General features: G+C 72.0%; 47 protein-coding genes and 1 other RNA gene (1 of these 48 running past the window's edge). 27 read left to right on the top strand and 21 right to left on the bottom strand.

The features are described from left to right. Positions 1-193, bottom strand: partial view of an SDR family oxidoreductase gene (locus FLX08_RS32110; protein WP_142624010.1) — the 5' end (the start) only. The gene continues 656 nt to the left of window position 1, outside the view; the window shows 193 of its 849 coding nt (coding positions 1-193); it begins with the start codon at positions 191-193; its stop codon lies off the left edge, out of view. A gap of 84 nt (positions 194-277) precedes the next feature. On the opposite strand from FLX08_RS32110, the gene FLX08_RS32105 reads away from it, so the two are divergent. Further along, entirely contained in the window at positions 278-1,000 is a 723-nt protein-coding gene (locus FLX08_RS32105) for a TetR/AcrR family transcriptional regulator (protein ID WP_142624009.1), read from the top strand. 16 nt (positions 1,001-1,016) lie between these two features. On the opposite strand, the gene FLX08_RS32100 is transcribed toward FLX08_RS32105, so the two are convergent. Genes FLX08_RS32100 through FLX08_RS32085 form a run of 4 tightly spaced genes read right to left on the bottom strand, consistent with a single transcriptional unit; the run spans position 1,017 to position 5,150 of the window. After that, on the bottom strand, positions 1,017-3,044 hold the full coding sequence (locus FLX08_RS32100) for a polyprenyl synthetase family protein (RefSeq protein ID WP_167530650.1): 2,028 nt from the start codon (positions 3,042-3,044) through the stop codon (positions 1,017-1,019). A 20-nt stretch (positions 3,045-3,064) separates the two neighbouring features. Then, positions 3,065-3,856, bottom strand: a complete 792-nt coding sequence (locus FLX08_RS32095; RefSeq protein WP_142624007.1) for an ABC transporter permease — start codon at positions 3,854-3,856, stop codon at positions 3,065-3,067. Then, positions 3,853-4,482, bottom strand: a complete 630-nt coding sequence (locus tag FLX08_RS32090) for an ABC transporter ATP-binding protein (protein ID WP_142624006.1) — start codon at positions 4,480-4,482, stop codon at positions 3,853-3,855. Before FLX08_RS32090 ends, FLX08_RS32095 begins: the two co-directional genes overlap by 4 nt. Positions 4,483-4,514: 32 nt before the next feature. Then, complete coding sequence (locus FLX08_RS32085; protein WP_142624005.1) at positions 4,515-5,150, bottom strand: hypothetical protein; 636 nt, start codon at positions 5,148-5,150, stop codon at positions 4,515-4,517. 129 nt (positions 5,151-5,279) lie between these two features. Between FLX08_RS32085 and FLX08_RS32080 the strand changes: the two genes are divergently transcribed. Next, the gene (locus FLX08_RS32080; protein WP_142624004.1) at positions 5,280-5,519 is read left to right on the top strand and encodes a ribbon-helix-helix domain-containing protein; all 240 of its coding nucleotides are present in this window, start codon (positions 5,280-5,282) and stop codon (positions 5,517-5,519) included. Beyond that, positions 5,516-5,950, top strand: a complete 435-nt coding sequence (locus FLX08_RS32075) for a PIN domain-containing protein (RefSeq protein ID WP_142624003.1) — start codon at positions 5,516-5,518, stop codon at positions 5,948-5,950. Before FLX08_RS32080 ends, FLX08_RS32075 begins: the two co-directional genes overlap by 4 nt. 38 nt (positions 5,951-5,988) lie before the next feature. On the opposite strand, the gene FLX08_RS32070 is transcribed toward FLX08_RS32075, so the two are convergent. Next, complete coding sequence (locus FLX08_RS32070; RefSeq protein ID WP_142624002.1) at positions 5,989-6,723, bottom strand: GNAT family N-acetyltransferase; 735 nt, start codon at positions 6,721-6,723, stop codon at positions 5,989-5,991. Between the two features lie 58 nt (positions 6,724-6,781). Further along, a complete protein-coding gene (locus FLX08_RS32065) occupies positions 6,782-8,254 on the bottom strand; it encodes an FAD-binding oxidoreductase (RefSeq protein WP_142624001.1) in 1,473 nt (490 codons plus the stop codon). A 267-nt stretch (positions 8,255-8,521) separates the two neighbouring features. On the opposite strand from FLX08_RS32065, the gene FLX08_RS32060 reads away from it, so the two are divergent. Then, positions 8,522-8,857, top strand: a complete 336-nt coding sequence (locus FLX08_RS32060; protein WP_208761788.1) for a pyridoxal-phosphate dependent enzyme — start codon at positions 8,522-8,524, stop codon at positions 8,855-8,857. 7 nt (positions 8,858-8,864) lie between these two features. Here FLX08_RS32060 and FLX08_RS32055 read toward each other — a convergent pair whose 3' ends face one another. From FLX08_RS32055 to FLX08_RS32040, 4 genes are all read right to left on the bottom strand, one after another. Continuing rightward, entirely contained in the window at positions 8,865-10,322 is a 1,458-nt protein-coding gene (locus FLX08_RS32055) for an NADH-quinone oxidoreductase subunit NuoF family protein (RefSeq protein WP_244313063.1), read from the bottom strand. Beyond that, entirely contained in the window at positions 10,319-11,212 is an 894-nt protein-coding gene (locus FLX08_RS32050) for a hypothetical protein (RefSeq protein WP_142624000.1), read from the bottom strand. Before FLX08_RS32050 ends, FLX08_RS32055 begins: the two co-directional genes overlap by 4 nt. A gap of 119 nt (positions 11,213-11,331) precedes the next feature. Continuing rightward, the gene (locus FLX08_RS32045) at positions 11,332-12,507 is read right to left on the bottom strand and encodes a DUF1996 domain-containing protein (protein WP_142623999.1); all 1,176 of its coding nucleotides are present in this window, start codon (positions 12,505-12,507) and stop codon (positions 11,332-11,334) included. Between the two features lie 24 nt (positions 12,508-12,531). Beyond that, entirely contained in the window at positions 12,532-13,134 is a 603-nt protein-coding gene (locus FLX08_RS32040; RefSeq protein ID WP_142623998.1) for a DUF4142 domain-containing protein, read from the bottom strand. Positions 13,135-13,257: 123 nt separating this feature from the next. Between FLX08_RS32040 and FLX08_RS32035 the strand changes: the two genes are divergently transcribed. Both FLX08_RS32035 and FLX08_RS32030 read left to right on the top strand, forming a co-directional pair. After that, positions 13,258-13,836, top strand: a complete 579-nt coding sequence (locus FLX08_RS32035; RefSeq protein ID WP_312845745.1) for a sigma-70 family RNA polymerase sigma factor — start codon at positions 13,258-13,260, stop codon at positions 13,834-13,836. Further along, positions 13,836-14,036, top strand: coding sequence for a zf-HC2 domain-containing protein (locus tag FLX08_RS32030; RefSeq protein ID WP_142623997.1), 201 nt, complete (start codon positions 13,836-13,838; stop codon positions 14,034-14,036). The genes FLX08_RS32035 and FLX08_RS32030 overlap by 1 nt, the downstream gene beginning before the upstream one ends. Here the strand turns inward: FLX08_RS32030 and FLX08_RS32025 are convergent. Both FLX08_RS32025 and FLX08_RS40935 read right to left on the bottom strand, forming a co-directional pair. Next, on the bottom strand, positions 13,993-16,224 hold the full coding sequence (locus FLX08_RS32025) for a bifunctional polysaccharide deacetylase/glycosyltransferase family 2 protein (RefSeq protein ID WP_142623996.1): 2,232 nt from the start codon (positions 16,222-16,224) through the stop codon (positions 13,993-13,995). The genes FLX08_RS32030 and FLX08_RS32025 overlap by 44 nt on opposite strands. 7 nt (positions 16,225-16,231) lie before the next feature. Beyond that, complete coding sequence (locus tag FLX08_RS40935) at positions 16,232-16,822, bottom strand: hypothetical protein (RefSeq protein WP_167530649.1); 591 nt, start codon at positions 16,820-16,822, stop codon at positions 16,232-16,234. A gap of 298 nt (positions 16,823-17,120) precedes the next feature. Here FLX08_RS40935 and FLX08_RS32020 point away from each other — a divergent pair, with 298 nt between their 5' ends. Further along, positions 17,121-17,942, top strand: coding sequence for a tryptophan 2,3-dioxygenase (locus FLX08_RS32020; protein ID WP_142623995.1), 822 nt, complete (start codon positions 17,121-17,123; stop codon positions 17,940-17,942). A gap of 26 nt (positions 17,943-17,968) precedes the next feature. After that, positions 17,969-22,912: an NAD-glutamate dehydrogenase gene (locus FLX08_RS32015; RefSeq protein ID WP_142623994.1), complete on the top strand. Its 4,944-nt coding sequence runs from the start codon at positions 17,969-17,971 to the stop codon at positions 22,910-22,912. A gap of 13 nt (positions 22,913-22,925) precedes the next feature. Here the strand turns inward: FLX08_RS32015 and FLX08_RS32010 are convergent, their stop codons facing one another. Beyond that, positions 22,926-23,996: a DUF8094 domain-containing protein gene (locus FLX08_RS32010; RefSeq protein WP_142623993.1), complete on the bottom strand. Its 1,071-nt coding sequence runs from the start codon at positions 23,994-23,996 to the stop codon at positions 22,926-22,928. An 83-nt stretch (positions 23,997-24,079) separates the two neighbouring features. On the opposite strand from FLX08_RS32010, the gene prfB reads away from it, so the two are divergent. Beyond that, positions 24,080-25,198 carry a peptide chain release factor 2 gene (prfB, locus tag FLX08_RS32005; protein ID WP_142623992.1) on the top strand — a complete coding sequence of 373 codons (1,119 nt, stop codon included), beginning with the start codon at positions 24,080-24,082 and terminating at the stop codon, positions 25,196-25,198. On the opposite strand, the gene FLX08_RS32000 is transcribed toward prfB, so the two are convergent. After that, complete coding sequence (locus FLX08_RS32000; protein ID WP_142623991.1) at positions 25,192-25,380, bottom strand: hypothetical protein; 189 nt, start codon at positions 25,378-25,380, stop codon at positions 25,192-25,194. The two genes, prfB and FLX08_RS32000, sit on opposite strands and share 7 nt — an antisense overlap. A 179-nt stretch (positions 25,381-25,559) precedes the next feature. Between FLX08_RS32000 and ftsE the strand changes: the two genes are divergently transcribed. From ftsE to FLX08_RS31970, 6 genes are all read left to right on the top strand, one after another. Further along, positions 25,560-26,249, top strand: a complete 690-nt coding sequence (gene ftsE / locus FLX08_RS31995) for a cell division ATP-binding protein FtsE (protein ID WP_079315626.1) — start codon at positions 25,560-25,562, stop codon at positions 26,247-26,249. A gap of 14 nt (positions 26,250-26,263) precedes the next feature. Further along, entirely contained in the window at positions 26,264-27,163 is a 900-nt protein-coding gene (gene ftsX / locus FLX08_RS31990) for a permease-like cell division protein FtsX (RefSeq protein WP_142623990.1), read from the top strand. A gap of 56 nt (positions 27,164-27,219) precedes the next feature. After that, positions 27,220-27,702, top strand: a complete 483-nt coding sequence (gene smpB / locus FLX08_RS31985) for an SsrA-binding protein SmpB (RefSeq protein WP_142623989.1) — start codon at positions 27,220-27,222, stop codon at positions 27,700-27,702. A gap of 3 nt (positions 27,703-27,705) precedes the next feature. Then, complete coding sequence (locus FLX08_RS31980; protein ID WP_142623988.1) at positions 27,706-29,613, top strand: penicillin-binding transpeptidase domain-containing protein; 1,908 nt, start codon at positions 27,706-27,708, stop codon at positions 29,611-29,613. A 292-nt stretch (positions 29,614-29,905) separates the two neighbouring features. Then, positions 29,906-30,291: a transfer-messenger RNA gene (gene ssrA / locus FLX08_RS31975) on the top strand. A gap of 198 nt (positions 30,292-30,489) precedes the next feature. Beyond that, positions 30,490-31,062, top strand: coding sequence for a UTRA domain-containing protein (locus tag FLX08_RS31970; RefSeq protein WP_244313062.1), 573 nt, complete (start codon positions 30,490-30,492; stop codon positions 31,060-31,062). Here the strand turns inward: FLX08_RS31970 and FLX08_RS31965 are convergent. Further along, the gene (locus FLX08_RS31965) at positions 31,035-32,075 is read right to left on the bottom strand and encodes an adenosine deaminase (protein ID WP_244313061.1); all 1,041 of its coding nucleotides are present in this window, start codon (positions 32,073-32,075) and stop codon (positions 31,035-31,037) included. The genes FLX08_RS31970 and FLX08_RS31965 overlap by 28 nt on opposite strands. Before the next feature lie 79 nt (positions 32,076-32,154). Next, positions 32,155-33,228, bottom strand: coding sequence for a S1C family serine protease (locus FLX08_RS31960; RefSeq protein WP_142623987.1), 1,074 nt, complete (start codon positions 33,226-33,228; stop codon positions 32,155-32,157). 169 nt (positions 33,229-33,397) lie between these two features. Between FLX08_RS31960 and FLX08_RS31955 the strand changes: the two genes are divergently transcribed. The 6 genes from FLX08_RS31955 (at position 33,398) to pgfA (FLX08_RS31935) (ending at position 44,588) form a co-directional block, all read left to right on the top strand. After that, entirely contained in the window at positions 33,398-35,605 is a 2,208-nt protein-coding gene (locus FLX08_RS31955) for an acyl-CoA dehydrogenase family protein (protein WP_142623986.1), read from the top strand. Positions 35,606-35,739: 134 nt separating this feature from the next. Then, on the top strand, positions 35,740-37,449 hold the full coding sequence (locus FLX08_RS31950; protein ID WP_208761787.1) for an MmpA family trehalose lipid delivery protein: 1,710 nt from the start codon (positions 35,740-35,742) through the stop codon (positions 37,447-37,449). Between the two features lie 187 nt (positions 37,450-37,636). Beyond that, positions 37,637-37,768 (top strand): hypothetical protein, encoded by a 132-nt coding sequence (locus FLX08_RS43085; RefSeq protein WP_256862666.1) that lies wholly within the window; start codon positions 37,637-37,639, stop codon positions 37,766-37,768. 221 nt (positions 37,769-37,989) lie between these two features. Then, on the top strand, positions 37,990-39,399 hold the full coding sequence (locus FLX08_RS31945) for a glycosyltransferase family 4 protein (RefSeq protein ID WP_244313060.1): 1,410 nt from the start codon (positions 37,990-37,992) through the stop codon (positions 39,397-39,399). Positions 39,400-39,405: 6 nt separating this feature from the next. After that, positions 39,406-43,608 carry an alpha-(1->3)-arabinofuranosyltransferase domain-containing protein gene (locus tag FLX08_RS31940; RefSeq protein WP_244313059.1) on the top strand — a complete coding sequence of 1,401 codons (4,203 nt, stop codon included), beginning with the start codon at positions 39,406-39,408 and terminating at the stop codon, positions 43,606-43,608. Continuing rightward, entirely contained in the window at positions 43,605-44,588 is a 984-nt protein-coding gene (gene pgfA / locus FLX08_RS31935) for a cell envelope lipid trafficking protein PgfA (RefSeq protein WP_167530648.1), read from the top strand. The genes FLX08_RS31940 and pgfA (FLX08_RS31935) overlap by 4 nt, the downstream gene beginning before the upstream one ends. On the opposite strand, the gene FLX08_RS31930 is transcribed toward pgfA (FLX08_RS31935), so the two are convergent. Both FLX08_RS31930 and FLX08_RS31920 read right to left on the bottom strand, forming a co-directional pair. Continuing rightward, positions 44,529-45,299 (bottom strand): class I SAM-dependent methyltransferase, encoded by a 771-nt coding sequence (locus FLX08_RS31930; RefSeq protein WP_142623984.1) that lies wholly within the window; start codon positions 45,297-45,299, stop codon positions 44,529-44,531. The genes pgfA (FLX08_RS31935) and FLX08_RS31930 overlap by 60 nt on opposite strands. Positions 45,300-47,201: 1,902 nt before the next feature. Then, positions 47,202-48,512, bottom strand: a complete 1,311-nt coding sequence (locus FLX08_RS31920) for an acyltransferase family protein (RefSeq protein ID WP_244313058.1) — start codon at positions 48,510-48,512, stop codon at positions 47,202-47,204. 215 nt (positions 48,513-48,727) lie between these two features. Between FLX08_RS31920 and pgfA (FLX08_RS31915) the strand changes: the two genes are divergently transcribed. The 4 genes from pgfA (FLX08_RS31915) (at position 48,728) to dprE2 (ending at position 52,792) form a co-directional block, all read left to right on the top strand. Continuing rightward, a complete protein-coding gene (pgfA, locus tag FLX08_RS31915; RefSeq protein ID WP_142623982.1) occupies positions 48,728-49,654 on the top strand; it encodes a cell envelope lipid trafficking protein PgfA in 927 nt (308 codons plus the stop codon). A gap of 63 nt (positions 49,655-49,717) precedes the next feature. Further along, entirely contained in the window at positions 49,718-50,632 is a 915-nt protein-coding gene (locus tag FLX08_RS31910) for a decaprenyl-phosphate phosphoribosyltransferase (protein ID WP_425280655.1), read from the top strand. Further along, positions 50,629-51,984: a decaprenylphosphoryl-beta-D-ribose oxidase gene (gene dprE1 / locus FLX08_RS31905; protein ID WP_142623981.1), complete on the top strand. Its 1,356-nt coding sequence runs from the start codon at positions 50,629-50,631 to the stop codon at positions 51,982-51,984. Before FLX08_RS31910 ends, dprE1 begins: the two co-directional genes overlap by 4 nt. 58 nt (positions 51,985-52,042) lie before the next feature. Then, positions 52,043-52,792, top strand: coding sequence for a decaprenylphospho-beta-D-erythro-pentofuranosid-2-ulose 2-reductase (gene dprE2, locus FLX08_RS31900; protein ID WP_142623980.1), 750 nt, complete (start codon positions 52,043-52,045; stop codon positions 52,790-52,792). A gap of 43 nt (positions 52,793-52,835) precedes the next feature. Here the strand turns inward: dprE2 and FLX08_RS31895 are convergent, their stop codons facing one another. Together FLX08_RS31895 and FLX08_RS31890 are read right to left on the bottom strand one after the other, a co-directional pair. Then, positions 52,836-53,990 (bottom strand): S1 family peptidase, encoded by a 1,155-nt coding sequence (locus tag FLX08_RS31895; protein ID WP_142623979.1) that lies wholly within the window; start codon positions 53,988-53,990, stop codon positions 52,836-52,838. A gap of 232 nt (positions 53,991-54,222) precedes the next feature. Beyond that, the gene (locus FLX08_RS31890; RefSeq protein ID WP_142623978.1) at positions 54,223-55,185 is read right to left on the bottom strand and encodes a LysR family transcriptional regulator; all 963 of its coding nucleotides are present in this window, start codon (positions 55,183-55,185) and stop codon (positions 54,223-54,225) included. Between the two features lie 248 nt (positions 55,186-55,433). Between FLX08_RS31890 and FLX08_RS31885 the strand changes: the two genes are divergently transcribed. Both FLX08_RS31885 and FLX08_RS31880 read left to right on the top strand, forming a co-directional pair. Beyond that, positions 55,434-56,549: an NAD(P)H-dependent flavin oxidoreductase gene (locus tag FLX08_RS31885; RefSeq protein ID WP_142623977.1), complete on the top strand. Its 1,116-nt coding sequence runs from the start codon at positions 55,434-55,436 to the stop codon at positions 56,547-56,549. A gap of 155 nt (positions 56,550-56,704) precedes the next feature. Next, the coding region (locus FLX08_RS31880; RefSeq protein WP_142623976.1) for an ARMT1-like domain-containing protein at positions 56,705-57,671 on the top strand (967 nt) is incomplete at its 3' end.

The following is a 57,671-nucleotide window of genomic DNA, read 5'->3' as shown; positions in this document are numbered from 1 at the left end:
CCTCGAACGCGTACGCCAGGCTCTCGGGGTCGTCGAAGTCGCCCTGCCGCACGCGGACGCCGCGCTGGGCGAGGTCGCCGGCTTTCGAAACGTCGCGGACGCTGACGCCGAGCCGGTCGGCGGGGACTCGCGCGAGCAGGTGCTCGACGACGCCGCGCCCGAGCTGACCCGTCGCCCCGGTGATGATGATCACGATCCACTCCTTGCTATCGGTGTTATCGCGATGACGCTAACACTGGAAATTCACCGATATCAACTCGCTGCTATCGTTGGAATCATGAGTGATCCCGAGAGCGAGACGGCGAGCGGACGCGACAGGACGCGGGCGCACATCGTGTCGGTCGCGGCCGGGCTGCTCGCGAGCGGCGGGCGCGAGGCCGTCTCGACCAGGGCGGTGGCCGCGGCGGCGGGGACGCAGGCGCCGACGATCTACCGCCTGTTCGGCGACAAGGAGGGCCTGCTCGACGCGGTCGCCGAGTATGGCTTCAGCTCCTATCTGCGGGACAAGAAGGCGAGCCCGCCGGTCGGCGACCCGATCGAGGCGTTGCGCGCCGGATGGGACCTGCACGTCGGCTTCGGGCTGGCGAACCCCGCCCTGTTCTCGCTCATGTACGGCGATCCCACGCCGGGGCGGCAGTCGCCCGCCGCCGTCGCCGCCTTCCGGATGCTGGGGGAGCGCATCCGCGCCATCGCCGCCGCCGGGCGGCTGAAGGTCGGCGAGCGCCTGGCGGCCGACCTCGTGCACGCCGCCGGCTGCGGCACGGTCTTCACGTTGCTCGCCCTGCCCGTGGAGCGGCGTGACCCGCGCCTGTCGGAGAGGGCCCGCGAGGCGGCGATAGCCGCCATCACCACCGACGTTCCCGTGGTCGAATCCCCCGGACCGGCCGCGGCGGCGATGGCGCTGCGCGCCGCGCTGCCCGACGCCACAGCTCTCACCGACGGCGAACGCCACGTGCTCGGCGAATGGCTCGACCGGCTCGCCGCGGACGGACCCGGCTGAGGTCTGGACGCGAACGTCAGCGGGCCGCGCCGGTCTCGGCGTACCCGGCCTCCTCGGCGTACTCCGTCAGGAGCTCCCGGCGCAGCCGGGCCAGGTACGTCTCACTGCCGGCGGACGACCGGTTGTAGCGGTCGATGTCGCGGAGGGCGCGCCAGCCCGGGAGCCGCTCCCGGGAAAGGCGCAGGAGACCCATCCCGGTCTCGCAGGCGGCGCCGCCGTCGGCGGGCCGCAGGATGGCGGGTGCGGCGGCGAGTATGGCGTCCACCTGGGCGAAGCCGTCCTCGACCTGGCGCGTCACCTCGTCGATCGCCTCCTGCCTGGTGCAGCCGGTCTCGTGGCGGAGCACCCTGACCAGGTTGTAGGGAGCGCCGACGGCCTCGTCCTCGTCCAGGGTCAGCAGGTCGTTCTCGGCGAGCGCCGCGGCCGCGGCGACGTTCAGCAGCCGGCGGACGAGCGGATGGTCGCGCACCCCCGGTTCGAGCTCCCCGCCGTACGTGATCTCGAAGGTGTCCAGGAAGACGGGTGCTCCGGAGCTCCCCAGGCGCAGCGCGTACTGGTCCCGCAGGCTGGGGACGAACCCGCCGAGCCGGTGGCACGCCTCGCGCTCGGCCGCCTCCAGCCACTCCTCCAGGTGACCGAGGGCGCGCGCCCGCCAGGAGGGCGGCTGGATCAGGCGGACCCGCTCCCACGCCTGGGCCATGGCCGTGGCGACCGCTCCACCCGCCGGCGGAGTGTCGCCGAGCCCGCGGACGAGCAGGGCGAGCCCGTGGCGCAGCCGGACGATCTCGCCGGGGTCGGTGAGTCCCGGCTCGTCGAAGAGGTCGTCGACGACGGCGATCATCAGCATCCAGCGGGCCAGCGTCTCGGTCTGCTCGGCGTCGGCGCCCGGCCAGAACCGCGCGGCCGTCGAGGCCATGGCGTTCCACCGCGGGTGGCGCGCCTCCTCCGGAGTGGCGGCCAGCCCGGTGTCCAGCAGCCAGGCGTCCAACCGCTCCTGCACCTGCTCATGCCGTCCGGTCAGGGCGCCGGGCCGAGCGGAGGCCGGAGCGGGAGAGGTCACGGCGGGGGCGGCCCTGCCGCCGGAACCCGTGATCGACCGCACGTAGCCGGCCAGCCCCTCACGCGACCGTGGATCGCCGAAAGCGTCGAGTCTTCTCAGAGCCGTCTCCACATGGGTGTCGGCGACCTGCCGGGCCTCCTCCACGGCCCCGCACGACAGGACCAGTTGCCGCGCCCGCTCGGCGTCGGCCGCGGTCAGGCCGCGGCGCAGCAGCCGGGCGAGCGAGGGTTCGCGGCCCAGGGCCCGGATCACGGGGAGCGTGTAGACGCCTTCCACGATGTCGGAGTTGGCCGGTTTCCCGAGCTCTCCGGTCGTCGCGGTCAGGTCGAGGATGTCGTCGCGCACCTGGTAGGCCATTCCGAGATGCCAGCCGAACCGTGCCAGGTCCTCCTCCGCCTCGGGGTCCCGCCCGGCCTGCATGGCGCCCAGCCGGCAGGCCAGGGACAGCAACTCGGCCGTCTTGGCGCCGGTCACCTCCAGATAATCGGCCTCGGTGCGGGAGAGCAGGAAGCGGTCGGCGGTCTCGGCGATCATTCCCGAGCAGATGCGCCGGGCGGTCTCGGCGACCATCAGGGACTCGCGCCGGCCCAGCTCGGAGAGGATCCGGCTGGCGCTGGTGAACAGCAGGTCGCCGGCCAGGACCGCCAGGCGCGCGCCCCACACGGTGTTGACGCTCGGCCTTCCCCTGCGCCGGCGCGCGTCGTCGATGACGTCGTCGTGATAGAGCGACGCCATGTGCAGCAGTTCGACGGCCGCCGCCGCCTCGACGGCGCGGACGTCGGCGGCCCGCTCCGGCCCGGCGAGCACGTAGTAGGACAACAGCGTCAGAGTGGGCCGGATCAGGTGGCCGCGACCCGCAGGCTGCCTGGTCAGCGGGGCCAGCTCGGAGCGGCTCGGCACGTCCGCCATACCGACGATCTCCCGCACCCGATCAAGGTCGGACTCCAGGGCGGGGAAGGCACGAGAAACGCTCTCGGTTGTCACGGATGCTCCTGACGGGGGACTCATGGATGCGTTGCTGTCACCGGCCCGCCGACCGGCCCCTGCACGCGCGTACGGCCGGCGAAGGCGGAGATGCCGAGGGCCACCGTGGCCAGCGCCCAGCACACGGCCGGGCCGACGGCGCTCCAGGGCACCGTGTCCATGGCCACGGCCGCGACCGCTGCCTGCATCGGCCCGTAGTCGGGCAGGTAGCGCACCAGGACACCGGTGGCCGCCGGGGTGGCGAGCGGGCTCTGCAGGGCCAGGTCGATCGAGCAGATCACGGTGACGAGGACCAGGCCGGCCAGGTCGCTGGTCAGCACCGCGGCGAGCGCGACGCCGATCCCTCCGTAGATCAGCGCTCCACCGGCGAGGGCGGCGGAGAGCAGCAAGGGCTGTGCGGTCGGATGGGTCAGGCAGATCAGGCCGGTCGCGTAGAGCGCGACGACGAGCGCGACCACCACCAGGGCGGTGAGCTTCGCCGCGATCAGGCACGGCTGCGGGAACCCGGATCGCACCAGCCGGCGGTCGAACGGCGCCGAGTTCATCGTGGTCACGAACATCATGAACCCGGTGATCAACGCCAGGATCTGCAGCGCCCCGCCGAGCTGGTTGAGGACGCCGGCCGGCATCGTGACGGTCCGGTCGGCGGCCCGGACGAAGAACGGCAGCGGGATCTCCAGGGACAGGGCGTAGATGAGGATCATCCACACCGGGATGAAGAGCACGATGATCACCAATGCCAGCCGGTTGCGCAGGTGCTCCACGAACGTCATGCGCACGGCGGTGGCGTAGCAGGTCCAGTGACCTTTCATGCGGCACCGGTCCTGTCCGCGGCCCGCAGCACGCCGCCCTCCAGCCGGTGGAGGGTGTCGAGGCGGGCCGCGTCGTACGCGAGGTGGGAGACCACCAGCACCGAGCGGCCGCGTCCGCGCAGCTCCTCGGCCAGGTCCCAGAACCGTACGTAGGTCTCCCAGTCGAAGCCCTGGTAGGGCTCGTCGAGCAGGAGCAGGTCCGGGTCGTGCATGAGGGCCAGGACGAGGTTGAGCTTCTGCCGCGTGCCGCCGCTCAGCGTGGCGGGGCGGGCCCGGCGGGAGCCGGAGAACCGCAGCGCCTCCATCAGCTCCTCGGCCCTGCGCAGGCTTTCCAGGCCGTAGGCGACCTGGAAGAACCGCAGGTGCTGATCGACCGTGAACGCGTCGTGCAGCACCGTCTCCTGTGGACAGTGCCCGATGCGCCCGCCGTGGCGCACCGACCCGCCGTCCGGCCGCAGGTCGCCGGCGAGGACGCGCAGCAGCGTGGTCTTGCCCGCGCCGTTCTCCCCGACGATCCCTGCCACCCGGCCGGGCGGCAGATCGAGATCCACACCACGCAGGACCGGGTTGCCCCGGTAGCTCTTCCGTACGTCCCGCACCCGCAGCACGGACTCATCCGACGGCATTCGGCACCCTTCCCCGCCCGGCCCCGCGTCGGCTACTTGTCGACGGCGATGAAGGCGACCGTGCCGCTGCCCTGGGCGCTGCTCACGCCCTTGCTGGAGCACTGGCTGATGTCCGAGGTGGGAGCGGCCTTTCCGGCGATCCGCTTGCCCTTGAGCTTCCCTTCGGTGACCTCGCCGACCAGCATCATGTCTCCGGGGTTGTACGAGGCGATCCCGTCGAGGTTGGGGTGGACCGTGGATGTGCCCAGCGTCTTGCCCTGGGCGTCCTTCCAGGTGATGGTGCCCGTGCCGGCGACGTTCTGGACCCCCGTGCAGGACGCCTGCCCGGTGCCCTTGAAGGTCGCCGTGCCCGAGCGGATGTTGGGGAAGCTCCCGTCGGGAGAGGCGCAGCCGGTGAGCGCCACGGCGCCCTTGGCGGTCACCGCGCGGGCCTCCTTGCCCACCGCGGGGTCGGCGGTGATCGGGCCGTCGGTGCTCACCGCGCACGTGAGCACGGTGTGGCCGCCCGGCTGCTTCGGCGAGGGATCGGCGACCGGCCTGGTGCTCTGGCTGCCGCCGCCCGACGTGCCCTGGGCGACCGACGGGACGACCGTCAGGGCCAGGCCGACGACACCCGCCGCGGCGCCGACGCCGCAGGCCAGGTAGACACGCGATCGAGAAAGGTTCATGGACATCCCCCCGGGAAGATTGCTGTCGGTAATTTACTTATCACACTCGGTAACGGGAAGGCCTATGACCCGATGTGGGTCACCCGACGCGCTCCCTCATCGAGGCGGTACGTGTGTTAGTGTTGGTACATGTCTATGAAGAGGACCAACGTCTACGCCGATCCCGAGGACCTCGCCCTCATCAAGGAGGCCGCGAAGCGCCGGGGCATTCCCGAGGCGGAGATCATCCGCGAGGGAATCCACTTGGCCGCGATGGCCAATCGCGTGTGGGACGAGCCGCTGGACTGGCCGACCTTCGAGGGCAGCGGCGAGCCGATCACCAACGATGAGATCACGTCGGTGGTGGCCAAGGGAGCTGCCGGCAGGTGATCGTCATTGCCGACACCTCCGGAATCATCGCCGCGTCCGATAGGAACGCCGCTGACAGCACCGGCTGTCAGGCCGTCCTGCGCGAGGCCGGGACCGTGGTCGTCTCTCCACTGGTGTTGGCGGAAGTCGACCACATGGCCAAGGTCCGGTTCGGCTCTGCTGCTCGGGCTCAGATCCTCGCCTTCATCCTCTCCAACGCGCGCCGTCTGCGCTTCCAGGTCCCGGAAGTCTCGACCGAGGTCCTGGAGGCGGCCTGTACTGTGCGGCGCCGCTATGCCGACCTGGACCTGGACCTCGCGGACGCGGTCAACGTCGTGCTGGCAGCGGAGTTCCGGACGGACGCCGTGCTCACGCTTGACCGTCGTGACTTCCGGGCGCTACGCCCTCTGACTCCGCATAAGGCATTCCGGCTGTTGCCGGATGACATGTAGCCACGCCTGGGACTGCCTGAGGGGGTCGGCGGTTCGGCTCAGATCACTACTGTCATCACGGTCTCGACGACGTGGAAACCGAGCCTCTCGTACACGTGGCGGGCCATGTTGCCCTCGGTGACCACCAGGCCCAGGCCGCTCAGCCCGTCCGCGCCGGCGCGGGCCAGGGTGGCCGACAGCATGAGCGCGCCGAGACCTCGCGGCGACCGGTCCGGGTGCCGGAACACGTCCGCGATCCACGCTCCCCGGTCCGAGTCGTGCGCGAAAACGCCGCCCACCACCTCGCCCGTCCCAGGGGAGTCCTCCCGTACGGCGAGGACGCTGCAGGGAAGCAGGGGGCCGATCTCCTCGCCGCTCAGGAGCGGGACGAGCTCCTCGTTCAGGGCCTTCTCGCGATCCCGCGGGCGGTGGTCGGGATGGCCGGGCGGGTAGGCGGCCAACCACGCGGGGAGGATCTCGGCGGGCGGCCGATCACAGGGGACGATCAGAAAGCCGTCCGGAGCGGTGCCCGTGACCGGCCGGGAGACCGGCAGGTCGCACCGCATCACGTGCATGTGCCGCAGCAGCCGCGCGCCCCGGTCGAGCAGGGCCTGGCCGAGTGCGACCGGCGCGGAGACCGCCCAGCCGGACATCCGCGACGTGATCGCGTCGGCGGCACCCGGGCCGACGTCCTCGATCGCGTACGCCCAGGGGCTGCCGTCGTGGACGCCTTCCCGATAGCTGCACACCGGGACGCCGTCGGCGCCGATCATCGTCCGCCGCTCCTCGCTCATACCGCGAGGTTCGCGCAGCCCGCCTCGCCCGGCAACCGGTTAAGAGCGTCGCGGGCCGTTAGACGCCCTGGGGGAGACGGAACAGGCGGTGGGGGTCGTAGGCCGCCTTGACCTGGGCCAGCCGTGCGGCGTTGGCGCCGTAGTACTGCTGCCGCCAGTTCTTGAGCTCCGGATCGACGTAGTTCACGTACGCGTGGTCCCCCAAATGGGGCCGCATGGCGGCGTGGGCGGCCCGGGCCCAGGCGGCGGCGCCGGAGAAGTGGGAGAAGTACTGCACGCCGAACAGCGCCTTGCGGTGGGGGAAGGCGGTGGCGTCGGGGCGCACCCGGGCGACGGCGCCGCCGAGCGCGTCGAGCATCACGATGTGCCGGCCCGGCGCGGCGACCTGGGCCACCAGCGCCTTGATCCCGGCGGACGACAGCGGCGTGTAGGCGAAGTGCGACTTGGCCGAGAACGAGTCGCGGACGAGCTTGCCGCTCGGGTTCTGCCCCGGAAGCGTGCCGGGACGGTGGCACTGGGCCACGGACGTCGACGCGCAGCCCGCCTCCACCATCATCGCGTGGTCGTAGGCGGAGGGCGCGACGTAGCGGGTCGACGGGCTCGAACCGACGCGGTCGACGAGCTTCTGCAGCAGGTTCTCGCACGCGGTCCTGCCGCCGAGGTAGAGGCCGCCGACCATCACGTCGAGCGACGGGTCGTGGCCGAGACGGCAGTTGGACCACATCGCGTCGGGCGCGGCGGGTGCCCACGCCTGCCAGGCCTTCAGCACCGCCGCGGCCTTCGCCCAGGGCCAGTGCAGGAAGAACAGGGTCACAGAACGCGTCCGATGAGTCCGGAACGTGAACGACGTCGCCACGCCGAAGTTGCCGCCGCCGCCTCCCCGGGAGGCCCAGTAGAGGTCCGGGTGCGAGGTCGGCGAGCAGGTGAGCACCTTCCCGTCCGCCGTGACGACCTTCACGGACTCCAGCACGTCGCAGGTCAGGCCATATTGACGCGACACCACGCCGATGCCGCCGCCCAGCGTGAGCCCGGCCACCCCGACCGTCGGGCAGGAGCCCGCGGGGATGCTGACGCCGTGCGCGGCCAGCTTGGCGTACACGTCGACCAGTCGCGCCCCGGCGCCGACCGTGGCGTGGCCGCTCGCGTACGACACGCCGCTCATCGGCGACACGTCGATGACGAGCCCGCTGCCCGTGGACCAGCCCGCGTAGCTGTGGCCGCCCGACCGGGAGATCACCGGCACGCCGTAGCGCCGGGCGAACGCCAGGCACTCCGACACGTCCGCCGCGGTCGTGCAGTAGGCCACCCCGGCCGGGCGGGCGGAGTCGAAGGCCGAGTTGAACACGCGGCGCGCGTTGTCGTACGACGCGTCGCCGGGGCGGATCAGCCTGCCGTCCAGCCCCCGCCCGAGCGCGGACCAGTCGGCGGGACGGGGACCCGCGGCGGCGAACGCCACACCAGAAGCCGCGCCGGAGACGGCGGCGGCCCCGGCCAGGGCCGAAACGCGAAGGAAACTCCGTCTGTCGATCATGGTCGTACTCCCCGAGGTGCTGATCTCCCTCGTTGAGACGCTCATGGAACCGGTCAGGTTGGTAACAACCCCATCACTTCAGTCCTACTCCCCGGCACGTGAAGCCGGTGGCCGCCAGCGCCTCTCAATGCCCGAGGGGCGTGAGGCCGAGAGCCTCCGGAGTGAACGCGTAGCGCTCGAACCAGCGGTGCATCTCGCGCTGCAGCGTCCGGTCGCCGTCCACCCGTACGCCCGTCATGGGCATCGGCGGCGGCGTACGGGAAACGGGTGTGCTGGAAACGATCGGGAACACGCCGCTCGTGCGGCTCGGACGCCTTCGCCCACCGCATCGAAGGCATCGGCATCGGCTATCCGCCGCCCATGTGGGATCCCGCCCTGGCGGACGAGATCATCCCGGTCTCCACCGGCGACGCCGAGGAGATGGCCAGGCGTCTGGCCCGGGAGGAGGGGTTGTTCGCCGGCACCTCGTCCGGCGCGAACGTCCTCGCCGCGATCCGGCTCGGGCGGCGCCTCGGGCCGGGCGCCGGAGTCGTCACCCTGCTGGTGGACTCGGGGCTGAAATACCTCGGCACCGACGTCTACCGGCGCCCCACGCCAGGGTGAACCGAGGTCACTTCGTTCCTATGCGGAGGGCCAGCGCGGGGCACATCTCCACGGCCTTCTGCGCCTCGCCCAGCAGCCACGAGGGCACACCGGTGTCCATGAACACCGGAAAGCCGTGCCGGTCGAGCTTGACCAGCTCGGGCACGAGGTGCGCGCACAGGCCGTGGCCCTGGCAGCGGGTCCAGTCGACGACGAGCCTGGCGTCCTGCGCGTCCTCGATCGGCAGCGGCAGCACGCCCGTGGTCGTCCGCCCGCAGCCGCCGTGGAAGCGGTGCTCCTCCACGTCGTCGGCGAACGCGTCGAGCGCCGACAGCACGAACCTGGCCGAGCCGTCCGGGTGGAAGCAGGCGCCCCGGCCCTTCACCGCGGCGGCGGCCCGGCGGACCAGATCGGGGCCCTCCGGGTCGCCGTCCTGGAGCCGGCGGCAGGCCCGCGCGAGGTCCGGCAGCCCGAGGCGGCACGGCCCGCACTGCCCGGCCGACTGCGCGGCGAGGTAGTTCGCCACCCGCGCCGTCTCGCCGAGCGGGCAGGTGTCCTCGCCCAGCACCACCACGATGCCCGCGCCCAGCTCGCCGCCCGCCTCCTTCGCGCCGCGCCGCGACAGGATCGCGCCGTACGCGTCCTCGGCGGCCATCCACGTGCCGTGGTAGCCGCCGAGCAGCAGCCCGTCGCCGATCTTGGCCTCGCACAGGTTCAGCACGTCGGCCAGCGGCACGCCCGGCGTCACCTCCACGACCGCGGGGGTGGCCACCGAGCCGCCGACCGTGAGCAGGATCGTCCCCGGCTCCTGGACGGTGCCCACCGCGGCGTACTCCTCCGGCCCCAGCTCGGCGAGCACGGCGAGCTGGGCGAAGGTCTCGGTGTTCGACAGCAGGGTGGGCAGCCCGCGCACCCCGCTGTCGCTGGAACGGACCTTGCGGCCCGGGGGCAGGCCCGCCTCGCCGTTGACCGCGCGGACGAGCGCGCCGCCCTCGCCCGAGACGAACCGCTCCTGGATGCCCGCGACGCGGACCAGGCCGGTGAGGCCGCGCTCGGCCACGGCGGCGGTCACCGAGGCCTCGGCCAGCTCGCCGGCGCCGACCGCGATCACGACCTCCCGGGAGCCGAGCGCGCTCGCCGCGAGCAGGGCGCCTTCCAGGACGAGATGGGGCGCCCGGGTGAGCAGCGTCTTGTCCTTGAGACTGGCGGGCTCGCCCTCGGCGGCGTTCACCAGCACGACCGTCTCGCCGTCGCGGGCGCGGGAGGACACGGCACGCAGCTTGCGCGCGAACGGGAACGCCGCCCCTCCCCGGCCCCGGAGGTCCACCTCCTCGGCCATCGAGATCAGCGTGTCCACGGTCTGGCTCGGGAGCCGGTCGTGGAACCTGTAGTGCGCGTTCAGGTCGAGCCTGCGGTGGTCGTCCAGCCCTGCGGTGAGGCGGGCCGGGCCGAGCCGCCGGACATGGGAGACGCGGTGGGGAATCACACGATCCTCCGGAGGCGGGGTTCCTGGGGGGTGGGAGGTGTGCCGGGCATGCCGAGGACGTCGTGGGGATCGGTGCCGGTGCGGCGGAGCACGGCGGCCTCACGCGGAGGCTGCTGCCGCCGTACGGCGGGCCGCGGCGCGTCGACGTCCTCCCGGGACATGCGGCCCGTGCTCCACTCGCCGCTCCATTCGGCGTTCCAGTCGCCGGTCGGCGCCTGCCGGGCGGGCCGGGTGGCGGCGGCGAGCCGGATCAGCAGGGCGGCGCCGACCGCCGCCAGGCAGGCCACGTAGCTGAAGGTCACCCAGGGGGCGGCGGCCCGGCCCGCGGTCAGGCCGTGCAGGATCGCCACCGGCCAGGCGAGGTAGGCCAGGTCGTGCAGCCCCCGCCACAGCCAGGGCCGCTCCGCCTGGGCGAACCTGCCGCGCATCACGCCGGTCGCGACGATGACGACGAACAGGTCCGAAGCCACGGCCCCCAGCGACACGTAGACGTTGGTGGTGGGGATCACCGACCCGTACGGCGGCACCAGCCCCGCGGCGATCTTCATGCCGATGTGGACGATCAGGAAGCCGATGCCGAGCAGCGCCATGGCGCGGTGCACGAGCTGGACGCGCACCCGTTGCGAGATCGGCAGGACGACGCGGTCGGTCGCCGCCAGGCCGAGGGCGACTGTGGCCGTGAGGCCGACGAGCGAGAAGACCCCGGCGTAGAACGTGAGGAACGCCTGGGCGTCGGCGAGGAACGCCGCGCCGCCGCTGGTCCGGGTGGCGGCGAGCCCTCCGGTGAGGGCCAGGGTGACCACGGCGCCGAGGGCGATCCGCACGCCGCGCCTTTCGAGGTCGAGGCCGGAATCCGGCCGGGTGTGCCGGGGAGCCCGTCTGCTGGGCAAGGATTCCTCCGTTTCGTCGATGCGGGCTCGGAGTGGGAGGGCGCCGCTCCCCGTCCTCAGGCGGGGGTGGTCTGCGAAGGACCGGACGGGGAACGGCACGATCAACGGGGTTCGGCGGCTCAGCAGCGAAGGCCGCGGTTGACGCAGGTGACGACCGTGTTCATCAGCCGGTCGGGCATGACGTTCTCGAAGTCGGCGTGGTCGGTGACCGGGTTGTGCCGCTGCTCGGGGAAGCTGTCCACGGCGAACGACGGCCCGCTCGGCACCGAATAGGCCAGCGTCATGCGCAGCTGCGGGATCGCCCGGGTGCCCGCGGGGCAGGCGCCGTTCGCGCCGGGGAACACGACGTGGGTCCTGTGGTTGGCGCTGTCGGTGTTCTGGCCGTCCCAGCAGCTGGGGAAGTCGAGCACGCGCAGCACCAGGCTGCCCCGGGGGCAGAGCGGATATTTGCTCGTCAGCCGGTTGGTGAAGCCGGTGCAGGTCCACTGCGCCCTGGCGTTGGCGCCGCCGTTGGTGGCCGCCTTCGCGTCGCCGGTGATCAGCCTCAGGAACCGGGGCATCGCCACGACCCTGCTGACCGGGTTGCCGCGGAACTGCAGCGTGACCGACCGGGCCAGGAGGATGCTGCCGACGTTGCCCTCGGACGCGCCGCCCGGCTCGTCCGCGCCCGTACCTGCTCCCGTGCCCGTACCTGCGCCCGTACCTGCGCCCGTGCCTGCGCCCGTGCCTGCGCCCGGGCCCCGGCCGCGGTTCTGCCCGGTGCGGAAGCGCCCCTCCTGGAACCGTTCTGTCTGCAACCGCCCTCCCTGCGAACCGGCGGAGGCGCCCGGCGAGGGGGAGGCCGACGGTGCCGCCTGGGCGGCGCCGACGCCGGTCCGGCTGCGCAAGACGGGCCAGAAGTACGCCGACCTGTCGCCGAACCGGCAGGTGGTGCCGCCCGCGGCGAGGCTCTGGTCGGTGGAGAAGCCGTTGGTGGTGAGGTTGCCGACATAGTCGTGCACGTGGTGCGCGCCGTTCGACACCCCGGGCGTGACGATGTGGTTGTCGGAGTTGCGGTGGCCGTTCTCGTTGCGCCCGCAGCGTGAGGTGAACGAGCCGCGCCCGGCGCGTACGCCGGTGTCGCCCGGCGGGACCTGCCGGATGTCGACGAAGTCCTCCAGGGCCGGGCCGATGTCCTCGCACTCCGCGCCCTGGACGGAGGGGTCGCAGTGGTCGGCGAACGCGGGCCGGCCCACACCGGTCAGCGAGCCTGCGATCAGTACGCCCGCCGTCGCGAGCACGAGCCGTTTTCGCATGGAGTCTCCCTTGGAACAGTGCTTCTAGACCGCGGGGGTGGGCAGCGCGGAGTAGTCGACGAGCCCGGTGCCTTCGAGCAGCGTCATGTGCTTCATCACGACGTCGACCGCCTGCCCGGCGAAGTCGCGGATCAGGCTGTTGCGGGTGCCCGCGCGTACGGCGGAGACGAAGGTGAACACCTTGCCGTGCGCGTCGCGCAGGCGGGCGGTGAAGACGCGGTCGAAGTCGGCGCCGCGCAGGGGCGCCATCTCGTCCAGCCATCCGCGCTGGTCGGGGTTGGGCTGGTCCGGCAGCGGGACGGCGAGCTTGGCGGCGAGCTCCCTGACCGCCGCGTCGAGCTTGGTGTGGTCCTCCACGAGGTGCATGCCGGCGTCCTTGACCTTGCCGCTGCCGGCCCGGTCCTGGGCCCAGCGGCCGGCGGGGATCTCCCAGAGCCCCGCCCAGCGCACCCGGACCAGCAGGTCGCGGTCGGCCGGGCCCAGCGGGCCGTAGGGGGTCTGCGTCCAGTCCGGCCCGGACCAGCCCGCCTGCGACGAGGCGCTCCGAGGGACGACCACGACGACCGTGACGGCCGCCGCGAAGAGGAAGACGCCGAGCACCAGGAGTTCCCCAAACCGGAACCGCATCGTGCCTCCTTTCGTGACCTTCGGTCGGAGGTACGCGGTCTCCTCGGGCGCGGTTCAGGAAATAGTCAGAAATGACTGGAGTTACGGATGTGGTGTACGAACCAGTAACCCTGGTGCAAATATGTGGCCGTGCGTCGACAACTCGACAGCCGGTTCGTGCGTCTTGACCCCCCCGACTATGACGCTGACAACGACGATCGGGACGAACGCCTGATCCGGGAGCTGTACCGCGAGTTCGGCGGTCCGCTGCTGCGTCATGTGCGCAAGACGACCGGCAACGACCTGCAATGGGCTGAGGACGTCGTCCAGGAGACGCTCGTGCGTGCCTGGCGTAACTCGGCGAAGCTGACGTGGGAGCCGCCCCTGCTGTGGGCGTGGCTCCTCACCGTCGCCCGCCGCATCGTGATCGACGGGCGCCGCAGGCGCGGCGTACGGCCGAGGGAGGTGGAGGCTCCCGAAGAGGACAGCATCGCCGTACCGGACGGCTCGGACCGGACGCTGGCGGCCATCGTGGTCGCGGACGCGTTGCGGCACCTGTCGAGTCAGCACCGGGAAGTTATCGAAGAGACATACTTACGGGACCGGACGGTAAGCCAAGCGGCCGAGGTTCTGGGCATCCCACCGGGTACCGTGAAATCCAGGCTCTTTTACGCCCTGCGCGCACTTCGCACGGCCCTGAAGGAGAGGGGGGTGGCCAGCTGATGTCCGCGTCGTCGCCGCACTTCGACGTGGCAGCGTACGCCCTGGGAGTGCTGGACGACGACGACGCCGAGGCGTTCGAGCGGCACCTCGACGAATGCGCGCCATGCCGGGCGGAACTGCTGGAGGCTCAGGAGCTGCCCGGCATGCTCGACGCCTTCAAGGACGGCTCCGTCTCCTCCTCGGAGCGTTCCCACCCCTGACCGCCCCGCGCCGGCGGCCCGCGAGAGACGGCTGCGGGACGGACCGGTCCGGCAGGGCGAACGTGCTCGGCACGGTGAACGTGCCCTCCCTGCGTACCGTGTGCCACCGCAGCCGGGCCCCCAGGATCGCGGTGGCCACCGACTGGATGACGACCAGATACATGAGCTGCCGATAGACGAACTGCTGCAGCGGCAGCGCCCACAGCACCGAGGCCCGTTCGCCGTCGAGGCGCAACGCGTACCAGCCGGTGAGCGCCTGCACCGCGACGAAGCAGGCCCACACCGCGACCACGGGCAGGGGATCGCCGACGAACAGCCCATAGAGGGCCATGACGTCGACGACGGGGGCCAGCAGCGGCAGGATCACCTGAAACAACGTGAGATAGCCGAGGCATCGGCGGCCGAACGGACGGCGCTCCACGACCGCCCCGCGATGCTTCCAGATCGCCTGCAGCGTGCCGTAGCACCACCGGTAGCGCTGCCGCCACAACTGGCCGAGCGAGGCCGGCGCCTCGGTCCAGGCTCGGGCCCGCTCCTCGTAGACCACCCGCCAGCCCCCGCGGCAGATCGCCATGGTGAGATCGGTGTCCTCGGCGAGCGTGTCCGCGGTGACGCCGCCGGCCGAGGCCACCGCCTCGCGGCGGAACGCGCCGATCGCCCCCGGCACCGTCGCCATGCAGCCGAGCAGGTCGAATGCCCGGCGGTCGAGGTTGAACCCGACGACATACTCGATGTGCTGCCAGCGGCCGATCATCCCGCCCCGGTTGCCGACCTTGGTGTTGCCGCTCACCGCGCCGACGGCCGGGTCGGCGAGCGGCCGTACGAGGTGGCGGATGGTCGGGGGTTCGAAGACGGTGTCGCCGTCCACCATGACCAGGATGTCGTGGGCGGCGTGCGCGATGCCGGTGGTGAGCGCGGCGGGTTTCCCGGCGTTCGGCTGCCGGATCACCCGGACCCCGGGCAGGCCGAGCGATGCGGCGATCCGTCCGGTGTCGTCGGCCGAGCCGTCGTCCACGACGACGACCTCGACCGGGCCCGGATAGTCGGTCCTGACCAGGGACCGCACGGTCGCCTCGATCCCCGCCGCCTCGTTGTAGGCCGGGACGATCACCGAGACCGGCGGCGGGACCGTCCAGCGGGGCAGCCCGGCGGATCCGCGGCGCGTCCTGCGGGCGTGCGCCCACGCCAGCGCGACGAAAAGGGTCAGCCGGAGCAGGGTGAGCACCCCGGCCGCGGCGAGGAACCAGCCGAGCGCGCCGACGAAGGCGAAGGACGCCCGCTGGGCGAAACCCAGCACCGTGCCGAGGACACGCTCGTCGGGGGCGGCGGCGGCGTGCGCCGTGGGGAGCCCGACGGCCTCGGTGAGCGTGGTGGCGGCATATCCCTTCCGCTCCAGCCGGGTGAGCAGCCGGTCGACGGCGGCCAGCGTGCGGGTGCGGTCGCCTCCCGAGTCGTGGAACATGATCACCGCACCCTCGCCCTCGGCCATGCGCGCCAGGGACGCCAGGACCATCTCGTCCACGGGCGGGCGGCTCCAGTCCTGGGTGTCCACGTCGGTGAACGCCACGAGATATCCCTCGTCGCCGAGCAGCCGCATCGCGGCGAGCTGCCCGAGCCCGGCCGCCCCCGGGCCCGAGGAGTAGGGAACGCGGGCGAGTCGGGTGTGGATCCCGGCCGCCGCGGCCAGCGTCTTCTGGGTCAGCGACATCTCCACGCGGACCCGCCAGGCCGGCACCGCCGTCAGGTCGGCGTGCGTGTAGGTGTGGTTGCCGATCTCGTGCCCTTCGGCGACCACGCGGCGGGTGAGCTCGGGATGCTCGGCGACGTGGGCCCCCAGGACGAAGAAGGTCGCCTTCGCGTTGTGCTCGCGGAGCAGGTCGAGCAGCCGGGGCGTCCAGCGCGGATCGGGACCGTCGTCGAAAGTGAGCGCCACCCTGCGGGGCCTGGGCCGTGCGCTGAGCGGCCGGGACCCCGACAGGTTGACCAGAGGGCCGCCCGCGCGGATCGGCTCCAGCTCGGCGGAGTCGCCGTAGTCCGCCACGGGCGGCTCGGTCTCGCCCACGACGTTGTGCGCGTACGCGTCGAGCAGCAGCGCTCCGGTCATGAGCAGCGCGGCGATCGCGACGAGGAACCAGTGGCCGCGTGGCTCGGCGGGCCGCCGTCCGGCCGGTCTGCGGCGTCGTCTCATCGACGCGTCACCGCAAGGTCCCGGGCGTCTGCCCGGGCTGCGGGGGAGGAGCCTGGGTGGTGCCGGGCTCCGGCGCCGGTGTTCGCGTCGCCTCCTCGGCCGGCGCCGTGGGCCGCGCGGTCCCAGTGGCCGACGGCGCGGGAGTGGACTCGCCGGAGATCAGCACGTCCGGCTCCCGGACCGGGGAGGGTGCCGGGCTCGGCGTGCGGATCCTCCGCTTGGCCGGGGCGGCGGAGGGCGCCCTGCTCGCCGGTCGGTGAGCGGTGGGCGTCCGCCGCACGGACGCCGCCGTCGCGCGCGGCGTGCCGCTCGGAGCTGCCTCATCCACGGGGACGTCCCTGCGCCCGGACCTCCGCGACGGCGCCGGGGAGCCGGCAGGGGAGCGTTCCATGCTCTGCTTTTCCTGGGGCTGGGGTCCCTGCGTGCCGGGCCATCCCATCGGGGGCAGCTCGGGGCCGGCCAGCGCTCCGCTCACCAGGGTGAGGGTCAGCGCGAGGACGACGATCGCCCCGCCGACCGCGGCGGCCGTCAAGATCCTGGCCCGGCGTCCGCTCTGGTCCACGAAGACGGCCGTACGCTCCGGACGATGATCTTCCACGACGGATGATCGTACGCGAATCGAAAGCAGCTTCGAGAAGTGAACACCGTTTCGTGATCCGGCATTTCGGATTTCCCGATGACCGGCGCGGGGCCTCCCGATCACCGCGGGGCGGCGCGCGCATCGGCCCCCTCGGCGGGAGTGGGGCTGGTTAAATGGGGCAAGGTCAACCCCCTGGTCACAAGGGTCGGGACTAAGTTGACGTTTGTGCCGTTTTGGGGTGGTATCGGGGGCGGTGGTGCCGGGCTTCCGGTCAATGGGGACCGGAAGGAACGCGCCCATCGTGGAGGAGTGGCGCATGCCTGCGACGCCGTACGGCCGGGCCGGGTCCGGAGACGTCCTGCCCCCGCCGCGCAGCTTCGGCGAGGAGGGCGGGCGCCTGTCCTATGGCGGGTATCTCCGCCTCCCCGAGCTGCTCGCCCAGCAGGAGCAGCGATCCGGGGCCAGCGACGAACTGCTGTTCATCACCGTTCACCAGGTCTATGAGCTGTGGTTCAAGCTCCTCCTGCACGAGCTGGAGCGGATCAGGGACGCGATGATCGAGGGTGCCCTGTGGCGTGCCAGGCACCTGTTCCGCCGGGTCCACGCGGTGGAGAAGGTGCTGGTCGACCAGGTCCAGGTGCTGGAGACCATGACCCCCCAGGACTTCCTGGAGTTCCGGTCGGTCCTCGCCCCCGCGAGCGGCTTCCAGTCGGTGCAGTTCCGCGAGCTGGAGTTCCTCTCCGGCGTCAAGGATCCGACGTACCTCGGCCGGCTGCGGGACGCGAGCGAGGCGGAGCTGGCCAGGCTCCGGCGTCGGCTCGGCGAGCCGACGCTGTGGGACGCCTTCGTCACCGCTCTCTCCCGGCGGGGTCTGCCCGTCTCCGACGAGGAGATCATGGAGTCCCTGCTGGCCGTCGCCCGTGACCGGGGATCGTACGACGATCTGTGGGATCTGGCCGAAGATCTCCTCACCCACGACGAGACGACCGCGCTCTGGCGGATGAGGCACATGCAGATGGTGGAGCGCCAGATCGGCACGAAATCCGGTACGGGGGGCTCCTCTGGGGCACCGTACTTGAGGGGAAGGACGCGTTTGCACTTCTTTCCCCTGCTCTGGGAACTGCGGGCCTGGCTTTGAATCCTCACAAGGGAGTGAGTAGTGACATGCCGCTCGAAATGGCGCTAACTCGGCAGGAATCGGACGAAGCACTGGACGAGCTTCTCCGCATCGCCGCCGAGAGGTGTGCGCGCGCGCCGGGAGCGCTGCAGGTGGAGGGCGAGGACGTCCTGGCCTTCCTGAGGCGGTACTACCGCAACGTTCCGGTGGAGGACCTGGTCGACCGCGACCCGGTGAACGTCTACGGCCCCGCGATGGCCCACCGCCACCTGGCCCAGCACCGGCCCCAGGGGCGCGCGCTGGTCCGCGCCTTCACTCCCACCCTGGAGGAGCACGGCTGGGATCCGGGCCGCTCGGTGGTCCAGATCGTCACCGACGACATGCCGTTCCTCGTCGACTCGGTGACGACGGAGCTGGACCGGCACGAGATCGGCACCCACCTGATCGTCCACCCGCAGATGCGGGTGCGCAGGGACATGACCGGCGAGCTGCTCGGCCCCGACAAGGAGGACGTCACCGGGCAGGTCATCCGCGAGTCGTGGATGCACATCGAGATCGACCGGCAGACCGATCACGCCGTGCTCAAGGAGCTGGAGAACGACCTGCAGCGGGTGCTGCTCGACGTGCGCAGCGCGGTCGAGGACTTCGCCAAGATGCGGGCGATGGCCGTGCAGACCGCCGAGGACCTGGCGGTCAACCCGCCGCCGCTCGACCCCGCGCAGGTCGAGGACGGCATGGAGCTGCTGCGCTGGCTGGCCGACGGGCACTTCACGTTCCTCGGCTACCGCGAATATCGCCTGGAGGACACCGACGGCGGCGCCGCGCTGCGCGGCCTGCCCGGCACCGGGCTCGGCATCCTGCGGGCCGACAAGCCCGGATCGGCCAGCTTCGCGGCCCTGCCGCCGGCCGTGCGGGAGAAGGCGCGGGAGAAACAGCTCCTCATCGTCACCAAGGCCAACAGCCGGGCCACCGTCTACCGGCCCCACTACCTCGACTACATCGGGATCAAGGTCTTCTCGCCCGAGGGCGAGGTGATCGGCGAGCGCCGCTTCCTCGGCCTGTTCACCCACGTGGCGTACAACGAGTCGATCTCGCGGATCCCCGTGCTGCGGCGCAAGCTCGCCGAGGTGCTGGAGCGGGCCGGGCTGTCGCCCGACAGCCACGACGGCAAGGATCTGATGGAGATCCTGGAGACTTACCCGCGCACCGAGCTGTTCCAGATGTCCGTCGACGAGCTGCTGCCCATCGCGCTCGGCGTGCTGCGGCTGCGCGAGCGCAAGCAGGTCAAGCTGTTCCTGCGCCGCGACGACTACGGCCGCTACATCTCCTGCCTGATCTTCCTGCCGCGCGACCGCTACACCACCAAGGTCCGCCTGCACATGCAGCGCATCCTGATGGAAGCGCTCGGCGGCACCTCGCTCGACTACAGCACGATGATCGGCGAGTCGGCGCTGGCCCGGCTGCACATCGTGATCCGCGGCGAGCGCGGCAAGCCGCTCGCCGAGACGCCGGTCGACGTCGAGGAGCTGGAGGCGCGGCTGGCCGCCACCACCCGCACGTGGGAGGACGACCTCGCCGCCGCGATCAACGAGCTGTGCCCGGAGGAGGACGCGCCCCGGCTGCTGCGCCGCTACGGCTCCGCCTTCCCCGAGGGCTACAAGGCCGACTTCCCCGCGCGTACGGCCGTCGCCGACCTCAAGCGGCTGGAGGCGCTCGACGAGGAACCGAACGCCATCGGCATCAACCTCTACGAGCCGTACGGCGCGGACGAGGGGGAGCGGCGCCTGAAGCTCTACCGGCTGGGCGAGCCGATCTCGCTGTCGCGGGTGCTTCCGCTGCTCACGCGGATGGGCGTCGAGGTGGTGGACGAGCGGCCGTACGAGATCGACCGTGACCACGACCCCCGCACCAAGGACGCCTGGATCTACGACTTCGGCCTGCGCTACACCCCCTCGGAGGATGTGCACCGCGACGAGTTCAAGCGGCTCTTCCAGGACGCGTTCGCCGTGCTGTGGCGCGGCGAAGTGGAGAACGACGGCTTCAACGCGCTCGTGCTGGCCGGTGGGCTCACCTGGGAGCAGGCCGAGATCCTCCGGGCGTACGCCAAGTATCTGCGGCAGGCCGGCGCGACGTTCAGCCAGTCGTACATAGAGAAGGTGCTGCGCGGCAACGTGCGGCTGGCCCGGCTGCTGGTGCGGCTGTTCGAGGCCAGGCTCGACCCGCGCCGGCCCGACGACGCCAGGGCGGAGGTCTGCGACGCGCTGACCGAGGAGATCCTCGCCTCGCTGGACGAGGTGGCCTCGCTCGACGAGGACCGCATCCTGCGGGCCTACCTGGAGATGATCCAGGCGACGCTGCGCACCAACGTCTTCCAGGCCGCGCGCGACGACGGCCGCGACGCCGGCGACGCGGGCAGCCAGTTCGTCACCGGCAGGCGCAAGCCGTACATCTCGCTGAAGTTCGACCCACAGGCGATCAGCGTGCTGCCGCGGCCCCGGCCGAAGTACGAGATCTTCGTCTACTCGCCGCGCGTCGAGGGCGTGCACCTGCGCTTCGGCAAGGTCGCCCGCGGCGGCCTGCGCTGGTCGGACCGCATGGAGGACTTCCGCACGGAGATCCTCGGCCTGGTCAAGGCGCAGATGGTGAAGAACACCGTCATCGTGCCGACCGGCTCGAAGGGCGGCTTCGTCGTCAAGCAGCCCCCGGCCGGCGGACGCGACGAGTTCCTGGCCGAGGGTGTGGCCTGCTATCGCCAGTTCATCTCGGGCCTGCTCGACCTCACCGACAACCTGGTCGCCGGGCAGGTCGTGCCGCCGCCCGACGTCGTGCGGCACGACGGCGACGACACCTACCTCGTGGTGGCCGCCGACAAGGGCACCGCGACGTTCTCCGACATCGCCAACGAGGTCGCCAAGGAGTACCGCTACTGGCTTGGCGACGCCTTCGCCTCCGGCGGGTCGGTCGGCTACGACCACAAGGCCATGGGCATCACCGCGAGGGGCGCCTGGGAGTCGGTCAAATACCACTTCCGCACGCTCGGCGTGGACGTGCAGACCACCGACTTCACCGTGGTCGGCATCGGCGACATGTCCGGCGACGTGTTCGGCAACGGCATGCTCCTGTCGGAGCACATCCGGCTCGTGGCGGCCTTCGACCACCGGCACGTGTTCATCGACCCCGACCCCGACGCCGCGCGGAGCTTCGCCGAGCGGCGGCGGCTGTTCGAGCTGCCCAGAAGCTCCTGGGACGACTACGACAGGAAGCTCATCTCGGCGGGCGGCGGCGTGTGGCCGCGCACCGCGAAGTCGATCCCGGTGTCGCCCCAGACGCGCGCCGCGCTCGGCCTGCCGTCCAACGTCACCGCGCTCGCGCCGAACGACCTGATCAGCGCGATCCTGCGGGCCCCTGTCGACCTGCTGTGGAACGGCGGCATCGGCACGTACGTCAAGGCGTCGTCGGAGACCCACGCCGACGTGGGGGACAAGGCCAACGACGCGCTGCGGATCAACGCCGCCGACCTGCGCTGCAAGGTCGTGGGCGAGGGCGGCAACCTCGGCTTCACCCAGCGCGCCCGGATCGAGTTCGCCCTGAACGGCGGGCTGATCAACACCGACTTCATCGACAACTCCGCCGGTGTGGACACCTCCGACCACGAGGTGAACATCAAGATCCTGCTCGACCAGGTCGTCCGCGACGGCGAGATGACCGACAAGCAGCGCAACCAGCTCTTCCTCGACATGACCGACGAGGTGGGCAGGCTGGTGCTGGAGGACAACTACGCCCAGAACGTCGTGCTCGCGGCGGCCCGGGCGCAGGCGCCGGAGATGCTGCACATCCACTCCCGCTATCTGCGGAAGCTGGAGCGGGCCGGGCTGGTCGACCGGGAGCTGGAGTTCCTGCCGTCGGACAAGGTGCTCGCCGAGCGGCGCCAGGCCGGGCTCGGGCTCACCAACCCCGAGTTTGCGGTGCTGCTCGCCTACACCAAGCTCGTGGTGGACGCCGAGCTGCTGCAGTCGGACATCCCCGACGATCCGTCGCTGGCGTCGTGGCTGGTGTCGTACTTCCCCTCGGCCCTGCGCGAGCGCTTCCGGCCGTACATGGACTCCCACCCGCTGCGCCGGGAGATCATCACGACCCGGATCGTCAACGACGTGGTGAACTTCGGCGGGACGAGCTTCGTCTTCCGGTTCGGCGAGGAGACCGGCGCCTCGACGCCCGACATCGTGCGGGCCTACCTGGTGACGCGGGAGGTCTTCGACCTGCCGTCGTTGGTGCGCCAGATCGAGGAGCTGGACAACGAGGTGGACACCTCGACTCAGCTCGCGATGCTGTTCGAGGCCCGCAAGCTGTCCGAGCGCGGCACCCGCTGGCTGCTCGGCAACCGCCGTCCGCCGCTCGACCTCGCCTCCACTGCCCGCTACTTCGTCGAGGGCGCGGGCGGCCTGCTGCCCCACCTGCCCAAGCTGCTGACCGGCCCCGACCTCGCGGCGTACGAGGAGCGCAGGGACTCCTTCGTGGCCAGGGGCGTGCCCGGCGAGCTGGCCGAGCGGGTCGCGGCGATGGTGCCGGCCTACTCCACGTTCGACCTGGTGGAGATCGCGGCCTACACCGGCCGGCCGGTGAGCGAGGTGGCCGAGGTCTACTTCGACCTGGCCGACCGGCTCCAGCTCGCCCGGCTGCGCGAGCGGGTGATCGCGCTGCCGCGCGACAGCCGGTGGAACTCGATGGCCAGGTCGGCGCTGCGCGACGACCTGTACGCCGCCCACGCGACGCTGACCAGGGACGTGCTGATCCACAGCCGGCCGGGCCTGTCGCCGGAGGAGCGGCTGGCGAGCTGGACGGAGGCCAACCAGGCCGCGGTGACGCGGTCGCGGCAGACGCTGTCGGAGATCTGGGAGAGCGACACCTTCGACCTGGCGACGCTGTCGGTCGCGCTGCGCGCGGTGCGGACGCTGGTGTCCACCAGCAACCTTCCTCACCCGGAGGCGTGACCGTGCCGGTCGATCAGTGGTTGGAGCCGCCGGTGACGATGCCCTCGTAGCCGACGACGTGCGCGGGCGCGGTGGACGCCTTGGGCGGCACCGCGCTCACGTATTGCTGGGTCTCGATGATCTGCCGCTTCTGCCGGATGAACAGGCTCTTCGTGGGGCTCAGCAGCCAGCGGGCCTCCGCGGGCACCGCCACCGGACGCCCCTCGCCGCACTTGAGCCCCTGCGGGCTCGGGGTCCACGAGGACGTGCGGATCAGCGTGTAGAGCATCATCGCGCCGCCGTCGCTCGTGCGCAGCGCGAAGATCGGATAGTTGGGGGCCGAGGCGAAGATCGACTCGTAGTTCATGCAGTCGTCGGCCTTCGCCGTCTCCTTGGCCTTGCTGATCTCGTCGTAGAAGCCCGTCGTCTGCGGGCCGGGGGCGATCAGCCCGGAGGCGTAGCCTTTGGGGCCCTCCTCGGCGACCGTGGCGTGCAGCGGGCCCATCAGGTTGGGGCTGATGGCCACCGAGCCGTCGCGGGCCTCCAGCGCCGTGGCGTACCCGTCCTCGTCGAGGGCGACCGGGGGTGGGGTCTCCCCGGGGTAGAGGAGCGACGCGAAGCTGTTGAGCCACCGGCCGTCCTGGCCCCGCCGTACGAACGTGAACACGCCCGTGCGGACCTCGCCGGAGGTGTCGCGCCGCCGCGCGGTGGCCGCGAACCAGACGGTCGAGCGGCCGCTCTGCCGGGGCACGAGCACGTTGCGGCGATCCCACGTGTAGTGGGCGGGCTTGCCCGCCCGCGAGTGGATGCCGGCGATCGTGATGGGCCGCTGGCCGTCCTGCGTGAGCAGGAGCGCCCACCGGCCGGCCCCGGCCTGCCGCAGCACGTTGTCGGTGTCGAGGAACGCGTCGAACGCCTCGGAGGCCTCATCCAGGGTCACGGCCGGGGAATTCGCCGACGACGACGGGCTCGCGCCGGGACTCGGCAGGGCGGAGGTGGCCGCCGCCGGGCTGGCCGTCGGCAGGGCCGGCTCCCCGCCCGAGCAGGCGGCGATCGTGGAAGTGAGAAGGGCAACGGCCAGCGCACTCCGAACGACCCCGTTCACGCCAGCCTCCCCATGCAATCGATGCACATGCTACCGAGGCGGACTGCCTGACCGGGTCTCCGATTCGCGTACCCTTTACAGACGTGGCAGTCATCGATCCAGCCGAAGAGATCAACGAGCTTAGCGGCACGCTGAGGGGCATTCAGGACGTGCTCGACCTCGACGCCCTGCGCAAGCAGATCGCCGAGTTGGAGGACCAGGCTGCCGCGCCCGACCTGTGGAACGACCCCGAGCAGGCGCAGCGCGTCACCAGCAAGCTGTCCCACCTGCAGGCCGAGGTCAACCGGGTGGACGGCCTGGGCCGCCGCCTGGAGGACCTGCCGGTCCTGTTCGAGCTCGCGTCCGAAGAGGGCGACGAGGACGCGCTGGCCGAGGCGGAACGGGAGCTCGCCGCGCTCAGGTCCGAGGTCAGCGCGCTAGAGGTCCGGACGCTCCTGTCGGGCGAGTACGACGCCCGCGAGGCGCTGGTGACCATCAACGCGCAGGCGGGCGGCGTCGACGCGGCCGACTGGGCCCAGATGCTGCTGCGCATGTACCTGCGGTGGGCCGAGCGCAAGGGCTACCCGGCGGAGGTCTACGAGACCTCCTACGCCGAGGAGGCCGGCATCAAGTCGGCCACGTTCGCGGTCAAGGCCCCCTACGCGTACGGCACGCTCAGGGGCGAGCACGGCACCCACCGGCTGGTGCGGATCAGCCCGTTCGACAACCAGGGCCGCCGGCAGACCTCCTTCGCGGGCGTCGACGTGGTGCCCGTGGTCGAGCAGACCGACCACATCGACATCAACGAAGACGACCTGCGCATCGACGTCTACCGGTCGTCCGGGCCGGGCGGCCAGGGCGTGAACACGACCGACTCGGCCGTACGGATCACCCACCTCCCGACCGGGATCGTGGTCTCCTGCCAGAACGAGCGGTCGCAGCTGCAGAACCGGGCGACGGCGATGGCCGTCCTCCAGGCCAAGCTGCTGGAGCGCAAGCGCCAGGAGGAGGCCGCGGCGATGAACGAGCTGCGCGGCGAGACGACGACGTCGTGGGGCACGCAGATCCGCAACTACGTCCTGCACCCCTACCAGATCGTCAAGGACCTGCGCACGGGCGTGGAGGCGGGCAACCCCTCCGCCGTCCTGGACGGCGACCTCGACGAGTTCATCGAGGGCGAGATCCGCTGGACGCGCCGCCAGGAGTCGGGTGACGGTCAGTAACCGCTGACGTGCGTGAGCGCGACGAGCGCCACGACCAGTAGCACGATCAGCGCGATGGCCAGGGGCGACAGCCCCATGAACCCGTGGTGGTGAACCTTGGCGCGGCCCTCTCGGCAGACGGGGCAGCGCCCCTCCACCACGGGGCCCGCGCACGCGGCGCAGATCAGATGTTCGCAGCTCATAGCAGCTTTACCGCCCCATCGCCCAAGGGCTAATCGTTTTGTTTCCGTTATGGACGTTCCATGCCAGTGTTACCCCTAGACTGGCCTCTGGCCAAACGGAACGTCGATCCAGAGCAAAGTGACCGGCGACCCCCAGACCGGCCGTCCAACCCCCTAGACTGGCTAGCCGTGATGCGCCCGTGATCCATTTCGATAATGTCACCAAGGTCTACGCGAACCAAAACCGGCCCGCCCTCGACCACGTGAGCGTGGACGTCGACAAGGGCGAGTTCGTGTTCCTGGTCGGTCCGTCAGGGTCGGGGAAGTCCACCTTCCTCCGGCTGGTGCTGAAGGAGGAGCGGCCCAACAGCGGCTCCATCCACGTGGCCGGCAAGGACCTGTCGAAGCTGTCCAACTTCAAGGTGCCGCACCTGCGCCGCCGTATCGGCTGCGTCTTCCAGGACTTCCGGCTGCTGCCGAACAAGAACGTCTACGAGAACGTGGCGTTCGCCCTGGAGGTCATCGGCAAGCCGCGCCGCTTCATCCGCAAGGTCGTCCCCGAGGTCATCGAGCTCGTCGGCCTCGAGGGCAAGGCGCACCGCATGCCGGAGGAGCTGTCCGGTGGCGAGCAGCAGCGGGTCGCGATGGCCCGCGCGTTCGTCAACCGGCCGATGATCCTGCTCGCCGACGAGCCGACCGGAAACATCGACCCCGCCACGAGCATCGGCATCATGAAGGTGCTCGACCGAATCAACAGGACCGGCACGACCGTCCTCATGGCGACACACGACGCCGCGATCGTCGACTCCATGCGCAAGCGCGTGGTCGAGCTCGAGGACGGCAAGATTGTCCGCGACCAGTCGCGCGGCGTGTACGGCCAGGCGTATTAGGAGTAACTGGGACCATGCGGGCCAACTTCATCTTCTCCGAGGTCTGGATCGGCCTTCGGCGCAACCTCACGATGACCATCGCGGTGATCGTGACGGTGGCGGTCGGCATGGCGCTGCTCGGCGTCGGACTGATGATCAACTCCCAGGTCTCGAAGCTGACCGGCTTCTGGAGCGACAAGGTCGAGCTGTCGGTCTACCTGTGCACCAAGGGCTCGCCCTTCGAACCGTGCAAGAACAGAGGCGCGGTCACGCAGGAGGAGAAGGGCAACCTGGAGCAGACGATCAAGGCGCTGCCGGACGTCGAGCGGGTGCAGTTCGAGAACCAGGCCCAGGCGTTCAAGAACTTCCAGAGCACGGAGAGCAACACGCTGCTCCTCTCGGTGACCAAGCCCGAGGACATGCCGGAGTCGTTCCGGGTCAAGCTGAAGGACCCGGAGAAGGCGGCGGCCGTGGCCGGCAGCCTCAAGGGGCAGCCCGGCGTCTCCAACGTCGTCAACGAGCGCGACCTGCTCCAGTCGGTCTTCGGCTTCATGGACACGCTGCGCAACGTGGCGCTCGGCATCGCGATCCTCATGGTGATCGCGGCGACCCTGCTGATCGGCAACACGGTCCGGCTGTCGGCGTACAACCGCCGGAGAGAGACCGGCATCATGCGGCTGGTGGGCGCCTCCAACATCTACATCCAGCTGCCGTTCGTGCTGGAGGGTCTGATCGCGGGCCTCATCGGCGGCGTCCTGTCCGGTGTGATCCTGATCATCGTCAAGGTCTTCATCTTCGAGTCGATCCAGACCTATATGGCCGCGCCCCTCGGCTGGGACACGGTCGCGGGCGTGATCACCGGCACCATGGCCATCGGCGTGCTCATCTGTGTGCTCGCCTCTTTCGTCACCTTGCGCCGCTACCTGCGGGTGTGAGCCCGCACCGCCGCGCAACTCGTTTCCGCCCTTCGAGGCGACGGTAGGCTCCCCTTATGCCACGTGAGACCGGGCGCAAGCTGATCGCCCAGAACAAGCGTGCCAGGCACGACTTCTTCATCGAGGACACCTACGAGGCCGGTCTCGTCCTGACCGGCACCGAGGTCAAGTCCCTGCGGGCGGGAAAGGCCAACCTGACCGACGGCTACGCGTCGGTCGAGGGCGGCGAGGTCTGGCTGATCAACGTGTACATCCCGGAGTACAGCCAGGGCACCTGGACCAACCACGCCGCCCGGCGGACGCGCAAGCTGCTGCTGAACCGCAAGGAGATCGGCAAGCTCGACGCGACGCTGAAGGAGAAGGGCCTCACGCTGATCCCGCTGTCGATGTACTTCAAGGACGGCCGGGCGAAGATCGAAATCGGCGTCGCCAGGGGTAAGAAGGACTACGACAAGCGGCAGACGCTCATGGAGAAGCAGGCCAGCCGGGAGATGGCGCGGGCCATGTCGAACGCGGTCCGCCGGCGGGGGGGCCGTTAGCCCGTGTCCTTCCGATCATTCGGGGTCGTCCGGGCGAGAGCCGTACGGGCCGCGCTCGCGCTGGGGCTGGCCGCGCCCCTGCTGACCGGCTGCTTCGAGGAGCCGACGCCGCACGACGCGGTGCGCGACTTCCTCGTCGGCTGGCAGACGGGCGACTACGCCGCCGCCGCGCGGCGCTCCGACGGCAACGCGGCGGTGGTGCGCAAGTCGCTGGAGGACGCCCGGCTGCAACTCGACGCCGCCTCGATCCGCTTCACCCTGCGGGGGATCAGCCAGGACGGCGACGCGGCGCAGGCCGGCTACCACGCCGAGGTGGACCTCGGTGAGAACAACCCCCTCTGGCAGTACGACGGCAACCTGCCCCTCCACCTGGTCGGCGGCCAGTGGAAGGTGCGGTGGTCGCCGAGCGTCATCCACCCCGACCTGCACCCCGGGCAGCGGCTCGCGGTCGCCACCGTCCCCAAGGGCCGCAAGCCGATCCTCGACCGGAACGGCAACCCGTTGCAGAACGAGACCGTGCTGCACGTCGCCGGGGTCATCCCCGCCAAGGTCAAGGACGCCGGCCGGCTCTGCGACCAGCTCTCGAAGGTCACCGGCTTCGCCCAGGACCGCCTGCTGAGCCGCATCCTGTCGTCGCCCCCGCAGGACTTCGTCCCCCTCGCGACGTTCGGGCGGACGAAGTTCGCCCAGATCCAGTCCAAGCTGGAGGCCATTCCGGGTCTGGAGTTCCAGATCGACAACCCGCCGGTCGCCCCCAAGTCGCCCACCCAGATCGTCGGGGTAGTCACGGCGATCACACCGGAGGCGGAGCAGAAACTCGGCGGACCGCAGCGGGCCGGCGACACGCTCGGCCGCGACGGCCTGCAGAGGGCCTACCAGGACCAGCTCACCGGCTCGACCGAGACCCGGGTCGTCATCCTCGACAACGCTACCGGCCGGCAGGTCAAGGAGCTCAAGGCGTGGCCGGGACGGGAGAACTCGTCGGTCCAGACCACGATCGACAGCCGCCTGCAGAACGTGGGCGACTCCGCCGTGGCCGGACCCCGCCCTGCCGCGCTCGTCGCGGTGCAGGCATCCACCGGTGAGGTGCTCGCCGTCTCCACCAACCAGCTGCACCAGGAGAACGACGCGCTGGCCGGCAAGTTCGCGGCCGGCACCGCCTTCTCGATCATCGCCGCGGAAGGACTGCTCGAGTCGGGCCTCGACCCGAAGCAGAAGGTGCCCTGCAGCGCCGACCGCACCGTGGGCGGCGCCCGCTTCCAGCAGCCGGGCGTCGTCGGGGTGACGACGCCGACCTTCCAGACCGACTTCGCACAGGGCTGTGTGACCGCCCTGGCGTCGCTGGCCCGGCGGATCAGCGGGCAGCGGCTGGCCGACAGCGCGACCCAGTTCGGCATCGGCGGCGACTGGAGGCTGCCGCTGAAGACGTTCAGCGGGTCGATGAACGCCCCCAAGGGCGACGCCGCCATCGCGAAGATCATGGCGGGTCAGGGTGCCCGCGTGAGCCCGCTGGCGATGGCCCTCGTCGCCGCGGCCGTCAAGTCCGGCACGTGGCGGCCGCCGGTGCTGGTGACCTCGCCCGCCGCCCCCGACCCGTCGGCCGGCGGTGGCGCCACGCAGGCCACCGCCCAGCCGGTGACGCTCGACCCCGCGATCACCGCGAAGCTGCGCACGCTCATGCGGGCCGGTGTGACGTCCGGCGCGGCCTCCGCCGCCTCCGCCCCCGGCGACCCCGTGTACGGCGTGGCCGCCGAGGTCACCCAGACGGAGAAGAAGGAGCGCACCAGGCTCTCGTGGTTCGTGGGCTGGCAGGGGGACGTCGCGATCGCCGTGCTGTCGGAGAGCGGCGACCTGGCGGCCGCGTCGGCGATCGCCGGGAGCTTCTTCCGCGAGGCTCAGCCCCAGATCTGAAAAAGGCTCGGAGGCGAGCAACCATCAGGGCGGCGACCGGCGTCTTTCTAGGTGACTGGGACCCGCTTGGGGGGTTGCGGGCCCAGTCGCCGTGATGAGGACAGGGCTCCATCTCGGGGGGAGCCCTGCCCGTCTCGACCGGCTCGACCCTGCCGGTCGGCCCCCGGGACGCGCGCCACAGGCCGCGATCCCGGGGGCTTCGGCGTCCCACCGGAATTCGAGTCGCGTCGCCGGTGTTGTCACGAGTAAGCTTGTCTTGCCAGGCCCTCGGGTCTGGATTGACAACTGCACAGGGGGTGACCGGTTTCGACTTCGACATTGCAAGTCAGGGGAAGCGGGTCGGGGACTGCGGACATAACCCCGTCAACACTGTGACCGCAAAACAATAAGTGCCAATAAGAAGAGCACTGAGGTCAGCCAGGCTTCCCTGGCTCTCGCCGCCTAAGCAGCGAGTAACCTCTGTCAGCCCGGGAGTGCCTTCGGCCCGGAACTGACATCGCTAGAAGGCTCAACCGTCCGGCCCGGTCACGGGGCCGTACGGGAAACCAAACAGTGACTGGGCCCGTCGGCGACTCGCCTGTGAGATTGCCGGGGCCGAGAAAAGCGCAACAGGCTGCACCCGGAGAAGCCCTGTCTTGGTGTTGAAGGACGCGGGTTCGATTCCCGCCACCTCCACATCTCCGCCGAAGGGCGGGGAGGAAGCGAACGCTTCCTCCCCGCCCTTTCCGCTGTCTGCCGGACTTCGGACCGGACGCGTCGCCTAGTGGCACGCCTACGTGCCGTAGGTGTCCGGGCCGGTGCCCCGAACCGAGGACGAGTACGGAGTCGCGGATCGTGACGAGTACTGTCGGGGCGGTACGTGGGAGGGGATCCGCCGTGGGGGAGCTGGAAGTCGTGGGGGAGCCGAGAGTGCTGGTGCGGCGGGCGTTGCCGTCGGAGCCTGCCGTTCGGGGATCGGCCTCGTTGTTCCTGACGGAGGCCCAGATGCAGGGGGTGCGGGCCGGGCGGCGGATGCTGTACGTCGGCGCGGAGCCCGCGTCGGAGCATGTGGCCACCGGGCTGCGGGTCGAGCCGGGCACGCCGGTGCTGGCCCGGCGCAAGCTGCTGCTCGCCGGCGACGTGCCGGTGCGGGTCGCCACGAGCTTCCTGCGGCTCGACCTCTTCGGGGACACCCCGTTGTGCGAGCCGGGCTTCCTCGCGCCGAGCCTGCAGGCGCGCATCGAGGAGCAGGGCCACCGGTTCGGGCGGGCGGAGGAGCAGCTGGTCGCCCGGCCGCCCCGGGACGACGAGGCGGCCACGCTGCACCTGGACCTCGGCGAGTGGGTGGTCCAGATCGTGCGAACGGCTTATTCGGCCGATGACCTGCCGATTCACCTGCTGGAGACCATCTGCGCCGCCTCCCGGCACGTCTTCGACATCGCTCAGGTGAGCGGCGCCGACGAGTTCTGAGCGGCGTACGCGTCGATCTCCGCGAGCAGCGCCGACTTGCCGTCGGCGCCGAGGAAGGACGCCTCCACCGCGGCGCGGGCGAGGCCGGCGACGCCCTTCTCGTCCAGGGAGAGCAGCTCGGCCGCCACGGCGTACTCCCGGTTGAGGTCGGTGCCGAACATCGGCGGGTCGTCGCTGTTCACGGTGACCGGCACCCCGGCGGCGACCAGTGCGGGCAGCGGATGCTCGGCGAGGCTGGGCACGGCCCCCGTGCAGACGTTGGAGGTGGGGCAGACCTCCAGTGTGATGTTGTGCTCGGCCAGGTGTTCCAGCAGCGCCGGGTCGCCCACGCTGTGGATGCCGTGCGCGATCCGCTCGGCGCCGAGGTCGCGTACGGCCTGCCAGACATAATCGGCGTCGGTGACCTCGCCGGCGTGCGGCACCGAGTGGAGCCCGGCGGCGCGGGCCGCGGCGAAGTGCGGGGCGAACTGCGACCGGGGCACTCCGGTCTCCGGGCCGCCGAGGCCCAGGCTGACCAGGCCGTCCGGCCGCTGGCCGAGCGCGACGGCGAGCGTCTGATCGGCGGGCGGGCCAGGGATGCCGGGGATGTCGAAGCACCAGCGCAGCACGGTGCCGAAGTCCGCCTCGACCCTGCGGCGGGCGTCCTCGATCACCTCGCAGAACTCCTGCGGGGCGAAGCCCCGGACGAGCTGGGAATGGGGTGTCACGGTCAGCTCGGCATACCGCACCTGCTGGGCGGCCAGGTCGCCGCCCACGCCGTAGGTCAGCGTCCACAGGTCCTCCGAGGTCCTCACCAGGTCCACCACCTGCAGATAGACCTGGAGGAAATGAGCGAAGTCGCGGAAGTCGTAGAACGCCGCGACCTCGGCGGGGTCGGCGGGCACGGGCGTCGTTCCCTCATATCGGGCGGCGAGCTCGGCGACGATGTGCGGGGACGCCGCGCCGATGTGGTGGACGTGCAGCTCCGCCTTGGGCAGCCCGGCGATGAACCGGGTGAGTCGCGGTGAGATCACGGAATCGAACGTAACAAGCAGGTAGGAGCCGCCTCCAAGCGTTTCCGCGCTATCTCACACCACTTTGTCAGGATCGGGGTCATCCTCCGGCGGGCAGTTCGCCGAGGACGACGGTGACCGTCTTCTTGGTGCCGTCCGGCAGCAGCAGCTCGACCTGGGCCCTGTCGCCCGGTTTGAGCGTCGCCAGGACCTGCGCCAGGTCGGTGGCTGTGGGCGTGGGCGTGCCGTTGACCTTCAGGATCACGTCGCCGGCGCGGATGCCGGCCTTGTCCGCGCTGCCGCCGGGGGCCACCGAGCCGACGGCCACGCCGATCGGCTCGCCGGCCGCGTCGACCGCCGTGCCCACCCGTACGCCGAGGGCCGCCCGGTGGCTGTTGACGACCCGGCCATACTGGATGATCTGGCGGGCGACGTCGGTCGCGGTGTCGCTCGGGATCGCGAAGCCGAGGCCGGGCGCGGTGCCCTGGTTGGGGTCGACGGCGGCCAGCGTCGGGATGCCGATGACCTGGCCGGACAGGTCGACCAGCGCGCCGCCGCTGTTGCCGGGGTTGATGGGCGCGGAGGTCTGCACGGCGTTGGTGATGGTCGCGGCGCCGCCGCCGGCGTGCCTTTCGCCCGTCACGGTGCGGCCCAGGGCCGACACGATGCCCTGGGTCACGCTGCCGGAGAAGCCGAGCGGGTTGCCCATCGCGAGCACGATCTGGCCGACCTTGAGGTCGGCGGAGCGGCCGAAGGTCGCGGGCGTGAGCCCGGTCTTGTCCTCGACCTGGATGACGGCCAGGTCGCCGGCGGGATAGGAGCTCACCAGCCTGGCCCTCCTCGGCTTGCCACCGGTCGCCAGCGTGACCTGGAACGTCGTGGCGGCTCCCACGACGTGGGCGTTCGTCACGATGTGGCCGTCGGTGTCGTAGACGATGCCCGAGCCGAGCGCCTCCCCTGTGGTGATCTGCACGATCGACGGAAGGACGCTCTTGATGACCTGTTCGTAGGTCATCTCCAGCTCGATCGGGCGGGTCGGCAAGGGCGCGGCCGTTCTCGTCTTCGGAGGGGCGGTCGGAGAGGCGATCTCGGTTCCCGGCGAGCATCCCCCCGCGACCAGCACGGCCACGGCTGGGGTGGCGACCGTGCGGAGGACCTTCCGTGAGAGCTGCATAGTCCCCTGTCTACCTGCGCTTACGGTCGCCGCAAGGCGGCGCGCCGGGACCGGCGCAGCTCATGACGGGCGCCGGGAACGGCCGATACCGGAGCGCGCGGAACCCGGCCTAGCCAGCGAATATTCCTCTAGAATATGGTTCTACAAGGACCTAGGGCTGGAGGATCTTATGGCGATCGGGCTGAGCGAGGAGCACGAGGCGCTTCGCGAGTCGGTGAGCGGATGGGCCGAGCGGGCCGTGCCCGCCGAACTCGTGCGAAGCACGGTGGGCGTCCTCGCCGATCCGGGAACGGAGGAGCGCCCGGCCTTCTGGCCCGCCCTCGCCGGCCAGGGGCTGCTCGGGCTGCACGTTCCCGAGGAGTTCGGCGGCTCCGGCTACGGCCTCCTGGAGGCGGCCGTGGCGATCGAGGCGCTGTCGGAGCGGGTGGCGCCCGGCCCGATGGTGCCGACCGTGCTCGCCAGCGCCGCGATCCTCGCCTCCGAGGGCAAGGCCCAGGCCGAGCTGCTGCCCGGGCTCGCGGACGGGTCGCTGACCGGCGCGGTGGCGCTCGACGCCGAGATCACCGGCGTCCGCGACGACGACGCGCTGACGATCAGCGGCGCGGCCGGATATGTCCTCGGCGCGACGGTCGCCGACGTGCTGGTCCTGCCGGTGGCCACGGACGGCGGCGAGGAGTGGGTGGCCATCGACGCCGCCCAGGCGACGGTCACCGCCGTCAAGTCGCTCGACCTCACCCGCGGCGTGGCCAAGGTCGAGCTGGACGGCGTACGGGTCCCCGCCGAGCGGGTGCTGACCGGCCTGACCGGCGCCGAGGTGCGGAACGTGGCCGCGATCGTGCTCGGGGCGGACGCTGCCGGGGTGGCCGCCTGGTGTGTGTCCGCCGCCGCAGACTACGCCAAGGTCCGGGTGCAGTTCGGCCGCCCGATCGGCCAGTTCCAGGGCATCAAGCACAAGATCTCGCGGATGCTGGTGGCGCTGGAGCAGGCGCGGGCCACCGTCTGGGACGCCACCCGGGCGGAGGGCGCCGAGCGCGACTACGCCGCCGCCATCGCCGCCGTCATGGCGCCCGACGCGGCGGTGCAGTGCGCCAAGGACGCGATCCAGACGTTCGGCGGCATCGGCTACACCTTCGAGCACGACGCGCACCTCTACTACCGCCGGGCGCTGACCCTCCGCGCGCTGCTCGGCTCCTCCTCGGAGTGGTCCGACCGGGTGGCCGGGCTCGCTCTCCAGGGTGTCGCCCGGGAGATGGAGATCGACCTGCCGGAGGAGTCGGAGCCGCTGCGCGCGTCCATCCGGGCGGAGCTCGCCGAGATCGCCGCCCTGGAAGGCGCCGAGCAGAAGCGCGCGCTGGCCAAGGCCGGTTTCGTCATGCCGCACCTGCCCGGGCCCTGGGGCCGCGCGGCCTCACCGCTGGAGCAGGTGCTCATCCACCAGGAGGTCAGGGCGGCCAAGATCAAGCCGCCACAGATGATCATCGGCGCGTGGGTGGTGCCGTCGCTGGTCACGTACGGCACGCCGGAGCAGCAGGAGCGGTTCCTGCCGCCGACGCTGAGCGGCGAGCTGATCTGGTGTCAGCTCTTCTCCGAGCCGGAGGCCGGCTCCGACCTCGCGTCGCTGCAGATGAAGGCGGAGAAGGTCGAGGGCGGCTGGAAGCTCAACGGCCAGAAGATCTGGACGTCGGTGGCGCACGTCGCCGAGTGGGCCATCTGCATCGCCAGGTCCGACACCTCCAAGCCCAAGCACGACGGCATCACGTACTTCCTCGTGAACATGAAGGCGCCGGGCGTCACCGTGCGGCCCCTGACCGAGATGACCGGGGAGAACCTCTTCAACGAGGTGTTCCTCGACGACGTCTTCGTGCCCGACGAGATGGTCGTCGGCGAGGTCGACGAGGGGTGGCGCGTCGCCAGGAACACGCTGTCGAACGAGCGGGTCTCGCTGTCGTCCGGCTCGGGCGGCACCGGCGCCTCCGTACCCGACCTGCTCGGCCTCGTCGGCCGGCTCGGCCGTGAGCTCACCCCCGCCGAGCGGCAGGACCTCGCCCGCGTCGTCTGCGAGGCGCACTCGATCAACGCCCTGTCGCTGCGGGTGACCCTCAAGCAGCTCGCCGGCAGCGAGCCGGGCGCCGACGCGTCGGTGCGCAAGCTGCTGTCCACCGCGCACGCGCAGCACGTCTCCGAGGTGGCGGTCTCGCTGCTCGGCACGGCCGCCGTCACCGCCGCCGACTGGAAGCTCGGCGACGCCGGCTACTGGAACCGTGCCGTGCTCGCCACGCGCGCGATGACGATCTACGGCGGCACCACCGAGGTGCAGCTCAACATCATCGCCGAGCGCATGCTCGGGCTGCCCCGCGACCCCGAGCCGGGCAAGTAGCCCTCGGGTGATCGGCCGGTCATGCAGGCCCCCGGGCGCCCGGGTGACCGGCACTAGCCTGTACGACTATGTGGCGGCCCTTCCGGTTTGCGTGGCGTGGCCTCGGGGGGCGTGCCGGCGCTTCCCCAGGGGCGGTGCTCGTACGGCTGGGGCCGGTCCTGCTCGGCCTGGCGTTCGGGGTACTGGCGCTCGGGCCCGCCCTCGGGCCGGGATTCGTCCTGCGCTACGACATGGTCTTCGTGCCGGACCCGCCGGTGCGCCTCGGCGACGGCTTTCCCCGGGCCGTGCCGAGCGACCAGGTCGTGGCGGTGCTGTCGGCCGTGATCCCGGGCGAGATCGTGCAGAAGGCGATCCTGCTCGGGCTGTTCGTGCTGGCCGCGTCGGGGGCCGCGGCGCTCGCGCGCGACGCCCTGCCGGGGGGCGGGATCGTGCCCCGGCTGGCCGCGGCGGCGTTCTACGCCTGGAACGCCTATCTGGCCCAGCGCCTGCTCATCGGCCAGTGGGCGCTCCTGCTCGGATATGCCGGGCTGCCCTGGGCCGTGCGCGCAGTGTCGCAGGCCGTGTCGCCCGCCGTGTCGCCCGCCGTGTCGCGCGGCGGGGCCGTGCGGCTCGCGGTGGCCCTCCTGCCCGCTGCCATAGGCGGGTTCCAGGCCATGCTCGTCAGCGCCCTGACCGTCCTCCCGGTGGCCGCGCTGCGCCAGAAGGGCGACCGCGGGGAAGGCGGCGGTGGAGGCCGGGCGCGGGCGGTGCTGACCACGGCGGGCGTCCTCGCCGTGCTCGGCCTGCCGTGGCTTATCCCGGCGCTCGCTTCGGTGGCCAGGGCGGACGCCGCGGCCGATCCCGCCGGGGTGGCCGCCTTCGCGCCCCGGGCCGACGGGCCCTTTGGAACGCTCGGCAGCCTGCTCACGCTCGGCGGCATCTGGAACTCCCATGCCGTCGTGCCGGGACAGGAGATGCCCGCGCTCGCCGCCGTCCGCCTCGCCCTGGCTCTCGTCGCGGTCGCAGGGTTCGTACGGCTCGGGTTCGTCCGGCTCGGGTTCGTACGGCGGCCCGCATGGTGGCGGGGCCTGGCCACGGCGGCGTGCGCAGGTGTCCTGATCGCGTGCGCCGGGGCGTTCGCGCCGGGCGCGCCGCGCGCGCTGATCGGCTGGTGGGCCGGGTTCGGCCCGCTCCGCGACGGCCAGGCGTACGTCGCGCCGCTCGCGCTGGCGCAGGCCGTGGGGGTCGCGGTGGCGGTGACGGCCCTGCGCGCCGCCCTGCCCGCGCCGGTCGCCGTGGCCGCGGTGGCGGTGCCGGTGCTGGCCCTGCCGACGTTCGCGCTGGGCGCCTTCGGCAGGCTCGGGACGGCCGGCTACTCCGAGGAATGGCGCCGCGTGCAGGCCGTCGTCAACGGGGATCCCGCCCCCGGCGCGCTGCTGTCGCTGCCCTGGAGCGCCTACCGGGCGTTCTCGTGGAACGGCGGCCGGGTCGTCCTCGATCCCGCCACCAAGATGTTCTCCCGGCCTGTGGTGTGGAACGACGGGCTCGTCGTCGGCGCGGGTGACGGGACACGGATCCGGCTGGCCGCCGAGAGCCCGCGCGCGCGGCGCATCGGCGCGCTGCTGGCCGCGCCCGAGGCGGCGCCGACCACTGCGTCGCCCACTGCGCCGCTCTCCGTGCCGCTCTCCGTGCCGCTCACTGCGTCGCCCACTGCGTCGCCCACGGCGTCACTCACAGCGGCGCTGCGGCGGGAGGGAGTGCGGTACGTGCTCGCCGGAGGAGTCGATGAGAACACGTTCTTGTCTCGGCTGCCGGGAGCGGCCCTCGTCTACAGGGGTCGGGAACTTCTCCTGATGCGTCTGTGATCTGGGAAGACCTGCGTCTCGCGGCATACTGGACGGTAAGTCTTTTTATCACGGTTTGACCAAGGCTATGGTGTAGGAGCTGTATCACGTTCTAATCTCGGCCCACCGTACTACCCCAAGACACCGTAGATATCCCAAGACACCGTGCATACCAAGACACTGTGCGTTCCGACAAGGAGGAAGCCACGTGTTGAAGGTGCTGGCTGCTCTCGCGGTCGGGGCCGTGCTCGCCGGCGTCGCCTCCGTGGCGGTCGTCAACGTGGCCGCGCCCACCGCCGAGCCGCCGAACAAGCCGCTCTACAACTACGGCGACAGGTGAGCGCACCAGACCTGACGCCCGTGCCATAAGGACTTTCTCGAAAAGGACTCCCCGCGAAGACCCAGTTCGTCAGGGGCGTGGTCGCGCCATGCCCTCATGCGTCCGTGCCCCGGTTCGCCCGCACCGCCCCGCCCGCCGCGCCCCCGGACCACCCGTACAGCCGGCCACTCGCGCGGTGCCTCCCCGAACTCGCCCGAGACGCGTCACCCGAAGGAGTGGTCGTGGTCGCACAGGGTGCGAAGGCGAAGTCCTCGGGGCACCCGGCCCCTCTCGAACCGCCCGACAGGCCGCATCTGGCGGCCACCGGCACGGCCGCGGCACCCGCCGCCGTTCTCCTGCTCGACGGCGTACGCGTGGCCGTGCTGAACTTCCGCGAACCGAGCCAGACCGTCGCGGGCGGCGCGGAGGAGTACGCCTGGCGGGTCTCGGCCTACCTCGTCGGCCAGGGGGCGCGCGTCCACTTCCTCACCAGCCGGGAGCGCTTCCAGACCCGGGGCGAGTCGCGTGACGGCATCGAACTGCGCCGGATGGGCAACAAATACCTGGTCTACCTTCTCGTCCCGCTCTGGCTGTTGCTGCACCGCCGCCGGTTCGACGTCATCATCGACTGCATGAACGGCATCCCGTTCTTCTCGCCGGTCGTGGCACGCCGCCGTACGCGGGTGATCTGCGTGGTGCACCACGTGCACGACCGGCAGTTCTACGCCTTCTTCCCCCGGTGGCTGGCGCGGATCGGCTGCTTCATCGAGGGGCCGGTGGCGCGGCTGCTCTATCGGCGGTGCACGACGGTGACGGTCTCCGAGTCGTCCCGCGACGAGATGCGTGCGCGCCTGCGCTGGCTGGCGCCGATCGAGGTGGTGCCCAACGGCAGCCCGACCGCACGGCCCGTCGCGCGGGAGCCGGTGCCCGGCGATCCTGCCGTCGTCTACCTCGGCCGCCTGGTCGGCCACAAGCGCGTCGAGCGGGTGGTCGAGCTCGCCGCCGAGCTGGTGCCCGGCCGTCCCGGCCTGCATGTCCACGTGATCGGGCGAGGCCCCGAGCACGAGCGGCTGGCCGAGCGGGCGGGCAGGCCCGACGTGGCCGGACGCGTCCACCTGCACGGGTTCCTGCCCGAGAGGGAGAAGAACGCGGTGTTGAGCGGCGCCAGGCTCAACGTCACGGCCTCCGAGTTCGAGGGATGGGGGCTGACCGTGATCGAGGCGGCCGCGCTGGGGGTGCCCACCGTCGCCTACGATGTGGCCGGCCTCCGCGACTCCGTACGGCACGGCGTGACGGGGTGGCTGGTGCGCGACGGCGAGCGGCTCGCCGACGTGGTCGGCCAGGCGCTGCGCGAGCTGGACGACCCCCTGACCAGGGCGCGGATGGCACGGGCATGCCGCCAATGGGCGGGCGAGTTCACCTGGGGGAAGACGGGGGCGGCCATGACCAGGCTGGTGGCGGGCGAGCTCGACCGGCTCCCCGCGCGAACCCCCGGCGCCGGCTCGGAGAAGTCCGGCTCGGAGAAGTCCGGCCCCGAGAAGTCCGGCCCCGAGAAGTCCGGCCCGGAGAAGTCCGGCCCGGAGAAGTCCGGCTCGGAGAAGTCCCGCTCCGGGAAGTCCGGCTCTGAAAAGTCCCGCTCCGGGAAGTCCTGAGCGCCCGTGTCCGTCGACGTCTCGGTCCACCCGAGGGAGCCCGGTCCCGCCCGGGAAGAGGTGATGCGCACGCCGGAGGAACCCGGCGAGGCTCCCGCCCCCGCCGAGCGCGCCGCGCCGCCGGGCCGTACGCTGCGGCACCGGCTCCGGTTGCTGGCGGGCTGCCTGCTGCTCGCGGCCGTCGCGTTCAACACCGCGCCCGGCGCGGTGATCTCCGAGACCAAGCTCGACATGGCGGTGAACCCCCTGGGGTTCCTCGGCCGCGCGCTCCACCTGTGGGATCCGGCCTACTTCGGCCACCTGCAGAACCAGGCGTACGGCTATCTCTTCCCGATGGGGCCGTTCTACGTGCTCTTCCGGGCCCTGGACATGCCCGCCTGGGACATCCAGCGGCTCTGGATGTCGCTCGTGCTGTGCGCGGCGTTCCTCGGCACCGAGCGGCTGGCCCGGGCGATGGGCATCGGCTCGCCCGGCACCCGCGTCCTCGGCGCGCTCGCCTACGCCCTGGCCCCGCACGCGCTGGCGCTGATCGGGATCAACTCCTCGGAGTTCCAGCCCAGCGCCGTGCTGCCGTGGATGCTGCTGCCCCTGGTGCACGGCACCCGAGAGGGGCGGAGCCCGCGCCGGGCCGCCGCGCTGTCGGCCGCCGCGTTCCTCTTCGCGGGCGGCGTCAACGCGGCGGCGGAGCTGGCCGTGCTGGTCGTCCCGCTGCTCTACCTGCTCAGCCGCCGTCACGGCGGCCGCAAGTGGGCGCTGCTCGGCTGGTGGCTGCCGTTCGCCGGCCTGGTGTCGATGTGGTGGCTCGTCCCGCTGCTGCTGCTCGGGCGCTACATCTTCTCGTTCCTGCCGTTCATCGAGACGGCGTCGGCGACCACCGGCGTCACCTCCCTGGTGAACGCGCTGCGCGGCACGTCGAGCTGGATCTCGTTCCTGCCCGTGGACGGGCAGCCGTGGCTTCCCGCGGCCTACGAGCAGGCGACCGTGCCGTGGCTGGTCGCCGCGACGGCGCTGATGGCCGGGCTCGGGCTGACCGGCGTCGTCCGCAGGTCCACCCCCGAGCGGACGTTCCTCGTCCTGTGTGTGATCGCCGGTCTCCTGATCGTGACCGCGGGGCACGCGGGCGACCTCGCCCACCCCTGGACCGGTCAGGTCAAGGACCTGCTCGACGGGCCTCTCGCGCCGTTCCGCAACCTGCACAAGTTCGACGCGCTGATCCGGCTGCCGCTCGCGCTCGGCCTGGCCGCGCTTCCGATCGCCCTGCCGGCAACAGGGGCGGTGCGCCTGCGCAGGCCCGTCACCGCGGCGGCGGCCGGGCTGCTCGCGCTCACGCTCGTGCCGGTGGGGACGGCCGGGGTGACCGCCCGCGGGGCCTTCGCGGACATCCCCGCCTACTGGCGCGAGGCGGCCACCTGGCTGAACCGCAACACGGGCGACGGCATGGTGCTCGCCATGCCCGGCTCGGCGCGGGGCGAGTATCTGTGGGGCCGCCCGCTCGACGAGCCCATGCAGTCGCTGCTGACCGCCCGCTGGGCCACCCATGCCAACGTGCCGTGGGGGTCGCCCGGCCTGGCCCGGCTCGTGCAGGCGGTGGACGAGCGCTTCGCCACCGGGCACGGCTCGCCCGGTCTCACCGAGGCCCTGCGCCGGGCCGGGGTGACCCACCTGCTCATCCGCAACGATCTGGTCAGGGAGACGCTCGGCACCGCCTGGCCCGCCCGGGTGCACCAGACGCTGCAGGACTCCGGGCTGTCGCGGACCGCCGAGTTCGGGCCGCTGATCGGCCTGACCGCGAACGGCACCGCCTCGGGCTGGCTCGACCAGCCCTACCCGGCGCTGGAGGTCTACACGATCCCCGGAACGGCCCCGCTCGTCTCGACCGTGCCCCGCGCGGGCACGCTGCATGTGGAGGGCGCCCCCGAGGCCGTGCTCGACCTGGCCGAGGAGGGGCTGCTCACCGGCGACCGCCCGGTGCTGGTGGGCGACGAGCCGGGGGCGGCGGCGATCCCCGCCCGTGACACGATCCTCACCGACACGCTGCGCAAACGCGACATCGTGTTCGGCGATGTGCGGCGCATCGCGTCGGCGACGCTGCCGGAGGGCCAGGCGCCGGTCACCACCGATCTCACCGACCCGGCCTGGTCGGCGGCCACCTCGACCGCCCGCTATCTCGACGTGAAGGACGTCACCGCCTCCTCGGCGGACTCCGCCGTCACCGCCGCGGTGGGCCAGCGCGACCCGGGGCGGCAGCCGTACGCCGCGCTCGACGACGACCCGCGCACGGGCTGGCGGTCGGACGGCTGGCACGGCGCGGTCGGGGAGTGGCTGAAGGTCCGCTTCACCGGCCCGGTGGACCTGACCGAGATCTCGGCGGCCTTCGAGCAGGGGACGCTCGGCCCGCCGGTGGCCGAGGTCGCGCTGGAGACCGAGCGCGGCGTCCGCCGGGTGGCGGTGGCGCGCACCGACGCGCTCCAGCCGCTGCGCCCGGTGCCCGGGACGAGCTCGTGGCTGCGGATCCGGGTGACCCGGCTCGCGTACGAGCCGAAGACCACGCTCGGCAGCCGGGCCGGCATCACCGACCTGCGCATCCCGGGCGTGCGGGCGGTGCGGACGATCGCGGTGCCGGACACCGGAACGGGCGACCCGGGAACCGTGCTGAATCCGGGAACCGTGCTGAATCCGGGAACCGTGCTGGATCCGGGGACCGTGCTGGATCCGGGGACCGTGCTGCTCACCAGGCGGGGGGACGCCGACGCGTGCATGCGGGGCTCGGTCACCTGGACCTGCTCATCACGCCTGCAGATCCTCGGCGAGGACGGCTACGGCTTCGACCGGCTCATCCCCGTGACGCGGGCCGGTGTGCGCACGGTGCGCGGGCAGGCCGTGCTCAGCGATCCGAAGGCGGCCGACCTGCTCACCACGCTGCCGGACCGGTATCCGCACGTCAGCGCGTCGTCGACGGCCACCGAGCACGGGGCCGTGCTGGGCCGCCAGGCGATGGACGGCGACCCTGCGACGCTGTGGTACGCCCAGCCGTTCGACCGGCATCCGACGCTGTCGATCGACCTGGGGACGACCCGGAGCTTCTCCCGGATCCGGGTGCTGTTCCCCGACTCGGCGCAGGGCATCCCGCCGGTGAAGCTCACGCTGCGCGCGGGGGAGCGGGCCGTGCAGGGGTGGGTGGACCGCGACGGCGTGTTCACGTTCCCCGCGTTGAAGACGCGGACCTTCACCATCGAGTTCACCGCGCCCGCCTCCCGCCCGATCGAGGTGGCCGAGATCGCCGTCCCCGGGGTGAAACCCCTCGGCGGCCTCGGCGCCATCCCGCTGCGGCTGCCCTGCGGCTATGGCCCGACGCTGCGGGTGGACGGCGACGACGTGCCGACCCGGGTGGTCGGCGGCACGCTCGACGACGTGCTCAACGGCCGTCCGCTGACCTACTCGGGGTGCGCGCCCCTGCACCTGACCGAGGGCCGCAGCCGGGTCAGCGTGGCGCCGGGCGACGCCTTCCGGGTGCGCTCGGTGGTGCTGGACAACAGAGCCGGCGAGGACCACGAGAAGGTGACGGCCACCCCCGCCACGGTGATGTCGTGGGGGCCGCAGGAGCGCCGGCTGCGGGTCGCCGCCGCCGCGCCGTCCTATCTGGTGGTCAACGAGAACTACAACGCCGGCTGGCAGGCGTACCTCGACGGCGTGCGGCTGACCCCGGCGCGGCTCGACGGCTGGCGGCAGGCGTGGGAGCTGCCGGCCGGCGGCGGCGAGGTGGTGCTGCGCTACGAGCCCGACCGGGCCTACCGCACGGCGCTGCTCGCCGGGCTGGGCCTGGCCCTCGTGGTGGTGGCCCTGGCGCTGGTGCGGGGCCGGTCGCGCCTGCGCGGCGTGGGGCCGGGCCGCGTTCGCGTGCTGTGGGTGTGGATCGCGGCGCCGGTCGCCGGGCTGTGGGCCGGAGGCGTGGCGGGCGTGGCCGTCGTCGCCGCCGCGCTGGCGGCGTTCCTGTGGCTGCGCGGGATCGCCGCCGCCCAGCACGCCGATCCGAGCCGCTTGCGGGCCTTCGCCCGGCATGCCGCCTCCGCGTGGGTGGCGGTCGTCGCGCTCGGCCTCGCCGGGCTCGCCCAGGCCGCCGGGCAGGGCCTCGCCGCCGACGTGCTCTGTCTCGTCGTGCTCGCCCGGCTGCTGGCCGCCGTACGGGACCAGGGAGGGGTGAGCCGGTGACGGACGCGTTCGTGCGGCTGCGGCGCCCGCTCCTCCTGGCGGGCATCGCCTTCCTGATCACCGTGGGGGCGCTGTTCCACTTCTACGTCTATCCGCGGACCACGGTCGTGCCGCTGGAGCAGACCCGCGTGCAGCGGCTGGTCTCGCCCTCGGCCACCTATCTCGACACCGCCACCTTCCGTCTGCACCGCGACGTGCCGGTGCAGAACACGGTGGCGGTCTATGGCGATATGCAGGCGGGCGACGACCGCACGGCCGTGTGGGTGGAGTTCTCCTCGCTCGACACCCGGGACGGCGAGCGCGTCGACTATCACGAGCGCCGCACGGCCTTCGACCGGCGGACCGGCCTCGCCGTCGACTGCTGCGGGGCGTACGTCGACGAGGATCCCGGCGTGCGGCAGACCGGGCTGGCCTTCCGGCTGCCCGCCCGGGCCGAGCCGCGGTCGTACGCGATGTTCGACCCGCTGCTGCGGCGGGAGGAGCAGCTGCGGTTCGAGCGCGAGGAGACCGTCGCGGGCGTGCCGGCCTACCGCTACACCTACTCCGCCGGACCGGTGAAGACCGCGGACCTGCCCGGCCCGGTGCCCGGCACGACGGTCGGCATGCCGGAGGAGGAGCGGGTCGCCGTGGCGAGATACACCGAGATCACCCGCACGATCTGGGTCGAGCCGGAGAGCGGGCTGACCGTGCGCACGCAGGAGCGGCGGCGCGACACGCTGCGTACGCCCGACCAGGTCGAGCGGCTGGTCGCCTTCGACGCCGACCTGACGACGAGCACCGCCGAGGTGCACGCCTTCGCCGAGGAGGCGGCCCGGTTCCGCCGGTGGATGCTGCTGACGCGCGAGTGGATCCCGCTGGGGTGCGCGCTGCTCGCCGTTCTGCTGGCCGGCGGCTATGCGATCGGCACCCGGCCGGTGAGGTCAGCGACGGCGCAGCACCAGCAGCAGGTTCCAGGTCACGATCTCGCGAACGCCGGGTAGATGGATTACCGGGGTCGCCCAGCGAGGGTGGTAGCGCGGCAGGGCGTCGACGAGGTCGGCGCCGGGATGCCGCCTGGCCCACGCGAGCGCCCGGGCCACCGAGACGGCGTACAGGCTCGTGCCGTACACGTTCTTGGGGGAGCGGCCGTGGCGGCGCGCGTAGCGGCGCGCGGCGTGGCGCCCGCCCAGGTAGTGCCACGGCGAGGTCTCGTGGCCGCCCCAGGGCGACAGCCAGTTGGTGAACGACAGGTAGACCAGGCCGCCCGGCCGGGTCACCCGCACCATCTCGTCGCCCATCCGCCACGGATCGGGCACGTGCTCCAGCACGTTGGAGGAGAAGCAGACGTCGACGGAGCCGGTCTTCATCGGCAGGTCGAGGGCGCTGCCGAGCACCGCGCCGTCGGGGACGGCGCCGGTACGCGCGCTCATCTCCCCGGCGTCGCAGTCGACGCACACCGGCCGCGCGCCCACGGCGCGCAGCGCGTCGGTGAAGTAGCCGGGCCCGCCGCCGACGTCGGCGACGAGCGCGCCGTCGAGGTCGGCGTACGCCGCGAGCTGGGCGACGGTGTCCCGGGCGAGCAGGCCGTAGAAGAAGTCGGGATCGGTCTGCTCCTTGCGGAAGGCGCTGAACAGGCGGATCGAACGGGCCAGGTCGGCGCGGAACGGCTCGGCGTGCACGACGTCCCTCTCCTGTCGGGTGCGCCGGAGCATAACATCCCCCTTTGTCCCACGGCGCTGGGAGAATTCCGATGACTCAGACCACGCGTACGGACCGGCCCGGCGTCCTGCCGGGATGGCGGGCGAGCCTGCGGAACCCCGTCGTGATCGCGGGCGTCCTGCTGGTCGTGGCGTCGCTGGCGGTGCGGATCCCCGTGCTGACGTCCTCCTCCTTCGTGGAGGACGACTTCCTGTTCGTGGGCGACGCCTACGAGCACTCCTTGACGCTCGACTTCCTGTTCCGCGTCCACAAGGGTCACCTGATGCCGGGGGCGCTCGCGCTCACCTGGGTGCTGTCGCGGCTGTCGCCGTACGACTGGCTGCTGGTCTCGGCGGTCACGCTCGCCGTCCAGGCGGCCGTGGCGGTGATGCTGCTGCGGCTGCTCGTGCGGCTCTTCGGCACCCGGCCCGGGATCCTGCTGCCGCTCGCCTTCGCCCTGTTCTCGCCGCTGACCGTCCCGGCCTTCGGCTGGTGGTCGGCCGCCATCAACGCGGTGCCGCTGCAGCTCGCGATGGTCATGGCCCTGACGGCCCAGGTCAGGTGGGCCGGGGAGGGCGGGGCACGGCACGCCCGCCGGGCGTTCTGCTGGGTGCTCGCGGGCATGGCGTTCAGCACGAAGGGGGTATTCGTCCCGTTCCTGCTGTTCGCGCTCACCACGTCGCACCTGCGGCCGTGGTCGGGCCCGTGGATCGCGCTCATGCTGCGCGAGCTGCGCTCCCACTGGCGGCTGTGGGGCTCCTACATGCTGCTGATGGGCGGATATGCGGCGCTCTATCTGGCCCGCCGCGGCACCGCGCCGGGCGAGGGCGCGGCCGTCCCGGCGCCGGGCGACGCCGCGGACCTGCTGGGCCGCCTGCTCGGCCAGGTCTTCCCCGCCGGGGTGGTGGGCGGACCGCTGTCGTGGGGCCCGGTGCTGCCCAACGGCGGGCTGGCCGACCCCGGCCCGCTGCTGGTGGGCGCGGGGTGGGCCGTGCTCGCCGCCCTGGTGGCCGCCACCGTGCTGTGGCGGCGGCGGGCCGTACGCGCCTGGCTGATCCTGGCGGGCTATCTGGTGGCCGCGGACGGCGTGCCCACGGCGATCGCCCGGGGCACCGGGCTCGCCCAGGTCGTCGGCTCCGAGACCCGCTATGTCGCGGACGCCGCGATCGTGCTCGCGGTCTGCCTGGGGCTCGCCCTGCTGCCCGCGCGGGACGAGACCGAGCCCTACCGCCGGCCGATACCCTCCGGGAGCGGGCTGCCCACCGCGGCGGGCCTCGTCGCGGGCGCCTATCTCGCGATGTCGATCGTCTCGATCCAGAACTACCGCGACACGCTGTCGGGCGACCGCGTGCGGGCCTACCTGGCCGCCGTACGAGCCTCCCTCGCCGCGGCGCCGGACACGGCGGTGATCTACTCCAGCCCGCTGCCCGAGGACATCGTGCTGCCGTGGAACGGCAACCGCAGGCTCAGCCACCACCTGCTGGCCCCGCTCGCCCGGCCCGCGCTGCGCGCCCGGATGCGGGTGCCCGAGCCGTCGGAGCACGCGCTCGTCTTCGACGACAAGGGCGGGCTCGCGCCGGTCGAGGTGAAGGCGTCGGTCGGGGTGCTGCCGCCGGGCGACCGCTCGTGCTTCCCGCTGTTCGGCGACGCGATCTTCTTTCCCGACGTCGTCTCCTTCGGCGGGCCCGGGCCGATCGCCGGGCTGGCCTACACCGCCAAGCGGGACGGCACCGGCGGCTACGAGATGAGCGGGCAGCGGGGGCGGTTGCGGTTCCACGCCACCGGATCCGGCGGCGCGCTGGTGCGGTTCCCGGTCACGGCCGTCGGCAAGGGGCTGCTGATCCGGCTGGACGACCCGGCGGCGGTGTGCCTCAAGGGCTTCGCCTACGGCGACCCCGTGCCCGGCGCGCCCGCCCCTACGGCCGCGGCGACGCCGCCCTCTCCGTCCCCGTCGCCCTCGCCGTCTGCTTCTGTGAAGAGGTCTCCGTCGCCGTCTGCGTCGCCGTCTGCGTCGCCGTCTGCGTCTCCTGCCGCGTCCCCTTCCGCGTCCCCTTCAGTGAAGAGGTCGCCCGGAGGGCGAGGCGCCTCGCCGGCTCCTCGACGTAGCGATGGGTGAGCGTGGCGAGCAGCAGCGTGAACGCGCCGACCACGACGAGGTTGCCGGCGAAGTTTCCGCTCCACGGCTGCTGCTCGGTGAAGTCGTACCAGAGATAGAGGGCCACGAACTGCCACAGGAACACCCCGTAGGACACCCGGCCGAGGAAGCGCATCACCCGGCTGCCCAGGAAGCGTCCGTACGGCGAGCCCCCGGCGGGCAGCAGCGCGGCCGGGGTCACCAGCCCGGCCGCCACGGTGGCATACAGGGCCAGCTCCGACAGGTCGGCCCAGACGCCGTCCACACCGCTGAAGCGCGTGCCGGTCAGCGGCGAGGCCGCCACGGCGTACGCGAGGGCGGCGACGAGCAGGAACGAGCCCGCCGACGCGCCCACCGCCCGGACGAACCGGTGCGCCGGGCCGTCCTCGCCGGTTTCGTGCCCGTTCTCCTCCTGCCGGGCCCACTCGGAGACGACGGCCAGCGCCATGCCGACCGCGAAGAACACCCACGCCCGGGGCAGCCAGGTGTTCAGGTAGGGCCGATAGGCGGGGAAATAGGTGAGCAGCGCCCACGCGAACGACGACCCGGCGAGCACGGCGACGCCGGTCAGCAGCCGCCGGGCGCGCCTGCCGAGGTCGGGGCCGCCGCGCCGCGCGTACGCCGCCAGCGCGGCGGCGACCAGCGGCAGCAGCACATAGAACGCGGCCTCGACGCACAGGCTCCACATCTGGGCGAGCCCGCGCGGCCCGAGGCCGAACCACCAGGGGTGGATCTCGTAGGTCTGGCCGAGCAGCAGCAGTTGCAGCCACGTCTTCACGTCGCCGAGGTGCGGCCCGGCCCACAGCGTCATGGCCACGACCACGACCAGCCAGTACGCCGGGAGGATGCGCAGGGCACGCTTGACCAGGTAGACCCGGGCGCTCGGGGGACGCTCCCCGAGCAGCGCGGCGCGCGCGTAGGGCCGATAAAGAAGCAGCCCGGACAGCGCGAAGAAGATCGGCACCGCGACGTCGCCCCGGGCGAGCAGGCTGCTGAAGAAGTTGTCATGCAACGCCGCCGCCGACTCGATCGCGACGTGGAACACGAGGACGGCGATGGCCGCGAGCGCCCGCACGCCGTCGAGGGCGTCCACATGTCCGGTGGGCGCCTGACCGGAAAGCACCGGTGTGTCACGAACAGGTTGCGAACCGGCCGGTAACATGTCACGAGTCGCCGTCGAGCTAGAACCTGTTTCGGTCACTTTTCCGCATCCCTCGTGACGTTGGTCACTGCCCCGTCTAACATACAGCGAAATAGGAACGTGTTTCAGGACAAATAGGTAGCAACTGGCCTGCCCCAGGAGGAGCGATGCGCCGCGGATTGGGAGTGGTCCTCGTAGGACTCGGGGCGTTCCTTGTCGTTCTCGCGCCGCTGCTGAGATTCCAGGTCGCGGACAAACTCGTGCAGGCACCGGCGAACCAATACAGCGTCACGCGGCTGACCGCCGAAAACGCCCGCTACTTCAGCATGCGCGACCTGAAGGTCGTCACCGGCACCCTCGACATCACGGTCACGACCAGGGGCGACGTCAAGGAGGCCAAGGACGACCACGTCGTATGGGACCAGTTCACCAACGCCAACGACGTCACCAACAACAATCCGCAGATCTCCATGACGCAGTTCCGCAGCGCGTTCAACAAATACAACGGCCAGGGCGTCACCTGCTGCGGCACGAGCGTGAACAGCGGTTCCGGCGCGGAGCCGGTGCAGTTGCAGGGCCAGATCTTCCTGTTCCCGTTCGGCGTCGAGAAGAAGACCTATCAGGTGTTCAACACCGACACCCGCAAGGCGTACGACGCGACGTTCGACGGCGAGGACACGATCAACGGCCTGCCGGTCTACCGGTTCGTGCAGAAGATCCCGCCGACGCCCGTCGAGCAGCTCAGCGCGCCCGCCTCCGTGCTCGGCATGAAGGGGACCGGCGACATCCAGGTCGACCGCGTCTACGACGGCGTGATCACCTTCTGGGTCGAGCCGACCACCGGCGTCCCGGTCAAGCAGGAGCAGCAGCGCCACGAGGTGCTGAAGACGGCCGACGGCGTCGAGCGCATGCCCGCCCTCATCGCCACCGCCTCGTTCACGCCGGAGACCGTCGGCGAGCTCGTCAAAACGGCCCGCGACAACCTGGCCCAGATCACGCTCATCAAGACGACGCTTCCCCTGGTGTCGCTCATCCTCGGGCTCGCGCTCGCCGTCGTCGGAGTGTGGCTGCTGCGGCCGGGCCGCGCGGACTGACCCGGGAAGCCGGGCGACCCCGTGAAGCGGGACAGCGCGCTGAACCCGCCGATGGACGTGCCGATGGGCCCGGCGGTGGCGACGCCTCCGGCGGGCATGTCCTCCCGGCGCTCCCGCGTGGCGGGGCTGGTGCGGGCCTGCCGCCCCCGGCAGTGGCTCAAGAACGCGCTCGTCTTCGCCGCTCCGGCCGCCGCCGGCGTGCTCACCACGGGGGCGGGGCTGCGCGGCTCGCTCATCGCGTTCGCCGCCTTCTGCCTGGCCGCCGCCGGGTCCTACCTCTTCAACGACGCGGCCGACGTGGTCGCCGACCGGCGCCACCCCCGCAAGCGGCTGCGCCCGATCGCGGCCGGGATCGTGTCCGTACGGCTCGCGCGGGCCGCGGGAGCGGTGCTGCTGGCGGCCGGTCTGCTCGTGGGGCTGGCGGGCGGGTGGCCGCTCGCCGCCGTCGTCGCCGCCTATCTGGCGCTCACCTTCTCCTACACCCTGTGGCTCAAGCACCAGCCCGTGGTGGACCTGGTCGCGGTGGCGGGCTGCCACGTCGTGCGCGCGTACGCGGGGGCGGTCGCCGTGGCGGTGCCGGTGACGAGCTGGTTCCTGGTCGTCGTCTCGCTCGGCTCGCTGCTGCTGGTGGCCGGCAAGCGCGAGGCCGAGCTCCGCGCCGGGCCGCAGGACGGCCAGGTCGCCCGCGCCACCCTGGAGACGTACACCGCGAGCTACCTCGGCCACGTGCGCGTCATGGCCTCGGGGGCGATGATCGTCACCTACTGCCTGTGGGCGCTTCAGGAGCACACCGGGCCCGCCAAGGCGTTCTGCGCGCTCAGCATCGTGCCGTTCGTGCTGGTCGTGCTGCGGCACGCGCTGCTGGTCGACCGCGGGGTGGGGGAGGAGCCCGAGGAACTGCTGCTGCGCGACCGCCCGCTCCAGGTCTTCCTCGCGCTGATGCTGATCCTGCTGGCATGCGGTATCCAACTGGCATGACGACCCTGCTGACGGGATGGGGGCGCACCGCGCCCACGCGGGCGACGGTGGCCCGGCCGCGCACCGCCGAGGAGGCCGCGGACCTGGTGGCGAAGGCGGGCCGGCGCGGCGTCGTGGCCCGCGGCCTCGGCCGCGCGTACGGCGACGCCGCGCAGAACGCGGGCGGGCTCGTGCTCGACTGCACCGCGCTCAACTCCACCGGGCTTCAGCCGTCATGGCACGTCGACTCCACCGGGCTCGTCACCGCGTCGGCGGGGATCAGCCTGCACGACCTCATGACCGCGCTCGTCCCACGCGGCTGGTTCGTGCCGGTGACCCCCGGCACCCGCTATGTCACGGTCGGCGGGGCCGTCGCGGCCGACGTGCACGGCAAGAACCACCACGTCGACTCGTCCTTCGGCGCCCACCTGCGGTCGCTGCGCCTGCTCACCGCCGACGGGAGCGTCCGTACGCTCGGCCCGGGCGACGACCTGTTCTGGGCCACCGTGGGCGGCATGGGGCTGACCGGGGTCGTCGTCGAGGCGACCTTCCAGTGCGTGCCGATCGAGACGGCGTGGATGCGGGTGGACGTCGAGCGCACCCGCGACCTCGACCAGACCCTGGAGACGATGGCCGCGACCGACGACGGGCATCGCTACACGGTCGCGTGGATCGACCTGCTGGCGCGGGGCGGGCGCATGGGCCGGGGCGTGCTCACCCGCGGCGACCACGCCGCGCCCGGCGACCTGCCCGCCCGCGCGCGGGGCAACCCGCTCGCCTTCGCGCCGCGTCCCCTGCTGTCCGCGCCGCCCTGGGCGCCCGGCGGGCTGCTCAACCGGGCCACGGTGCGGGCCTTCAACGCCGCCTGGTATGGCAAAGCGCCCGCCGCCCCGCGCCGGATCGTGCAGGGCCTCGCGCCGTTCTTCCACCCCCTCGACGGCGTGGCCGGCTGGAACCGGATGTACGGCCCGCGCGGCTTCGTGCAATACCAGTTCGTGGTGCCGCTCGGGGCGGAGGACACGCTGCGCCGGGTGGTCGAGCGGCTGTCGGGCGCGGGGGTCGTGTCGTTCCTGACCGTGCTGAAGAGGTTCGGAGCGGGCACGCCCGGCATGCTGTCGTTCCCGATGCCGGGGTGGACGCTGGCCCTGGACATCCCGGCCGGGCAGAGCGGGCTGGCCGCGATGCTGACCGAGTTCGACGGCTGGGTCGCGGCGGCCGGGGGCCGCCTCTATCTGGCCAAGGACTCCCGGATGTCGGCCGCCACTCTGGCCGCGACCTACCCCCGTCTGGGGGAGTGGCGGGAGATCCGGCGCCGGGCCGACCCGGACGGCGTCTTCGTCTCCGATCTCGCCCGTAGGCTGCGGCTGTGCTGAGTTCTCTGCCGGGTTCTGTGCCGGGCTCTGTGGCTGATTGTCCGCCGGAGGAGTGGTTGTGAGAAACGCGCTGGGCTCGGTCGACACCGTCCTGCTGCTCGGCGGGCGCAGCGAGATCGGCCTCGCCATCGTGGAGCGGCTGGTCAGGCGGGGCGCCCGCCGGGTCGTGCTGGCCGCCCGCGGTGCGTCCGCGCCGGTGGAGGTTCTCGAACGGCTCGGGGCCGAGGTCCACGTGCTGGACTTCGACGCCGCCCGGCCGGAGACGCACGCCGCCCTGATCGAGGAGGCCGCCGCCACGGTGGGCGACCTCGACGTGGTGATCCCGGCGTTCGGCGTGCTCGGCAGCCAGGCGGTCTACGACGCCGACCCGGTGGCCGCCGCCTGCGACGTCGCCGTCAACTTCGGCGGCCACGTCTCCATCGGCCTGGCCGCCGCGCGGCGGCTGCGGGAGCAGGGCCACGGCACGCTCGTCGTGCTGTCGTCGGTGGCCGGGGTGCGGGTGCGGAAGGCCAACTTCGTGTACGGCTCCGCCAAGGCCGGGCTCGACGGCTTCGCCCAGGGGCTGGCCGACGCGCTGCACGGCTCGGGGGCCCGGGTCGTGGTCGTCCGGCCGGGATTCGTGATCGGCCGGATGACCCGGGGAATGACCCCCGCCCCGATGTCGGTGACGGCGGCCGAGGTCGCGGACGGCGTCGTGGAGGCCCTGGACACGCGGAAGGTGACCGTGTGGGTGCCCGCGCGGCTGCGGCTCGCGTTCGCCGTCATGCGGCTGCTTCCCCGTCCCATATGGAGGAGGCTCCCCCGCTGAGCCCGTGCCGGGCCGGCGGGAGAGCCTCCTGTGATCGGCCGGATCAGCCGGTGACGAGCGTCAGCCCGTAGGCCGACAGAGCCTCGTTGACCGGCTGGAAGTACGTGGTGCCGCCGGAGGAGCAGTTGCCCGAGCCGCCCGAGGTCATGCCCTGGGCCTGGCTGCCCGAGATGAACGAGCCGCCGGAGTCACCGGGCTCGGCGCAGACGTTGGTGCGGGTCAGCCCGCTCACCGTGCCCTGGGAGTAGCGGACGCTGGCGTTGAGCTGCTGGACGGTGCCGCAGCGCCAGCCGGTGGTCGAGCCCGACCGGCAGATCGACGAACCGACGGTCGCGGCGGTCGAGCCCTTCACCGCCACGTTGCCGCCGCTGTAGTTGTTGACCCAGCCCCTGGGCGTCCAGTTGCTGTTGACCGCGACCCACGAGTAGTCGTTGCCGGGGAACGAGGAGCCCTGGAAGGTGCCCTGCGCGACCTGGTTGTAGCCGGTCGTGGTGTTGCCGGCACGCCCGCAGTGGCCGGCGCTGACGAAGCCGTTCGTGCTTCCCTTGCGTACGGAGAAGCCGATCGAGCACCGGGCCGAGCTGTTGATGTAGTAGGCGTCGCCGCCGCGCACGTCGTAGTAGGTCTGCGGCTGCTCGTCGGACTGCTCGACCCGTACGGCCGACGTGTCGGCGCCGCTGGCCGCCACGAACGCCTCGGCCTCGGCGGTGTCGGACGACAGCACGACGACGCTGTTGCTGCGCACGTCGACGTACCAGACGGGCGTGGAGGCGGGTGCGTCGGCCGCGGCCCTGTCGAGCGCGGCCTCGGCGGACTCGAGCGCGGCGAGGCTGCGGCCGACGATCTTCGGCTGCGCGCCCGCGGACAGGATCGCACCGGCCTTCGAGGCGTCGGAGGTGGCGACGATGAAGCTCTCGGAGGTGGTGCCGGAGACCCAGGATCCGGCGTACGCGTCACCGATCGCGGCACGGACCTTGGCGTCGGCGGACATGGCCTTGGCCTCGTTGGCCAGGCGGGCGTCGATCTGGGCGGGGGTGAGCCCGAGGTCGCGCTGCATGGCGTCCACCATGGCGGGCGGGGGCTTCAGGGCGGAGGAGGCGGGAGAGTCGTTCGGCTCGGCCATGGCGGGGGTGGCGACCGTGGCGAGGGCCGTGACGGCCAGAGCGCATCCGGCGAGTACGGTGCGTCTGTGGAGCATGTGGGGCTCTCCTTGTCTCTGGGGGGTGCCGTCAACGTAACCGACCTCCGCTCTCCGGTGGATCTATCAGTTCGCCCCTATCACCGAGTTATGGAACCGCCCTCGCGAGAGGATTCGCTGGCCCGAAATTGTCCGCCTCCGAACCACGCCCGCGGGGGCATTCCGAAATAGTCCTTTTGCGCGCCGTCCTTGATGAGGCGCCGGGCCGGAATACGCCGGTGCGCGATTTCCGCTAGGGAACCGCGCCGTATTCGGGGTTGGTGGCGAGCCAGTCGGCGTAGCGGGCGCTGCGCCGCACCGCGTCGGCGTACGCGGCCCGGGCGTGCGCGGCGACGACGGGGGCGGCGGCCCGCGCGCCGATCGAGTCGGCGTGCCAGCCGAGCAGATGCCGCCAGCGCAGCGGCGCACCGGCCAGCGGCATCATGACCAGCCCGGCGGTGAGCCGGAAGGTGGCCTGGCACAGGGCGACCGCCTTGCCCACTCCGACGAGGTGCAGGCAGGTCGCGACATCCGTCTCGTAGATGGACTCGGGGACGAACCCGGCACGGGCGCAGGCGGCGGCGAAGCAGTCGGCGAAACAGCCGTCGCCGGGGGCGACCGTCCAGTGCTCCTCGGCGAGGCTCGACAGCTCCAGTTCCCTCTCTCCCGCGAGGGGGTGCTCCTCGGACAGGAGCACGAAGACCGGATCGGTGCCGACCGTGGTCCAGTTCATCGAATCGGCCGGGGGTGGCGGGCTGTCGCCGCACGTTCCGAGCAGCACGAAGTCGAGCCGGCCCGCCACCGCGAGCGCGGTCAGCTCACCGGCCGACCACGAGGTGCGGGTGGTGACGGGGATGCCCGGCTGGTCGGCGGTCAGACGCTCGACGAGCCCGCCGAGTATGGGCCCGTTCGTCGCGCCGAGACGATAGCCGGGCAGCTTGACGGAGGTGTTGGCGAACCTGACCGCGTCCTCCTGGAGGTCCCGTACGGCGGGCAGCAGCACCCGGGCGCGGGCGAGCACCATCTCGCCGAGAGGAGTGGGACGGGCGCCGTTGCGGTCGCGTTCGAACAGCGGACCTCCGAGTGATCGCTCGATGCGCTTGAGCTGCGCGGTGAGCGACGGTTGGGCGAGGCCGAGCCGGGTGGCCGCTTTCGTGACGCTCCCGGCTTCGGCGACCGCGTGCACGATTCTCAGATGGCGGATCTCCAGATCCATAGGGGGACGGTACGGCCCCCGTGTTATGGCCGCAATCCCGCATTGTCATGAAATCTGACTTTGGCCCGTGAGCTGTCGTCACCGCTGTGACGTCTGGTGCCACTGGGGTGCCGGTCGTGGTGTGGAACGCGTTCTCGCCTGGGCTTTCTCCCGCCCTCCGGCGGATGGTTACCGACCGGTAGGAACCTGTCGCGCGCGGCTTATTAGAACGCGTTGCAGTTCGGTGGGAGCCGTCGTACGTTCGAGGCATGCGGACACGTGTCACCGACATGTTCGGAATCGAGTTCCCCATCTTCGCCTTCAGCCACTGCCGGGACGTCGTCGCCGCGGTCAGCCGCGCCGGCGGCATGGGCGTGCTCGGCGCCCTGTACTTCACCCCGGAAGAGCTCGAGATCGAGCTGAAGTGGATCGACGACCACGTGGACGGCCGTCCGTACGGCGTGGACGTGGTGATGCCCGCCTCCTACGCGGGCGCGGACCTCGACGTGGACACTCCCGCCGAACTGGTGGCACGGCTGCAGGGGATGATCCCGCAGGGGCACCGGGCCTTCGTGGAGGACCTGCTGGCCCGGCACGGCGTGCCGCCGCTCGACGGCGCCGACTCCGGCAAGGTGCTGCTCGGCTGGACCGACGCGACCGCCCGGCCGCAGGTCGAGGTCGCGCTCCGGCATCCCATCGCGCTGCTCGCCAACGCCCTCGGCCCGCCGCCCGCCGACGTCGTGGAGCAGGCGCACGCCAAGGGCGTGAAGGTGGCCGCGCTCGCCTCCACGCCCCGTCACGCGATCAAACAGGTCGAGGCCGGCGTGGACGTCGTCGTGGCGCAGGGCACCGAGGCCGGCGGCCACACCGGCGAGATCTCCACGATGGTGCTGATCCCCCAGGTGGTGGACGCGGTGGACGTGCCGGTCCTGGCCGCGGGCGGCATCGGGTCGGGCCGCCAGATGGCCGCGGGCATGGCGCTCGGCGCCGAAGGCGTGTGGACCGGCTCGATCTGGCTGGCCGTGGAGGAGGCCGACACCTCCGAGACCGTACGGCGGCGCATCATCGCGGCCACCTCCCGCGACACGGTCAGGTCGCGGAGCTGGACCGGCAAGCCCGCCCGCCTGCTGAAGAACGAGTGGACCGACGCGTGGGAGTCGGCCGAGTCGCCCGGCACGCTGCCGATGCCGCTGCAGTTCATGCTGATCTCCGACGCGCTGCGGCGGATCAGCAGGTCGGACGCGACCGAGCTGGCCACGTTCCCGGCCGGTCAGATCATCGGTGCGATGAACCAGGTCAAGCCGGCCGGACAGGTCGTCTTCGAGATGGTGGAGGAGTACATCGACGCCATGGAGCGTCTCGGCCGCATGACCGGCGACGGCTGACCCCTGCGCCCTGCTCCCTGCCCCCTGCCCCCCTGCCCCCCTGCCCCTCTGCCCTCTGCCCTCTGCCCTCTGCCCTCTGCCCCGCCTCCCTCGGCCCTCCGGCCGCTGCGATTTACTGGCGGTGCCGTTCCGCGAGCAGAAGGAGGACGCCGGGGATGAGTGGTGCCCGCGACGAGACCGTGGTGGAGGCCCTGCCCACCCCGCCGCCCATCATGGGGAACGTCCCCGGCTCCTACGCGCTGAGCGTCTTCAGGGAGCGGCACCCGGTGCTCGTCCGCCAGGTCGCGGAGGCGCTGCCGTACCCGCCGGACCGGCGGCGCGCGCTCGACCGGCTCCTCGACGAGGTCGTGCGCGACGTCATGGAGCCGCTGGAGCCGTCGGCGCACGACGCCGCGGCCTGGGCCGAGTGGGGGCACGGCAAGATCGGCCGACCCTATGCCGACGTGCCGTTCCTGTGGGGGGAGAGCTACTTCTACCGGAAGGTGCTCGACGCCACCGGATACTTCGGCGACGGCCCGTGGCGCGGGGTCGATCCGTTCGGCCCCATGAAGCAGGCCGAGCTCGGCGGCCCGGTCGTGGACGGTGAGCTGGCGGCGCTCGACGACACCGCCGCGCTCTCCCCGGCCGAGCGGGCCGACGCGCTGCTGCTCGGCTCGCTCTGGGGCAACCGGGCGGACCTGTCCTTCGGCGTCACCCTCACCGGCGACCGGGAGAAGGCCGCGGAACTGGTGGTGGACGACCGCCCGCTGCTGTGGTCGCTGATCGAGGCCGCCGCCCCGGGAAGGATCTGCCTGGTCGCCGACAACGCCGGGCGCGAACTGCTGCCCGATCTCGTGCTGGCCGACCATCTCCTCGTCCACGGGCTCGCGGGCGAGATCGTCCTGCACGTCAAGCCCTATCCGTACTTCGTGTCCGACGCCACCCCCGCCGACGTGCTGGCGTGCCTGCGGCGGCTCGCCGCGGCCCCCGGACGGGCCGGAGAGGCGGGCGGCCCCCCCCTGTTCCCGGAGGGGGGGGGGCCCCCCCACCCGCGGGGCGATCCCCTCTCCTTCCCCCCCCCCCCCGTCCCGGGGGGTCCCGGCGGCCCCCGGGGGGCGGTGGCGTCTGCCCCCCCCCCCCTCC

The sequence above is a fragment of the Microbispora hainanensis genome, assembly GCF_006874475.1.
GTDB lineage: Bacteria > Actinomycetota > Actinomycetes > Streptosporangiales > Streptosporangiaceae > Microbispora > Microbispora hainanensis.
This window is presented reverse-complemented; position numbering and strand designations above follow the sequence as displayed.

What these genes read in the sequence shown, in the direction of transcription:
- FLX08_RS32105 (WP_142624009.1), top strand. Translation starts at nt 278, where the DNA reads ATGAGTGATCCCGAGAGCGAGACGGCGAGCGGACGCGACAGGACGCGG.
- FLX08_RS32095 (WP_142624007.1), bottom strand. Translation starts at nt 3,856, where the DNA reads ATGAAAGGTCACTGGACCTGCTACGCCACCGCCGTGCGCATGACGTTC.
- FLX08_RS32090 (WP_142624006.1), bottom strand. Translation starts at nt 4,482, where the DNA reads ATGCCGTCGGATGAGTCCGTGCTGCGGGTGCGGGACGTACGGAAGAGC.
- FLX08_RS32085 (WP_142624005.1), bottom strand. Translation starts at nt 5,150, where the DNA reads ATGAACCTTTCTCGATCGCGTGTCTACCTGGCCTGCGGCGTCGGCGCC.
- FLX08_RS32080 (WP_142624004.1), top strand. Translation starts at nt 5,280, where the DNA reads ATGTCTATGAAGAGGACCAACGTCTACGCCGATCCCGAGGACCTCGCC.
- FLX08_RS32070 (WP_142624002.1), bottom strand. Translation starts at nt 6,723, where the DNA reads ATGAGCGAGGAGCGGCGGACGATGATCGGCGCCGACGGCGTCCCGGTG.
- FLX08_RS32065 (WP_142624001.1), bottom strand. Translation starts at nt 8,254, where the DNA reads ATGATCGACAGACGGAGTTTCCTTCGCGTTTCGGCCCTGGCCGGGGCC.
- FLX08_RS32045 (WP_142623999.1), bottom strand. Translation starts at nt 12,507, where the DNA reads ATGCGAAAACGGCTCGTGCTCGCGACGGCGGGCGTACTGATCGCAGGC.
- FLX08_RS32040 (WP_142623998.1), bottom strand. Translation starts at nt 13,134, where the DNA reads ATGCGGTTCCGGTTTGGGGAACTCCTGGTGCTCGGCGTCTTCCTCTTC.
- FLX08_RS32030 (WP_142623997.1), top strand. Translation starts at nt 13,836, where the DNA reads ATGTCCGCGTCGTCGCCGCACTTCGACGTGGCAGCGTACGCCCTGGGA.
- FLX08_RS32025 (WP_142623996.1), bottom strand. Translation starts at nt 16,224, where the DNA reads ATGAGACGACGCCGCAGACCGGCCGGACGGCGGCCCGCCGAGCCACGC.
- FLX08_RS32020 (WP_142623995.1), top strand. Translation starts at nt 17,121, where the DNA reads ATGCCTGCGACGCCGTACGGCCGGGCCGGGTCCGGAGACGTCCTGCCC.
- FLX08_RS32015 (WP_142623994.1), top strand. Translation starts at nt 17,969, where the DNA reads ATGCCGCTCGAAATGGCGCTAACTCGGCAGGAATCGGACGAAGCACTG.
- FLX08_RS32000 (WP_142623991.1), bottom strand. Translation starts at nt 25,380, where the DNA reads ATGAGCTGCGAACATCTGATCTGCGCCGCGTGCGCGGGCCCCGTGGTG.
- ftsX (WP_142623990.1), top strand. Translation starts at nt 26,264, where the DNA reads ATGCGGGCCAACTTCATCTTCTCCGAGGTCTGGATCGGCCTTCGGCGC.
- smpB (WP_142623989.1), top strand. Translation starts at nt 27,220, where the DNA reads ATGCCACGTGAGACCGGGCGCAAGCTGATCGCCCAGAACAAGCGTGCC.
- FLX08_RS31960 (WP_142623987.1), bottom strand. Translation starts at nt 33,228, where the DNA reads ATGCAGCTCTCACGGAAGGTCCTCCGCACGGTCGCCACCCCAGCCGTG.
- FLX08_RS31955 (WP_142623986.1), top strand. Translation starts at nt 33,398, where the DNA reads ATGGCGATCGGGCTGAGCGAGGAGCACGAGGCGCTTCGCGAGTCGGTG.
- FLX08_RS31930 (WP_142623984.1), bottom strand. Translation starts at nt 45,299, where the DNA reads ATGCTCCGGCGCACCCGACAGGAGAGGGACGTCGTGCACGCCGAGCCG.
- pgfA (WP_142623982.1), top strand. Translation starts at nt 48,728, where the DNA reads ATGCGCCGCGGATTGGGAGTGGTCCTCGTAGGACTCGGGGCGTTCCTT.
- FLX08_RS31910 (WP_425280655.1), top strand. Translation starts at nt 49,718, where the DNA reads ATGGGCCCGGCGGTGGCGACGCCTCCGGCGGGCATGTCCTCCCGGCGC.
- dprE1 (WP_142623981.1), top strand. Translation starts at nt 50,629, where the DNA reads ATGACGACCCTGCTGACGGGATGGGGGCGCACCGCGCCCACGCGGGCG.
- FLX08_RS31895 (WP_142623979.1), bottom strand. Translation starts at nt 53,990, where the DNA reads ATGCTCCACAGACGCACCGTACTCGCCGGATGCGCTCTGGCCGTCACG.
- FLX08_RS31890 (WP_142623978.1), bottom strand. Translation starts at nt 55,185, where the DNA reads ATGGATCTGGAGATCCGCCATCTGAGAATCGTGCACGCGGTCGCCGAA.
- FLX08_RS31885 (WP_142623977.1), top strand. Translation starts at nt 55,434, where the DNA reads ATGCGGACACGTGTCACCGACATGTTCGGAATCGAGTTCCCCATCTTC.